The organism is Nonomuraea gerenzanensis (genome assembly GCF_020215645.1).
GTDB lineage: Bacteria > Actinomycetota > Actinomycetes > Streptosporangiales > Streptosporangiaceae > Nonomuraea > Nonomuraea gerenzanensis.
On record NZ_CP084058.1, the window covers coordinates 3,103,890 to 3,157,647 of the forward strand.

Below are 53,758 nucleotides of genomic sequence, written 5' to 3' on the forward strand. Positions count from 1 at the left end.
TACCGTGAGATCGGCGACCGGGAGGGCCAGGCGTGGGCGCTCAACGGGCTCGGGGAGACGGCGCTGGCCACCGGGCGTCCGGCGGGCGCGCTCGCGCACCACGAGGCGGCGCTGGCCATCGCCACCGAGATCGGCGCCCCCGACCAGCAGGCCCGCGCCCACGCCGGGCTCGGCCACGGCCACCGCGTCCTCGACCGCCCCGACCGGGCCCGCCACCACTACGAGCGAGCCCTGCGCGGCCACGCCGGCCTCGACGCGGCCACGGCGCGCGAGGTCCGCACCCGCCTCGCCGCCCTCGCCGGTCAGGCGCGTGCCCGCCACAGCAGGTAGACGAAGTACGGCGTGCCGATCAGCGCCGTCACCAGCCCGGCCGGCACCTGCGCGGGCGCGATCACGGTCCGCCCCAGCGTGTCGGCGAGGCTGACCAGCAGCGCCCCGAGCAGCGCCGCGACCGGCAGCACCCGGGCGTGATGGGCCCCGACGAGGGCCCGGGCGGCGTGCGGCGCCACCAGCCCGACGAAGGCCACGACGCCGACCGCCGAGACCGCCGTGGAGGTGAGCAGCACGGCCCCGGCCAGCGCGCCCAGCCGTACCGGCTCCAGGGGCACGCCCAGGATGCGCGGCGTGTCCTCGTCCAGGGCCAGCAGGTCGAGGTCGCGGCGCAGCCAGACCAGCAGCGGGGTGACGATCAGCAGGGCGAGCACGACGGGGATGAGCTGCTCGGGAACCCGCCCGTACGTGGAGCCGGACAGCCAGGTCAGGGCCTTGGCGGTGTTCCACGGGTCGGACAGCACGATGATCAGCACGGTCACGGCGGTGCAGGCGTTCTGCAGGGCGACGCCGATGAGGACCAGCCGGTCGGAGCTGAGGCCGCCGCGCCACGCCAGCCCGTACACCACCGAGAAGGCGATCAGCGCGCCCATGCCCGCCGCGGCGGACATCGACCAGATGCCGGCCGTCGGCGCCAGCGTGATCAGCGCGATCGCGCCGACGCCCGCGCCGGTGGTGACGCCGAGCACGCCGGGCTCGGCGAGCGGGTTGCGGCACACGGCCTGCACGGCCGCGCCCGCCACGGCCAGCGCGGCGCCGGCCAGCAGGGCGGCGGCCACCCGGGGCCAGCGCTGGTCGAGCACGTACGTCAGCGCCCGCCCGCTGCGCCCCTGCAGCCAGTTGAAGACGTCGCCGGTGAGCAGCCACCGGTCGCCGCCGAGCAGCCCGAGGACGACCGCGCCCGCCACCAGGACGGCGCACAGGCCGACCACGGTGAGGAAGGCGGCCCGCGAGCGAGCCCCGCCCGTACGGACCGCAGGCGGCTTGCGGGTCGGGCCGGCGTCGCGGTAGCGGCGGGCCAGCCAGATCATCACCGCAGCGCCGATCACGGTGGTCACCACGCCGGGCGGCACCTCGACCCCGGCCTGCGCGCCGAGCACGGCACGCAGCAGGATGTCGGAGCCCAGCATGATCAGCACGCCCGCCACCCCGGACAGCGGCAGCAGCATGCGGTGCCGGTGCAGCCCGGGGATGGACCGGGGCAGCAGCCGCACCACGACGGGCGCGCACAGCCCGACGAAGCCGATCGGCCCCGCGATCGTCACGGCCGCCGCCGCCAGCAGCACGGCCAGCAGGGTGAGCCACAGGCGCAGGCGCCGCACGTTCACGCCGAGGACGGTGGCGGTGTCGTCGCCGAGGCCGAGGATGTCCAGCCGGGGGCCGGCCACCACCGCGGCGGCCAGCGCGATCGCGATGAGCGGGCCGAGCTGGGAGACGGCGTCCAGGTCGCTCTGCACGAGCGAGCCGCTGCCCCAGGCGAACAGCCCGGTGGTCTCCTGCTCGAACAGGATCATGACGAGGTTCGTCAGGGAGCTGAGCGCCAGGGACGTGGCCGTACCGGCGAGGATCAGCCGGGTGGTGCCGGTGCGCCCGCCCGCCGACAGAGCCAGCACCAGCGCGGCGGCGCAGAGCCCGCCGACCAGCGCGAGCCCGCCCGACACCGGTACGGGCAGCGCCAGCCCGAACGCGGCCGCGGTGGCGACCGCCAGGTACGCGCCCGAGCTGACGGCCAGCGTGTCGGGCGCGGCCATCGCGTTGCGGGCGACGGACTGCAGCAGCGCGCCCGCCACGCCCAGCGCGACGCCGACGCACACGCCGGCCAGCAGCCGGGGCAGCCGCGAGGCGAGCAGCACGCGGGCCGCCTCGTCGGCGTTGCCGGAGTCACCGCCGAACGGCAGCGCCAGCAGGTCGAGCGCGCCGATGGACGAGGTGCCCTGGGTGACGTGCACGGCCGCCACCAGCACGGTGGCGGCCAGTGCGAGAAGGAAGACCCCGGCGGTGCCCAGCCGCCGCAGCGGCGTGGTGGGCGGCGCCGGGGTCAGGACGTCCGTGCTCAACCGGTGTACGCCTTCACCAGCTCGTCGGCGAACTGCTGGCACGACAGCGGGCCGCCGAAGGTCCAGATGCCGTTGGGCAGCTTGGTGACCTGCTGCTTCTCCACGAACGGCAGGGACTTCCAGATGGCGTTGTCCTTGAGCCCGTCGGCGAAGACGTCCTCGCCGTCGGAGGCGTTGTAGAAGAAGCGGATGTCCTCGTCCTTGAGCACGCTCAGGCCCTCGACGTCCGTGGTGCCCAGGCCCCACTGGTCGTCGACCTTGCCCGTCCAGGCGTTCTTCAGGCCGAGCTGGGTGGCCACCTCGGAGACCAGCGAGCCCTTGCCGAACAGGCGCACGGAGATCGTGCTGCCCTGCTTCCAGCCGTCGGCCATGACGAACGGCTTGCCGGCGCCGCCCGCGTCCGCGATCTTCTGCTTGCCGGCGGCCATCGCCGCGTCGAAGTCGCTCATCAGCTTGGTGGCCGCGTCCGTCTTGCCGACGGCCGTGGCGATCATGTTGAGGTCGTCGCGCATGCGCTTGAGGTTGTCGGCGGCGTCGCTGCCCTTGGCCACCACCACGGGCACGAACTTCTCGAGCTGCGCGGCCAGCTCCTCGTCGTCGGACTCCATGACGACCAGGTCGGGGTCCAGGGCGCTGATGGAGTCGATGCTGGGCTCCTGCCGCATGCCGACGTCCTTGACGGTGGAGTCGAGCTTGGCGGCGGTGTCCCAGGTGGCGTAGCCCTTCACGTCGGCCGCGCCCACCGGCATGACGCCGAGGCTGACCAGCATCTCGGTCTCGCCCCACTCCAGGCTGACGACCCTGGTCGCCGGGCGGTCGAGCTTGACCTCCTTGCCGCGGGCGTCGGTCACGGTCACGGGGGTGGCCGTGGCCGACGCCGTGCTGCCGGCCGCGGGGGACTGCTGGGTCACGGGGGCCTCTGTCGTGCCGCAGGCGGCGAGGACGACGACGGCGGCGAGGGCTGTCAGGGGAGCCGTCAGGGCACTGCGCATGGTTGTTCCTGTCATGTGGTTGCTGGGACGGTTCTGCTGTGGCGGCCGATGGGCCGGGTGGTCACGGTGCCCGTCCTCGGGTCGTGGCTGACCTCGATACGGATGCCGTACGTGTCGGTGAGGAGCTCCTCGGTGAGGACCTCGGCGGGCGGGCCGTCCGCGCGGATGCGGCCCCGGTGCAGGAGCACGACGTGGTCGGCGATCTCGGCGGCCTGGTTGAGGTCGTGCAGGACCACGCCGATGGCCACGCCGTGCTCGTCGGCCAGGTCGCGGACGAGGTCCAGCAGCTCCACCTGGTAACGCAGGTCGAGGAACGTGGTGGGCTCGTCCAGCAGCAGGACCCCGGTGTCCTGGGCCAGGCAGGTGGCCAGCCAGACGCGCTGCAGCTCGCCGCCGGACAGCTCGTCCACCGGCCGCTCCGCCATCTGGGTCACGCCGGTGAGCCCCATGGCCCGCTCGACGGCGGCGGTGCCCTCCGGGTCCGCGGCCCGCCAGCGCCGCCGGTACGGGTGGCGGCCGTAGCCGACGACGTCGCGTACGCACACGCCGCCCGGGGTGGGGCGGCTCTGCGCGAGCAGCGTCACCCGGCAGGCGAAGTCGCGCGCCGACAGGGCCAGCGCGTCGGCGCCGTCACCCAGCGTCACGGCGCCGCTGTCGGGGCGGTGCAGCCGCGACAGCGCGCGCAGCAGCGTGGACTTGCCGCTGCCGTTGGGGCCTACCAGGGCGGTCACGTGGCCCGGCCGCAGGGTGATGCGGCCGTCCTCGACCACGGTGGTGCCGTGGTAGCTGAGGCGAAGCTCCGTGCCGCGGAGAGAGATCTCCTCGGTCATGGCCTAAGGTTAGGCTAACCTTGCCTTAGATGCCATGCCGGGGGTGCCTTACTCCTGGTGATCAGGTCCTGTACAGCAGCGACAGCGGCTCCGGCGGGGCCGGATCGGCGAGCTGGGTCGCGGTCCGCCCGACGTAACGGGACAGCGAGCGCGCCAGGTGCGGCTGGTCGAAGTAGCCGAGCCGATGGACCACGTCCTGCGCCGGAGCCCCGTCCCTGAGCAGCACCGCCGCCCGCCGTGCGCGGTCGATCCGCCGGACCGCGCCCCGGGTGAGCCCGGTCGCCGCCACGAAGCGCCGCTGCACCGTACGCTCCGACACCCCCGCGGGCCTGCCGCCGAGCACCGCGGCCACGACCGGGTCAAGGACCAGGATCTCCTCACGGACGAGCCGCCGCACGAACCACTCGGCGTCGTCGTAGCCGGGCAGCCGCCAGGTGGACCCCTTCAGGTGGAACGACCTGCGCGTCGCGTCCGGGATCGGCACGTTGCCGTCGACCAGCCGCTCCATCGGCAGGTGCGGCATCGAGGCGCCGACCGCGAAGCTGATGCCGAAGAACGTCGCGTGCGCGGGCACCGGCGCCGGGCTCGCCTTCGTCTCCGGCCCCTGCACGGCCGCGCTGACCTGCCCGCCGTGCTCCCAGAAGACCAGGTCCCAGCTCGCCGCGGCGACCGAGATCATGCGGCCGACGTCGTCACTGCGGCTGCGCCAGACCCGCTGGACGTACGGCGAGTCGGACGGCCGGCTCTCCACCTCAAGGCCCACCGGGATGGCTCCGCTGCTGGTCAGGGTCGCTGCTGTACTCCCACAGGATCGCACATCCGCCCGCTGCCTTGACGGGACGTCACGTCCGTTCATAGCGTGCCAGGCCGTGCAGCCCGTACGGGCCCGGGTGGCCGTCTCCCTGCTCTACGTGATCATGAGCATGCCCATCGGCGGGTGGGCCGCCCGGGTCCCGGAGATCCGCCGGCAGGTGGGCGCGGACGACGCGCTCTGGGGCCTGGCGAACACCCTGCCGAGTGTCGGCAACGTCGTCGGACTGTGCGCGATCATGCTGCTGGCGGGCCGGGTGTCCGACCGGCTGCTCGCCGTCGCCGGGGCCGCGCTCGTCCTGCTCACCGTGCCCCTGCTCGCCACGTCGGGCAGTCTCGCCGGGGTGGTGCTCGGCCTGACGACGTGGGCGCTGGTCGCCCACATCATGGACGTTCCCCTCGGCGCGCTGGCCATCGAGGTGCAGCGCCGCTACGGCAGGCCCCTCATGGGCGGGTTCGACGCCTGCTTCGGCGCGGGCACGCTGGCCGGCGGGCTGACCGGCACCCTGGCGGCGGCGCTGGACGTGCCGCCGTGGGCGCAGTTCGCGTTCAGCAGCGCGCTGCTCGCGACGGCCCTGACGGTGACGGCCCGCTGGCTGCCGCGGGAGCCGGGTGGAAGGGCGGGCAGGTTGCGCGGGCGGTTCAACCGGCGGGTGCTCCCCGTGACCGCGATGGCCTTCCTGTCCGGGTACGTCGCGGAGTCGGCGATCCTCTGGAACGCCGTCTACGTGTCCGACACCGCGGGCGCCGGGCCGGTCGCCGGAGGGCTCTCCTACACCGTGGCGGCCACGGCGGGCACCGTGGCGCTGCTGGCCGTGGACCGGCTCACCGCCCGGCTGGGCATCGTGCGCACGGTGCGGGCGTGCACGTCGTTCGCGGCGGCCGGGTTCGGTCTGTGCCTGCTGATCGGCACGCCGGCGGCGGCGGTCGCCGGGTTCGTCCTGCTCGCGGTGGGCATGGCGGCCGTGAATCCGAGCCTCTACACGGTGGCGGGCAACCAGCGGGGGCTGTCGCCCAGCGAGGGGGTCTCGATGCTGGAGCTGGGCCAGATGCCGGGCGCCTCGATCGCCGCCCCGGCCCTGATCGGCGCGCTGAGCGGGCTGATCGGCCTGCGGCTCGCCCTGGTGTCCGTCGTCGTCGCGGTGCTGCTGCTCTGCCTGCTGGCGGGCCGGTTGCGGGGAACGGGCGGTCCGGAGTGGTGAGTGCGGGCTCCTTGACAGCGGGATATGTATCGATAAAGTTGCCCGCGTCCCCCGACACACCCTGCGCGAGAACGGTGCCCTCCGATGACTGACAACGTCGTGCCCGCTGTCATCAACCTCGACGTGCCCGGCCCGGTGATCAACCGGCACCTGTACGGCCACTTCGCCGAGCACCTCGGCCGGTGCATCTACGGCGGCTTCTACGTGGGCGAGGACAGCGAGATCCCGAACGAGGGCGGCATCCGCCTCGACGTGGTGGAGGCGCTCAGGGCGCTGGACATCCCGAACCTGCGCTGGCCGGGCGGCTGCTTCGCCGACGAGTACCACTGGATGGACGGCATCGGGCCCAAGGCCGACCGGCCGGTGATGGTCAACACGCACTGGGGCAACGTCGAGGAGAACAACCACTTCGGCACGCACGAGTTCATGGCCCTGTGCGAGCTGCTGGGCGCCGAGCCGTACATTTCCGGGAATGTCGGGTCGGGCACCGTCAAGGAGATGAGCGACTGGGTCGAGTACCTCACCCGCGACGGCGACTCGCCCATGGTGCGGCTGCGCAAGCGGAACGGGCGCGAGGAGCCGTGGCAGGTGCGGTTCTGGGGGCTGGGCAACGAGGCGTGGGGCTGCGGCGGCAACATGTCGGCCCAGCAGTACGCCGCCGAGGCCCGCCGCTTCGGCACCTACTGCCGCGACCACGGCGACAACAAGCTCTACCGCATCGCCGCCGGCGCCAACTCGGCCGACTACGCCTGGACCGAGACGCTGATGAAGCAGTTCGGCGAGCTGGGCTGCGCCTACCGGCCCACCGGGTTCATGCAGGCGCTGTCGTTCCACTACTACACGATCCCCGGCCCCTGGCACGACAAGGGCGACGCCACGGTCTTCGACGTCGACGACTACTACCGCACGATGGTCAAGGCCGCTTACGTGGACGAGCTGATCACCGGCCACGCCAACGTGATGGACTGCTACGACCCCGGCAAGACCGTCGGCCTGGCGCTGGACGAGTGGGGCACCTGGTGGAACGTCGAGCCCGGCACCAACCCCGGCTTCCTCTACCAGCAGAACACCCTGCGTGACGCCCTCGTCGCGAGCCTGCACTTCGACATCTTCCACCGCCACGCCGACCGCCTGGTCCTGGCCAACATCGCGCAGACCGTCAACGTGCTGCAGGCGATGATCCTCACCGACCCCGACAGCGGCGCACTCGTGCTCACCCCCACCTACCACGTGTTCGAGATGAACAAGGGCCACCAGGACGCCGCCTCGCTGCGGGTGGACGTCAAGGGCGCGCTGCCCGCGCGCGAGGTCGGCGAGTCGAGCCTGACGACCGTCTCCGCGTCGGCCAGCCGCAAGGACGGCCGGGTGCTGATCTCCCTGTCCAACCTGGACGCGACCGACGCGGCCGACGTCGAGCTGGACCTGCGCGGCGGCTCGGTGACCGGCGTCCGCGCCCGCATCCTGACCGCCGGCGAGCTGCAGGCGCACAACACCCCCGACGCCCCCGACACCATCGCCCCGCGCGTCCACGAGCAGGTCACGGCCACGGCGGCGGGGCTGCGCGTGCACCTGCCGGCCCACTCCTTCGTGACGGTCGAGGGCACGATCGGCTGAGAGATCCGGGCAGGTAGGCTCGATCTCGGCCCGCCACCTTGAGGCAACCTGGAGGAAGCGTGGATCTCCGGGAGCTGGGAGCGTTCCTGAAGTCGCGCAGGGACCGGCTCGCCCCGCAGTCCGTCGGCCTGCCGTCCGGCACCCGGCGGCGGGTGCCCGGCCTGCGCAGGGACGAGGTGGCGGAGCTGGCGGGCGTGTCCATCGACTACTACACCGAGCTGGAGCAGGGCCGCGGCCAGTGCCCGTCGGAGCCGGTGCTGCACGCGCTGGCCCGCGCCCTGGCCCTGGATCCCGACGAGAGCGCCCACGCCTTCCACCTGGCGGGGCACCCGGCGCCGTACGGCGCCGAGCCCCTGCAGATGCAGTCGGCGCTGCGGCAGCTCATGGACCGGCTGCCGGACACCCCGGCGATGGTGATCACCGACCTGCACGAGGTCGTCGTGCAGAACCACGCCGCGCAGGTGCTCGTCGGGCCGCAGGCGGGGCTGACCGGCCTCCGGGCCAGCTTCCTGTACCACTGGTTCACCGTCCCGGCCACCCGCGACCTCTACCCGCCCGACGATCACGACTACCACTCCCGGCTGCTGGTCTGCGACCTGCGGGCCGCCGTCGCCCGCCGCGGCCCCGCCGACCCGGCCGCCCGCGCGCTGGTCGATCACCTGCTGGGCGCCAGTGCCGAGTTCGCCGGGCTGTGGCGGGCGCACGAGGTCGGGGTGCGTCACGAGGAGTACAAGCGGGTGGTCAACCCGGTGCTCGGCACCCTCAAGGTCACCTGCAACAGCATCGTCACGGCCGACGCCGCCCAGCGGCTGCTCTGGTTCGTCCCCGACGACGCCGACGCCGTGCCGAAGCTGCACGCGCTCGATCCCGCCGAGGTCTGGCGCGACACCCCCGGCCCGGCGTTCGGGCTGGTCAGAGCCAGGGGTTGAGCACCCCAGGCTAATCGGCGGCCGGTGCGGCACGCTGGATGACGGCGGCACGGGGGCGTCACCCGTGCCCGGGAGGAACCGTCATGCGAGCAGCACTTGCCACCGGGGCCGGCGCCCCGCTGTCCCTGGTCGAACGCGAGATCCCGGAGCCGGGCCCGGGCGAGATCCTGGTCAGGGTCACCGCCTGCGGCCTGTGCTTCACGGACCTCAACCTGCTGCGCGGGCACTACCCGTTCGCGCGCTTCCCCGTCGTCCCCGGCCACGAGATCACCGGTACGGTCGCCGCGCTCGGCAGCGGCGTCACCGGCCTGTCCGTGGGCGACCCCGTCGGCGCCCAGTTCCTGTACGACTCGTGCGGCCACTGCGGCTACTGCGTGTCCGGCGACCAGATCCTCTGCCCGGCCAAGCGCGTCACGGGCATCGTCGCCGACGGCGGCTACGCCGAGTACGTCCTGCTCAAGGACGGATACGTGACCCCGATCCCGGCCGGGCTCGACCCGGTGGCCGCGGCGCCGCTGATGTGCGCGGGCCTGACCGCGTTCAACGGCCTGCGCAGGGCGGGCGCCAGGCCCGGCTCCCGGGTGGCGGTCATCGGCAGCGGCGGCATCGGCGCGCTGGCCGTCCGGTACGCCACCGCGATGGGCGCCAGGGTCGCCGTGCTCGGCCGCTCGGCCGCCGGCGAGGCGAGCGCCAAGGAGCTGGGCGCGGAGCTGTACGTGCCCACCCGCGACACCGACCCCGCCGCCGCGCTCAAGGCGTGGGACGGCGGCGCGAACGTCATCCTGAACGCCGCCCCCTCCAACGAGGCGGCCTCCGCAGTCCTGACCGGGCTCGCCCCCGACGGCACGCTCGTGCTCTGCGGCTACGACAACACGCCGCTCACCCTCACCGCCCAGCCGATGGTGCTCAACCGGCTGCACGTCATGGCCTCGCCGTCGGGCTCGCCGCACGACCTGCGCGACACGCTGGCCTTCTCCGCGCAGCACGGCATCCTGCCCGCCGTCACACCGATCACCCTCGACGAGGCCCCGGCCGCCCTGGACGCCATGGGCGGGGGATCCGCCGGCCGTCGCGTCATCACGTTCTGACGAGGAGAGCCTCCCATGAGCAAGACCATTCTGATCACCGGCGCCGGCTCGGGCTTCGGCGCGCTGTCCGCGCGCGCCCTGGCCCGCGCCGGGCACACCGTGTACGCGGCCATGCGCGCCACCACCGGCCGCAACGCCGCCCGCGTCGCCGAGGCCAGGCAGTACGCCGGGGAACACGGCGTCGAGCTGCGCACCGTGGAGCTGGACGTGCTGTCGCAGGAGTCCGTGGACGCGGCGGTCGCGACCGTGCTGGCCGAGGCGGGCGCCATCGACGTGGTGGTGCACAACGCCGGCCATATGGTGCTCGGCCCGGCGGAGGCGTTCACGCCCGAGGAACTGGCCGCCGTCTACGACATCAACGTGCTGGGCAGCCAGCGGCTCAACCGGGCGGTCCTGCCGCACCTGCGTGAGCGGGGGCAGGGCCTGCTGCTGTGGATCGGCTCCAGCTCCACCAGGGGCGGCACGCCGCCGTACCTGGCGCCATACTTCGCCGCCAAGGCGGCGGCCGACGCGCTCGCCGTGTCGTACGCGGCCGAGCTGGCCCGCTTCGGCATCGAGACCACGCTCGTGATTCCCGGCGCGTTCACCTCGGGCACGAACCACTTCGCCAACGCCGGACACCCGGCCGACCAGCGGGTCGTCCCGGCCTACGACGAGCGGTACGGCGCGCTGATGGAGCAGGTGGGGGAGCGGCTGGCCGCCCTGCAGCCGCCCGGCGCCGACGTGTCCATGGTCGCCGACGCCGTGGTGGAGGTCGTGGACGCCCCGGACGGCAAGCGGCCGTTCCGGGTGCACGTCGATCCGCTCGACGACGGGTCGGCGGAGGTCAGCGAGGTCGCCGACCGGGTCAGGGCGCGGTTCCTGGCCCGCATCGGCCTGGAGGACCTGCTCACGCCGGGCTCCGCCGCGTAACGTACGGGGGTATGACCCACACTCACGATGAGGACCCGGCGTGTGAGGTGGCCCACAGCGAGGCCCCCGCCGCGGCGGACGGGCGCACCCTGGTCGCCGTCTTCGCCTCCCCGGTGGCCGGCTGCCTGCTGAGGTTCGGGGCCGAGCTCGGCTACCGCACGGTCCTGTACGAGCCCGACCCGGAAAGGCGCCTGGCCGGGTTCGAGCCGGCCCAGCGGCTGGCCGACCACCTGGACGGCACGGCCGACGTGGTGCTCACCGACCACCACCGCGACGAGATCGGCCCGATCCTGCGCGACGTGCTGAAGTTCCCCGTCCGCTGGGTCGGCATCATGGGCAGCGCCCGCCACACCGCCCCGCACGTGGGGGCGCTGGCCGAGCTGGGGGTGCCGCCGGAGGAGGTCGCCCGGGTGCACCGGCCCATCGGGCTCAACATCGGCTCGAAGACCCCGCCCGAGATCGCCGTCGCGACGCTGGCCGGCCTGATCGCCGACCGCAACGGCCGCCCGGGCGGGTTTCTCTTCTAGATCCAATGCCGCTTGGTCAACGTGGTGGCGGCTTGGAGGAGGGCCGGAAGATCCAGCGCATCACCCGGACCGCTGCCGCCGGGCTCGACGAGGGCGCCGCGGGCGGCGAGCCCCCAGTCCGCGGCCGTGATCCAGCCGGCCGGGTCGTGGAAGGAGGCCGCGGTGCCGAGGGCGTCGATCGCGGCGCGCGGGAAGGCGCCGCCGCGATCGACCTCCTCGGCCTAAGGAGCCACGATCGCGTCGATCACGGCCGCCGGAGCTTCGGTCAAGGCTTCACCTTGAGGATCCTGTCGTCGTCGGGGCCGGGGACGCCGAGCTGGTCGCGGTTGCTGGTGGTGAGCCAGAGGCCGCCGTAGGGGGACTTGATGACCGTCCGCAGCCGGCCGTACTGGCCGGTGAAGTGCGCGACGGGTGTGCCGACGCCGGCGCCCTGGAGCGGGATGGCCCACAGCCGCTGGCCGCGCAGGCCGGCGATGTAGATGACGTTGCCGCTGATGGCGAGCCCGCTGGGGGACGCTTCCGCGGGCGTCCACTGCAGGAGCGGGTCGACGTAGCCGGGCGTGCCCGTCTGGCCCTCGACGACCGGCCACCCGTAGTTGGCGCCCGGCGTGATCAGGTTGAGCTCGTCCCAGGTGGCCTGGCCGAACTCCGAGGCCCACAGGCGTCCCTGGTGGTCCCAGTCGAAGCCCTGCACGTTGCGGTGGCCGAGGCTGTAGACGGGCGAGCCGGGGAACGGGTTGCCGGGGGCGGGCGCGCCGGTGGCGGTGATGCGCAGGATCTTGCCGCCGAGGCTGGCCGGGTCCTGTGAGTTGGCGGGGGCGCCGGCGTCGCCGGTTCCGACGTAGAGGAAGCCGTCGGGGCCGAACGTGATCCGCCCGCCGAGGTGGGAGGTGCCGGTCGGGATGCCGGTCAGCACCGGCTCGGGGGTGCCGAGCGCGCCGTGAGTGTAACGCATGCGCACGATCCGCTGGTCGGTCACGCCCGTGTGGTAGGCGTAGACGTAGCGGTCCTTCCAGAAGTGCGGGGAGACGGCCAGGCCCATCAGGCCGCCCTGGCCGGTCGCGTTGACGTCGGGGACGACGCCGACCTCGCGGACGGGCTTGCCGGGGACGATCGACACGATCCGCGCGGTGTTGCGCTCGCTGACGAGGGTCTCTCCGTTGGGCAGGAACGCCACGCCCCAGGGGATCTGGAGGTTGGTGGCGACGGTGCCGGTGACGACGGGACCGGTCGACTCGTCGGCGTACGCGGGCTGCACGCCGAGCAGGGCCACCGCCAGACCTAAGAGCAGCGCTCCTGCGCGCCTTCTCCGTCCTCGCCTGGCCTCTGACACGAACGATGGAAACGGCAATTCGCTATCCCTTCACGAAAGACACCAGGGCCGGGTCGAGCGGGAACGCTGGGACGCCCGATTCCATGATCACGGAGACGTCCGGAAAGGAATGTAACGGGTGGTTTTGGTCTGGTCAATAGACCCGTCAACCGGCCGCGTGTCCCCTTTGGCCGGAATGCCTCATCAATTGCGGCATAAACAAGCGGTGCCCGCGCTCACTCCTCCGGCGGCACGCCGAGCACGGCGTCCAGCAGTGCGTCGTCGTCCTCGGCCGGCACCGCGCGCAGATCGAGCAGGCATCGGCCGCCCTCCACGCGCGCGAGGACGGGCGGCTCGGCCCGGCGCAGCACGGCGGCCATGGCCCCGTCCAGCGCGACGGCGGCGCTCGGCAGCACCACCCCGGGCGCCCCGCCGCCGCCGACCACGCTCTGGCTGCCGACGGCCTCGGCGTCGATCCCCTTGTCACGCAGCCGGGCCGCCAGGCTCTCGGCGCGGGCGCGCAGCGCGGCCTGGCCGGCGTGCAGGCTCTCCCAGGTCGGGGTCGGCGGGCCCGCGACCGTGGCCTCCAGCGCCGCCAGCGTGATCTTGTCCACCCGGAGCGCGCGGGCCAGAGGATGGCGGCGCAGCCGCTCCACGAGCTCGGCGCGGCCGAACAGCAGGCCGCACTGGGGGCCGCCGAGCAGCTTGTCGCCGCTGGTGGTGACCAGGTCGGCGCCCTCGTTCAGCCAGGTCGTGACGTCGGGCTCGCGGGGCAGCAGCGGCTCGGGGGCCAGCAGGCCCGAGCCGGCGTCGCCGACGAGCGGGACGCCCCGATCACGGCACAGCTCCGCCAGCCGCGCCACCGGGACGTCGGCCGTGAAACCCTCGATCCGGTAGTTGGACGGGTGCACCTTCAGCACCATCCCCGTCCGCGGCCCGATCGCCTCGGCGTAGTCGGCGAGCGAGGTGCGGTTGGTCATGCCGACCTCGCGCAGCCGCGCGCCCGTGGAGACGAGCAGGTCGGGCAGGCGGAAACCGTCGCCGATCTCGATCAGCTCGCCCCGGCTGATCACGATCTCGCCGCCCGCCGCGAGCGCGGTGGCCGCCAGCGCGAGCGCGGCGGCGTTGTTGTTGACCACGTGGACCGCCTCGGCCGCGGGCACCGCGGCGGCGAGCGCGGCCAGCGCGGTGCGTCCCCGCCGGCCCCGGCCGCCCGTGCCGAGGTCGAGCTCGACGTCCGTGACGCCGGCGGCCAGCTCCACCGCCTGGCGGGCGGCGGCCGACAGCGGGGCGCGGCCCAGGTTGGTGTGCAGCAGCACGCCAGTGGCGTTGATCACCGGACGCAGCCCGGAAGCCGAGGTCGGCAGCGACGCCAGCACGGCGGCCAGGACGTCCGACGGCGGCAGGTCACCCTTCCTCGCGTGCTGCTGCGCGGCCACGATCAGGGCCTTGACCTGGGCGTGGCCGAACCGCCTGCGGGCCTCGGCCAGCCGGGGGTGGGCGAGCAGGGCGTCCGTCCTGGGGATGGATCGGCGAGGGTCTGTCACGTCAGGGACGTCCGATCGGCGGGTTCTTGCGGGGGCGTTGTTGTGGGAGGAGCAGCCGGGCGGCGTCGGTCAGCGCGGCGGCGGCCGTCTCGACGTCGCCTCCGGTGCTGCGGCGGCCCAGCGACAGCCGCACCGCGCCCAGCGCCCGGCCGGCATCCAGGCCCATGGCCGACAGCACGGGCGAGGGGGTGTGCGTGCCGCTGTGGCAGGCCGAGCCGGTGGAGGCTGCCACCGAGGGCGCGGCGGCGAGCAGGTCGGAGCCGAGCACGCCGTCGATGCTGACGTTCAGCGTGTTCGGCAGGCGCCGCCCGGCCGAGCCGTTGAGACGGACGCGGCCCGGCAGGGCCGCGGACAGGCGGCGGTGCAGGTCGTCGCGCAGCTCCCGGAGGCGGGCGGGCGCGCCGGTTGCGAAGTCGCGGGCGGCCAGGTCGGCGGCGGCGCCGATGGCGACGGCCAGGGCGACGTTCTCGGTGCCGGCGCGCAGGCCGCGCTCCTGCCCGCCGCCGTAGACGACCGGCTCCAGCGCCACGCCGTCGCGCACGTACAGCGCGGCGACGCCCTTGGGCGCGTACATCTTGTGCCCGACGACGGTCAGCAGGTCCACGCCCCAGGCCAGGACGTCGATCGGGATCTTGCCCGTGGCCTGGGCGGCGTCGCAGTGGAACAGCGCGCCGCGCGCCCGGGCGAGGGCGGCGAGTTCGGCGACCGGCTGCAGGACGCCGGTCTCGTTGTTGGCGGCCATCACCGACACCAGCACCGTGTCCGTGGTGAGCGCGGCCTCCAGCGCGGCGGCGGCCACGAGGCCGTCACCGTCCACCGGCAGCGTCGTCACCCGCGCGCCGTGCAGGCGCGCCAGGGCGCGGCAGGTCTCCAGCACGGCCGGATGCTCGGTGGCCTGCGTGATCACGTGCGGCCGCGTACGGCCGGCGGCCAGCACCGCGCCGCGCAGGGCCAGCAGGTTCGCCTCGGAGCCCGACCCGGTGAACACCACCTCGGGCGCGCGGGCCCCGATCAGCGCGGCGACCTGCTCGCGCGCGACGGCCATGGCCTGGCGGGGTCGCTCGCCGTGGCGGTGACCGCTGGAGGGGTTGCCGAACCAGGTCATCAGGTACGGCGTCATCGCCTCGGCTACGCGCGGATCGATGGGGGTGGTGGCATTGTGGTCCAGATAGACCGGCTCATCGACGAGCATGCCGACCATTATCACCCTAAAGTGTGATCATGAAGAGGCTCACACAGTACGCCCAGGGCGGTGGCTGCGCCTGCAAGATCCCCGCGGGGGATCTGGAACGGTTGCTGAACGGTTCGCAGATGCCGCTCCCGCGAGACGCCGAGGCGGAGCTCCTGGTGGGGCTGGACACCGGCGACGACGCCGCCGTGGTCCGCGTCCAGGACGGGACTGTGATCATCAGCACGGCCGACTTCTTCACCCCGGTGGTCGACGACCCCTACGACTGGGGCCGCATCGCCGCGGCCAACGCGCTGTCCGACGTCTACGCCATGGGCGGGCGTCCGGTGGTCGCGCTCAACCTGCTGTGCTGGCCCGTCGACCACCTGCCCTACGACCTGGCCGCCGAGGTGCTGCGGGGCGGCGCTGAGGTGGCCGCGCTGGCCGGCTGCCATCTGGCCGGCGGGCACAGCGTCACCGACGTCGAGCCCAAGTACGGCCTGGCCGTCACCGGCGTCGCCGACCCCGACCGGCTGCTCCAGAACAGCACCGGCCGCGCCGGGCTGCCGCTGTCCCTGAGCAAGCCGCTCGGTCTCGGCGTGCTCAACAACCGGCACAAGAGCACCGGCGAAGTGTTCCCGCAGGCGGTGGAGACCATGACCCGGCTCAACGCGGACGCCTCCCGCGACGCCCTGGCCGCCGGGATCCGGTGCGCGACCGACGTCACCGGTTTCGGCCTGCTGGGGCACCTGCACAAGCTCGCCCGCGCCTCCGGGGTCACCGCCGTGATCGACGCCTCGGCCGTTCCGGTGCTGGAGGGCGCGGAGCGGGCCGTGCGGGAGGGGTTCGTCCCCGGCGGGTCGCGGCGCAACCTCGACTGGGTGGCTCCTCACCTGGATCACGGCGACGTCCCCGAGGAGACTCTGCTGCTCCTCGCCGACGCGCAGACCTCGGGTGGCCTGCTCGTCGCCGGGGAGATCCCGGGCGCTCCGGTAATCGGTGAATTGGTGGAAAATACCGGACATACAATTATTGTTCGACATTAATCGGGCATGCCCGGCGCAATGCGTCTATGATCTCTTCCGGAGGCGTTTAGGAGTCTGGTGACCCTCCTGGTCTTCAAAACCAGTGGCGCCGAGCATCTCGGCGCGGCGGGTTCGATTCCCGTCCGCCTCCGCTGAACGGGGAAAAACGGGGATTGGTCTGCGACATGCACGTGATCGCGACGGCCGGGCACGTGGACCACGGCAAGTCGACGCTCGTCCGGGCCCTGACCGGCATGGAGCCCGACCGCTGGGCCGAGGAACGCCGCCGCGGCATGACCATCGACCTCGGGTTCGCCTGGACGACGCTCGCATCGGGCGAGCGGCTCGCGTTCGTGGACGTCCCCGGGCACGAGCGGTTCGTCACCAACATGCTGGCCGGGGTGGGGCCCTGCCCCGCGGTGATGCTGGTCGTGGCCGCCGACCAGGGCTGGCAGGCGCAGTCGGCCGAGCACCTGGCGGCGCTGGACGCCCTCGGCGTGCGGCACGGCCTCGCCGTCGTCACCCGGGCCGACCTGGCGGATCCCGAGCCCGTGCGCAGGCAGGTGCGCGAACGGCTCGCCGGGACCGGCCTCGCGGGGATCGGCAGCGTCGCCGTCAGCGGCCGGACCGGGCAGGGGCTCGATGAGCTGCGGGCCGCGCTCGGCCGGCTCGCCGCCGCGCTTCCCGAGCCGGACACCGGGGACGCCGTCCGGCTGTGGATCGACCGGGTGTTCACCATCAAGGGGGCGGGGACCGTCGTCACCGGCACCCTGACCAGGGGCACGCTCCGCGTCGGCGACGAGCTGGAGACGGGCGGCGGCCGGGTCAGGATCCGGGGGCTGCAGACCCTCGGGGAGAAGGCGGAGCGGGTGTCCGCGACCGCCCGCGTGGCCGTCAACCTGCGGGGCGTCGACCGTGACGACCTGTCGCGCGGCATGGCCCTGGTGACGCCGGAGGCGTGGTCGCCGGCTCAGGTGATCGACGTCCGGCTGACTGCCGCGCCGGACCGGCGCGCGGAGGCGGTGGTGCCGCACCCCGGATCGGCCCAGGGCAGGGAGGCGGTGGTGCCGCACCCCGGATCGGCCCAGCGCAGAAAGGCGGCGGTGCTGCACGTCGGGTCGGCCGCCGTGCCCGTCAGGGTCCGGCTTCTCGGCGGCGACACCGCGCGGCTCACCCTCGACCGTCCCCTGCCGCTCAGGACGGGCGACCGGGGCCTGCTCCGCGACCCCGGCCGGCGGGAGATCGTCGCCGGGCTCGTCGTGCTGGACGTCCGGCCGGCCCCGCTGCACCGCCGGGGCGCGGCGGCGGCCAGGGCGGCCGCGCTCGCCGAGGTGTCGCTGCCCGACGCCGCGGCCCTGCTGCGCTGGCACGGCCTGCTGACCGGTCGTGAACTGAGGGCGATGGGCTGCCCTCCCGCCGGAACACCGGTGACCGGCGACTGGTACGCCGACCCGGAGCACTGGTCGTCCCTGACCCGCCGGCTCGTCGAGCACGTCTCGCGGCGGCCCGCGCACGATCCCGGGGTCACCGTGGACGCCGTGGCCCAGGTGCTCGGCCTGCCCGACCGGCGGCTCGCCGAGGCGCTCGTCGTGCCGCCGCTGGTGGCCGAGGGCGGCCGAATCCTGCCCGCCGATCGGTCGCTGCCGCCCGCGATCGCCAGGGCGGTCGCGGAGCTGACCGCCGACCTCGCCGAACGCCCCTTCGACGCGCCCACCGCCGAACGCCTGGACGAGCTCGGTCTCACGGGCAAGGCGCTCGCGGCCGCGCTCCGTTCCGGCGCGGTCATGTCGATCGGAAAGAACGTCGTGCTCATGCCCGACGCGCTGGAGAGGGCCGCGGACCGGCTCGCCGAACTTCCCTCACCCTTCACCGTCAGCGACGCGCGCGTGGCCCTGGCCACCAGCCGCCGCGTCGCCCTGCCCCTGCTGGAGTGTCTCGATGCCCGGGGAATCACCCACCGCGTTGACAACGACAGGCGAGCCCTGCGCCGGCGCGACTGAGGTCGACCGGCTGCTGGCGCAGGCCCGCGCGGGGCTGCGGCGCCTCGCGCCCGCCGAGGCGTGGGCCGCCGCGGGCCGGGGCGCGAAGATCGTCGACACCCGGCCCGAGCACCAGCGCAGGGCTGCCGGAGAGATCCCGGGGGCCGTGGTGGTCGAGCGCAACCACCTGGAGTGGCGGCTCGACCCCACGTGCGAGGCCCGCATTCCCGAGGCGGACTCCCGTCACATCCAGTGGATCGTGATCTGCGCCGAGGGGTACTCGTCCTCGCTGGCCGCGGCGGCGCTGCGGGAGCTCGGACTGTCCAACGCCACCGACGTCATCGGCGGCTTCGACGCGTGGGCGGAGGCCGGCCTGCCGACCGTCCGCCCCGCCCGGCCCACGACGCCGCGCGGGCCGGGCGAGTGAAGGCCGATCAGGTGCAGTGCTCCCAGCCGCTGAGCGTCGCGAAGGTCTGGCCGGTCCAGTCGGAGAACCTGCCGCCCCACTGGACGCACTTGTTGTTGGCGTAGGCCCGCACCGGTCCGGCGTAGGACTCGAACTGGCCGCTGTCACGGAGGATGGTGGACGAGCCCTGCACCTGTAGGCGGGCCTCGGTGAACGTCTTTGTGCCCGCTCCCCTGGCCTTGATCGCGACGACGCAGTTGTGGCCGTTGCCACTGTTGTAGAGCAGGTAGTACGTGCCCCAGGGCGAGGACGTCATGTGGTCGATGACCCGGTAGCCGGAGCCGCAGATGCCCTCGGGCGTGGCCGCGCTGGCGGGCAGGGCGGGCGCCACGAGGGCCGCGCCGAGCGCGGTCACCACCGCGGTGCGGGCGAGAACACGGAAAGCGGTCATGGCAGAACAACCTTTCATCAGAGGGGGGAGGAAAAAGATCACCAGACGCGGAGGCCCACACTCTCCCTCTCGCGCGCGTCTTCGCAGAGGTCCGCCACGAACCGGCGGATGGGCGGGAGGATGCGGTAACGACGGCCGTAGGAGTGGTCGACGGGCTGCACCAAGGACTGGTCGACGAGCCCGATGAGCCCGCGGACGACCTGGCTCTCGGTCAACGTCGCGCACGCGCACAGGGTCTCGGCCTCGGCCAGGCCGAACTCCTCCGGCAGCCGCGCGAGGCGGGTCAGCAGCAGCGCCTCCCGCTCTTCGAGCGCGCCGTGCGCGTGCCGGATCCGCTCGGCGAGCGTGACGCCGGTGGCGTCGCCGCCGTCGAGCAGCATCCGGGCGTCCCTGGCCAGGGCGGCGGCCAGGTTGTCCGGGGTCAGCGTCCGCAGCAGTGAGGCCGCGATCTCGATGGCGCTCGGCAGGCCGCCGGTGTGGGCGAGCAGGCTGCTCAGCCAGTGACGGTTCTCCGGGGCGTGGAACACGCTGGGCAGAAACGCGGCGGCGCGGCTGATCAGAAGGTTCTCGGCGTCGGCCGCGCTCAGCGGGCCCAGCGTCCGCGTGGTCTCCCCCGGCATGCCGAGGACGCGGGAGCCGGTGCCGAGCACGACGAGCTCGGGCGAGCAGGCGATCAGCGGCTGGATGGCCGCCTTGACCTCCGCGACCCGCCCGCCGTACCCGTCGATGACGAGGATGTGCCTGCCCCGCCCCGCCGGGAGCACGCCGGCGAGCTGCCCGGCCTCCAGATCGACGCCGGTGAGCGCCTGGGTCTCCAGGTCGACGGCGGTGACGTCGCACTCCAGCCGGTCGGCGGCCGTGGTCGCGGCCGCCAGCGCGAGCGCGGACTTGCCGACCCCAGGGGGGCCTGTCAGCGTGACGACGCGGGCGCGGCACAGGTCGTCGGCCAGCGACCGCAGGGCCTGCCCGCGGCCGGTCAGCGAGCTCGGCTGGGGGCCGCGATCAGGGCCGGCGGTGAGGGCGGGCTCCTTCAGCACCCGCTGGTGGGCCAGCGTGAGCCGGCTGCCCGGGCTGATGCCCAGCTCCGCCGAGAGCCGCCGCCTGATGCGGTCGTAGACCGACAGGGCCGAGGCCAGTTGCCCCATGCCGGACAGGACCTCGATCAGCAGCGCGTGGGCCTCCTCGTCCATCGGGTCGGCCCGGCACGCCGTCCAGAGCAGCGACTCGGCCGCCTCCAGCCGGCCGCCGTCCATCGCGGACCTGGCGTACCTGCGCACCACCGCCTGGCGCTCGGCCAGCAGCGTCTCGACCAGCTCGGAGTCGACCCGGTCCTCGGGGACGTTCTCGAAGGGACGCCCGCGCCAGAGGCCGAGCGCCCGGTGCAGATCGTCCTCGGTGCCGCCCGGGGTCGAGGTCAGAGCGCGGAACTCGATCAGGTCGGTGGTGCCCTCGTGCAGGTCCAGCCGGTAGCCGCTCACCCCCGTGACGAGGGCGATGGAGCCGCCCGCCTGCTCCTCCAGCCACCGGCGCAGCCGGTGGACGGTCAGGTGCAGGGCACCCTTGGGGTTGGCGGGCAGGTCCTGCTCCCAGATCGTGGTCATGAGATGGGCCGAGGGGACGGGCTCCGAGGCGTGCGCGGCCAGCGCTCCGAGGAGCGCCCTGACGACCGGCGGCCTGGGACTGACGACCCCCTCGTCAGACAACAGCCCCACGGTGCCGAGTACGCCGATGGAGCCCACAGTCATCCGCATCCACTCCCCCATCACGTTACCGAGATGACGATGACGGCGAGCGCGCAGACCATGCTGAACCAGCACCCGGTGAGTATGGCCTTCTTGCGAGCCGCGAAATCACGGTCCCAGTCGGCCGCGTTACCGCGCCGGACAGCAGACAGGACCATGATCGCACGGCCCGCCCCGAAGCAGAAGCCCGCGAACGGCGCGGTCCACCAGGGGGCCGCCAGCAGGATCAGGCTGACCAGCACGTACGGCAGGTGGGTCGGCATGAAGGTGCGCAGGCCCGTCCCCATCTCGAACCCGAACTGCAGCGCCCCGCTTCCGTCCGAGCGGGCGACGATGCTGCTGGGCACCTGCCTGGCGTTCTGCGGCAGCCGGAAGGGCAGCAGCCCGACGTCGCAGCCGAGCGCGAGCAGCACGAGCCCGAGCAGGAGCGGCGTCGCCCAGGAGGCGGGGATCAGGGTGTGCGTCACCGCCGCAGGAAGCAGCAGGAGCAGGCCGGTCGCGGTGCCGCCGAGCAGCAGTCCGCGGTTGAAGTAGACGACATTTCTCGTTCCCCGCCAGACCGGCGAGGTCAGCAGACCCGCTGAGTTGTGGCTTCAAACGGAGCCGGACGTGGAGTACCCGGCGACCACGGCGGCGGCGCCGATGCCGACGAGCGCGACGGCCGGTCCCGCGAGCAGAAGGTGGGCGAGCACGCTCGCCCCCATGGCGGCCGCGGCGACCGCCAGGCCGACCGTCACGGGCGAGCCGCGCCAGTCGTGCCGAACCCCCGATGTGAGCGTCATGTGATCATCATGGCCAGCGGTGCTTTCCGACCTCTTTCCGCCACCTTTCCTGCGGTCACTTGTCGTGCAAGGCGTTCAACCTTGGGGTGCGCTGTGGCGTTATGTCTACGTGGAGAGTCCCCGGGGTGATGCGGAAGACGAGTTCAGGGCGTTCGTGGCGGCGAGCGGGCCGCGCCTGCTCAAGTTCGCCGTGCTCGTGTGCGGCGACCGCGGCGACGCCGAGGACCTGCTGCAGGACGGCCTGGAACGGGTGTGGCTGCGCTGGTCCCGGCTGCGCGAGCAGGAGCCGGAGGCGTACGCGCGGCGCACGATCGTGAACCGGGCGACGAGCCGGTGGCGCTCGCCCTGGAACAGCCGCCGCTCCGGCGAGGACGTGGAGTCCCGCCAGGGCGCCGGCGAGTTCGGCAGGGCCGACGCCGACGACTTCGGCAGGGCCGACGACCGGGAGCTGGTGCTGGCGGCGCTGCGGCGGCTGCCGCCGCGCATGCGGGCGGTGATCGTCCTGCGGTTCTGGCTGGGTTACACGGAGAGCGAGACGGCCGCGCAGCTCGGCGGCTCGGTGGGCTCGGTGAAGAGCCAGGCATCACGCGGCCTGCGGAGGCTGCGGGCGGATCTGAAGACGTCGACGGGAGTCGCTGATGCGTGAGACGGAGCTGCGGGAGACGCTGGACCGGGCGGTCGAGGACGCCGTGCTCCCCGCGGGGATGGGCGAGCGGGCGATCGCGGGCGCCCGCGCCAGGCGGCGGCGCTTGCGGGTGGCGGCGGCCGGCGCGGCGATCGTCGCGGGCGGCGCGGGGCTGGCCCTTCCCCTCGTGCTTGGCCCCGCGGTCTCGTCCCCACCAGCGGGGACGACCTCGGCCTCGGTCTCGGCGTCGGTCTCGGCGTCGATCTCCGCGCGGCCCGAGGGAACGGTCTCCGCGCGGCCCGAGGCGGGCCCGGTGGAGCGGTTGAGCGCCCAGCTCGGGCGGCCGGTGAACGCCCTCGTGTACGGCCAGGCCGGCGCCGAGACCCTGGTCGTCGTGCCCAGGCGGGCCAACGAGCAGGACGGCAAGGCGGCCGAGCTGTGGGCGGCCACCGAAGGCGCGCCGTTCCGCCAGGTCAGCGACTACCTGTCCTATGACCTCGCGTGCGAGCGCGGCGACGAGGTGTGCGAGCGCACCCGCCCGTCCGGGCTGGGGTTCGCGGCCCTGCGCGTGGCGCACGGCCGGGTGTTCGTGATCGTCGCGATCGCCCCCGGCCGGAGCGCGACCGTGACCACTCCGGAGGGGACGAGCACGGCCGTGCCCGCCGCCGGCATCGCCGAGACGCGCACGGCGCGGCCGTGGGAGATCGAGATCAGGGTCTCCACGGCGGACGGGACGAGCTACGTGCTGCCGCTGCCGCCGGGAGGCGTCGTCGAAGGGTGACTCAGGCGTACTTGTACTTGCAGATCGTGGTGTAGCCGCTCGCGCTGGAGCCGGAGACCCACTGGTCGAAGTCACCGTCCCAGCAGTTCCACTTGCCGGCGCTGCTCGACCAGTACCACCCCGCGGCGCCGCCGCAGGCGGCCACCCAGTTGTAGTCGTACCAGTAGGAGCTGCCCGAGCCGCCGGAGTCGGTGCGGTGGTAGTGGTCGCTGGCGCAGTGGGACGACGAGATCGACGTGCGCCCCCAGCACGGGGTGTCGCCGGACACGTTGACGCCCATGCAGTGCGAGGCGTGCCGGGTCGTCCTGGAGACGGCGTAGGCGGCCATGCGGTCGGTGATCCACCCGAGCGAGGTCATCGCCAGCGCGGTGCCGCCGACGACCACCGTGCGCAGGAAGGTGCGCCGGCCGGGCGCGGACGCGGGCAGCGCGGCCGCCTGAGCGCCGGCGGCCGGCCGGCGCGTCTCGCGGCCCGCCCTCGGGGCCTCGGAGATGACGGGAATCTGGTCGAGCATGCTCATGCTGAATTCACTTTCGTCGTCAGATGGTCACCGGCTCCAGGAACGGCTCGCACAGCGCGTGCAGCCCTTCGACGGAGCCGATCGGTTCTGCGGACAGCAGCGCGCCCCGCTCGTCGAAGACGAGCAACGCCGGCTGGTAGGCGATGAGGAAGGGCGAGGACAGCTCGCTCGCGAGGATCACGTCGGTCGCGCCGCGCTCCTGCCACTTGGCGGAGTCGTCCATGCTGACCACCGTCGTGCGGTCGCCCGCGGCGTTCAGCCTGGCCGCCAGCGCGCCCCACTCGGCGAAGACCTTCTCGCAGGTGGAGCAGGTGGACGTCAGCGCCAGCGCCAGGCTGCGGCTCCCCGGGCCGCGGGCCGCCAGCTCCGGGTTGACCTGGCTCGTGCCCGGCCCGCGTCCCTCCTGCAGCTCCCGCACCTTGCCGAGCAGGCCGGCGTAGCCGAAGGCGAGCAGCGCGATCGCGACCCACGCCAGCACCAGCGCGGCGGACAGGATCGCGATCAACGGCCCCACCTGATCTCGAGCGACTGCAGCAGCTCCTCCTGGCCGGCCTTGGTGACCCACGGGAGCCGGTTGAGGCTGTCGTTGATCAGCGCGACGGAGTTGGCGCTGGCGTGCAGGTACTTGCGTCCCCGGTCCTTGCCGTCGACCTCCATGCTCTTGACCCAGACGCGGCCGTGATCGACCGCGAGGCCCTCCTGATCTTCGGGGAGGAGGCCCTGGGCGTCTTCGGCGGGGTAGAAGGAGATCTTGCCGGCCTGCGTGTACTTGGTCCCGTAGAGACCCCACATGACGACGTCGCTGCCCGGCTGCGGGGTGACGAGCAGGCCGTCGGGGGTGTCGGTGATGGAGAGCTGGTCGAGCAGCCCGGTGATGGTGCCGAGGTCGGGCGCGGGCGCGGCCCCGCCCAGGTGCAGCGTGTGGTGCGGCCCCTTCCAGGCCGCCATCCAGCTCTCCTCGGCGGCGTCGACCATGACGACCAGGGGCTGGGCCCGGTAGACGATCTGCTGTCTGACGCTCATCTTCAGCGCCGCCATGGCGCCGTCGGCGTAGCCGGGCCCGGCCACGCCGAGGCCGACCGCGATCGTCTTGCTGGTGAGCCGCATCTGCCATTGCCAATCACCCTGGACGTTCTCGCTGCGGCAGGAGAGCGTCACCCGGCGGCCGTCCGGCGCCAGCGCGGTCTGGATGTGTTTCGGAGCGGGCATGTCGGTGGATCCTCTCGTAACGGCTGTCACCGATGATCCACAAGCCGGGCTTTCCTGACGATTTCCGCGGCCTTACTTTTTCTGTTGTACGGCGGCGATTCCTATGTTTAACTGTCGATCAGTACCTCCGGCCACCGATCTCACGGGGTGAATCGGCAGATCGGCCAGGGGCTTCGACGGGGCTCCTCGACTTCATCCTTCCGCCTATTCATGTGCGTGTACCACGGCATATCCCATAGCGAAAGCCGAGCGGAGTCGCATGAACACAGGTCAGCAAAGTCAACCCATCGGAACGCTTCGCATGCGCCGTGCGCAGAAGCTCACGGACTTATCCACGCGGCTGAACGCGGAAACCGCCGAGCCGGTGGTCACCGTCGTCACCAGGTACGCCCCCGAATTCCTCCTGCAGATTCAGGTCGGCGAGCCGGCCCTGGCCGGCGTGCTCAAACAATGGCACGCCGAGACGCCGCAGAAGAAGAAGACCGCCATTCCCGCGCAGGACGCGGCGGCGCCTCCCGAGATCGACCGCTACGCGAGCCCGGGGGCGTCCTACCGGGCCGGCGACGTGGTCCTGTGCACCGACGCCGACGGGAAGCTGCCGGCCACGCCGCAGCTCGCCGTCTTCCTCACCGACGTCGCCAGCATCCAGCCCGAGGCGCCCGTCGTCGGCCACGTGGACGACCTCGCCACGCTGCGCCGGGTCGCCGAGGTCGTCGCCAAGCAGCCGGCGGCCGACGAACTGCTCACCACGCAGGTCACCACGACCCTCGTCGTCCTCTGACCGAGCCGATGACCTTCTACCTGCTCGCCGTGCTCGCGTGCGCCCCCCTGGTCGCCTCGGCCCTCGCCAAGGGCTGGGACTGGGCCTGGGGCGAACGCCCGCGCGGCATCCTGTCCACACCGGTCGACCACGCCCTGACCGTCGTGCAGGCGCTCGCCTGCCTGGCGTTCGTCCTGTCGGGCGCGCCCGCGGCCCTGCTCGCGGTCTCCGGCCTGTACGCGGTGATGGGCCTCGCCGTCCTGTGGCTGCGGGCCCGGCGCGGCCGGGCCGACTGCGGGTGCTGGGGCCGGTCCAGGTCGGGCCGGCTCGGATACCCGCTGGGTTTGGTGAATCTGGCCCTCGCCGCGTTCGCCGGCGCCGTGGCCTACCTCGCCGAAGCCGCCCCCGGCTTGGCCTACCTCGCGCAAACCCCTCCCGGCCTGGCGGCGCGGGTCCTCGTGTTCGGCGCGATGGCGGTCGTGCTCTTCCACGCGATGGTGATCATGCCCGTCTACCGGCCCGTCCTGCGGGAGTACCGGCTGCGGGCCGACCGCTACCGGCCCTGGTTCCAGGGCTTCCCCGACCTGCGGCCCGCCGAGCGCGACGCCTGAAAGGAACCAGCCAGCCATGTCGACCCTGGGCATAGTGATCGTCGCGGTCTGCCTGATCGTGACCACCGTCAACCTGATCCTCACCGCGGTGCTGTTCCGGCAGCTCGGGCTGATGGTCATGGGCAGCGCCAGAGGCGCCGACGACAGCGGCATCTCCATCGGCAGGAAGCTGCCGGCGCTCGACCTGATCGACGCGCGCACCGGCGCCGACGTGGACGTCCACGGCCTGCGGCGGCCCCAGCTCGTCTTCTTCGGGTCCACCACCTGCCATGAGTGCGCGGAGATCTACCCGGACATCCGCTACCTCGAAGACCACTACGACCTGCGGGTCGTCAACTTCCTGTTCGGCTCGGACCTCGCGGACGTCGTCTCCTACGCCGGCGCGCGCGGGGTCAAGGGCCCCGTCGTCGTGGCCACGGAGGGCCTCGCCTCGGCGTACGACGTCGATGTCAGCCCCTTCGCGTTCGTCGTCGACGAGCGCGGGCTCATCGTCTCGAAGGGGCTGCTCAACAGCCGCGGACGGCTCATCGACATGCTCGCCCCGATTCAGCGGGTCGAGTTCGACAAGGAGGCGGTACGTGAAAACGTCGCGTGACGAGAAATTCCAGCTAGGGGCCGCGAAGGCCACCAGACGGATCGGGCGGCGCAAGTTCCTCGGCAAGTCGGGCGCCGTCGCGGCCGCCGTGGCCAGCGTCGTCATGGGCGTCAACGCCCGCCCTGCCTTCGCCCACGGCACCTGCTACCCGCCCTACGGCAGGTACTGCTCGGGGTGCGCGGCGAGCTCCGCCTGCCCGAGCGGCCGGGCCACCTGCACGCCGAGCTACAACCGCGGCTGCAACGTCTGCCCCTACAGCACCGGCTGGTGGTACACCGGCACCAGCCCCAACCGGCACCGCTGCCGTGACTGCATCTCCAGCATCATCGGCCCGATCGCCTGCAACGGCACTTACGTCTGCGGCTGCAAATCGACGACCCACTACTGACAAAGGCGCCCATGACGCATTTCACGATTGTCCTGGCCGGTGTCGCCGGAGTGCTCTCATTCGCCACCGCTTGAGGAATGAACGCGGCCGGCACGCTGTACGCGTCGCCACGTGACACCATTCCCCGATTCGTCGGCGGATTGGCGCTCGGCGCCGGAATGCTCGGCATCGTGGTCGTTTCGCTGTCCGCCCTTTCCTGGTTGCTGCCGCTGAATCAGGGCCCGCGAGACGTCGCGGTCGTCGTGCTCCTCGGCGCGTTCGCATTCAGTGAATGGGTGGGCGGCTGGCACCGGAAATTGTCCTTCCGGTGGCTGGTGCCGACCGAGTTCGTCAACATGAACAATGCCGACGCGGTGACGCGCTGGGGCAGGGCGCTCGGTTTCGGGTTCCTGACCGACGCGCCTTACGGTGTGTTCCATGTCGCGCTGGCCGTGCCCGTGGTGCTCGGGGACGTGTTCCTGGCCCTCGCGGCGGTCATGGCGTTCGCGGGCGCGCGGGCGATCCCGTATCTGGTGGCGCCCATCGGCCGCAACGCCTTGGAGATCGGCGACTTCGCGTTCAAGGGGCGCAGCGTGGTCTTCCAGGCGGCGCGGGTGCTGTCGCTGGCCACGGTGACGGCGGCGTTCGTCTGGGCGCTGGTGCCGTGAGCCGCGCGGTGCGGGCGACGGCCCTGGTGCTGGCCCTGCTGCTGAACGGTTGCGCCCCCGACCAGGTGGCCGCCCCCTCCGTGACGCCGGGGGGCGACTGCCCGGTCACCCGCACGGTGACCAGGCCGACCGCGCGCGGCGGCGACACGCTCGGGGACGGCCCGGCACGGCCGGTCATGGGGCCCGTGCTGGAGTACACCGGAGCCAGGCCCGGCACGCTGTTCGCCGGCAGCGGCTGGGGCGGGGCGAAGGTGCTCTGGTTCGTGGCGCCCGGCCTGCGCGACCCCGTCGTCATCAAGGGGCGGCGGCTGGACGGCGACAGTCCTGTCGCGTTCGACGGCACGCAGGGCGAGCCGCTGCGCAACGAGATCACCATCCCGCCGGATCCGCGGGCCACGGACTGGCGCGACCGTCCCGGCTACGTCCGGCTGAAGACGCCCGGCTGTTACGCCTTCCAGATCGAACACCAGGACGGCTCCACCGTCCTGGTGTTCGAGGCCGTCGGGCCGGCCGTCTAGGACGGGACGGTGTCCAGGTGGGTGCGGGCGGTCTCCGCGAACAGGGTGAGCTGCGCGTCGGGGACGGTGCCGCCGAGCACGACGAACCGGTCCTTCGACACCGTGGCCACCTCCACCTCGCCGTCGTGACGGGCGACGTTCTTGGGGCCGACCGTCGAGTCGATGTCGCCGACCTCACCGCACTCGGCGTAGAAGAACTTGAACGAGTCCATGGCGTCCACCCCGCTCACCACGACCTGCGTCACCACGGCCCCGTCGGACGCCTTGAAGGTCCGCCAGCGGGTGACGGCCTCCGCGGGCGCGATGACGCGTTTGCCGCAGGGCACGAGGTCCTCGTCCAGGTCGCGCCACGTCCCCTGCGAGGTGGCCGTGACCGTCCACGCGCGGCCGTCCTTGAGCTGGCCCGGCTCCAGCAGGAGGGCGGGCGGCTCGGACTTCTGCGCCGTGGCCGTGCCGCAGGCGGTGCAGAGCAGCGCGATGACGATCGCGATCGTGCGGTTCATGTGCGGTCCTCCCCGAGGGTTTCGTCGTAGTGATTACCGTCCGGGGGCCGCGGAGGTTCCCGCGAGGTCGGCCACCTTGCCGGCGACGATCACGATTCCCGCCGTGAAGGCGGCCAGCCCGCAGGCGAGCAGCCGCACGCCCGGCTCGTCCGGGATCGGCGGCCATCCCGCGACGAGCGGCGCCGTCGCCAGGGCCAGCAGGACGGCGCGGCCGACCTTCGCGGGCGACGCCAGGCTGGTGTCGTCCAGGCAGCCGCACGGCACCCTGCCCCTGCGGCGCAGCAGGACGGCCAGGTAGACGGCGAGGGCCACGTACCAGAGCGCCACGGCCGCGGCGGCGAGCCGGAGCGGCCCGGCCGCGCCGGTCATCCAGCAGGCCAGCACGGCCGCGCCGGCCAGCCCCTCGGCGGGGCCGATCAGCGGCGCGAGCCGTACCAGGAACCTCGGCAGCAGGTTGTGCGCCATGACCGCCGCGGTGACGCCGCCGGGGCGGCGCGCCGCGGCGGCGACCAGCAGCACCGCGCCGGCGAGGGCGAAGCAGGCCGGGAGCGTGTCATCCATGGGCACCTAGATCCACAGGAGCAGGAGCGCCAGCAGGAACCCGGCGCCACACAGGCGGCCCACCCAGGCCGTCGAGCCGAGCAGCTTGGTGTCCCAGCCGCGCGGGTCGCCGCTGAGCGCGCGGGAGAGCGGCATGAGCACCCGGCCCACGCCGAAGCCCAGCCCGGCCAGCAGGCCCGGTCCCAGGCCGCCGGCCAGCACGATGACCAGGACGAGCAGTTGGGGCAGCGCCGTCGGGGTGAAGGTGCGCACGCCGGTGCCCATCTCGAAGCCGAACTGCAGCGGCCCGGAGAAGGAGGAGCGCGGGATGACGTCCTGCGGCACGAGCCGGCGGTTCTGCGGCAGCGACAGCGGCCGCCCGGCCAGCTCGAAGAGCAGGATGACGGCGACGGCAGGCGCGAGAGTCCACAGCCGGACCGCCTCCGGGATGATCGAGGCCAGCCCGCCGAGGGCGCCGGTGATGAGCCCGGACAGCAGCGCGCCGAGCATGAGTCCGGTGCTGAACACCGGCAACTTGCCTCGCCAGACCGACGAGGTCAGCAGGTCCGCTGAGTTGAGGCTTCAAACGCTGCCGGACAGCGAGAACCCGGCGGTCACCCCCAGCAGCGCCCAGGCGAGCGGGGTGAACGACGGGGTCCAGACCTGGTGGGCGGCCGCCACCAGGGCCGTGCACAGCGCGATGCCGAGCGCGACCCGGGTGGCGGCGAAGGTGTTGCTCATCGCGTCTTACAGGGCGTAGGAGCAGATGTAGAAGGTGGTCCCGCCGCAGGTGGCGACGTACCCGTCGGCACAGCGGTACTTCGTGCCGCTGTGCGTCCACCGCCAGGCGTTCCTGTCGGTCAGGCTGCCCGCGCCGCACAACTTGACCGCGTAGCTGTTGTAGCAGGTGCCGGACGAGCGCAGGAACCAGCCGTCCCCGCCGCAGTAGCTCCTGGAGTACGGGGCTCCGACGCAGACCTTGGTGTTGTTGTCGTAACCGGCGGCGCTGCCATAGCCGGCGCAGTCGGTGTACTCGTTGCCCACCACCGCGTAGGCGCCGTTGTTCTTGCCCGGCAGGGCGGACAGCACGTTCAGTGCCAGGGCGCCGCCCAGCACGCCGATGCTCTTGAAGACGGTCCGGCGGGAGGGGGCGGAAAAGGCCGGTCGGCGGCGCTCACCGGGATCGGGCTCGTCTGTCACGGAGGGCACGTCGGCCCAGTAACGGTCGGCGTCGACTGTCATGCGATTGACCTCTCTGAGGAGCTGACGGCGAGGAAGGTGTCGAGGTCGTCGTCGGAACCGGCGACCCTGCGCCATTCCTCCGTCCCGTCGGCGGAGTACTTGACCAGCGTCGGGGTCGCGCCGACGGCGACCTGGCCGAGCAGGGCGGCGTCGATGACCGGCAGGACCTCACTGCCCGCCACCCACTCGGCGCAGCGGCCGGCGGCGGCCAGCAGCACGGCGTGCCCGGCCAGGTCCGGCCCGGCCACCGCGGCGAGGTGCCGGGCACGCTCGACGCACAGGGGGCAGTTCTCGGACACGACCAGGACGAACGTGGGCAGGCCGTCGTCGGAGCCGAACCTGGCCACGGACCGGACGGCGGGGGCCGCCGGAGCGGCCGCCTGCGCCTGGAGCAGCTTGCCCTGCAGCTCGCGCACCATGTTCAGGAGCGTCGCGAAGGCGAAGAGCAGCAGCACCGTCCCGAGGAAGGACAGCACCGCCAGCGAGTCGAGGAAGGCTCTCATCGTCCTAGCTCAGCCGGCACGAGATGGTCTCGACGACGTCGATGAAGCGCACGTCGTCCGGACGGGCGGCAACGACGGTCGTCGCGGTGCTGTCGTTGACCATGAAGGCCGAGCGGGTCTGCACGGCGCCGGCCTCGTCCTTCTCGTCAACGCGCCACATGGAGCCGCCGCGCACGCGCTTGCCCTTGGTCGGGGGCACCGCGTCCGCGGCGTCGGCGGCGGGCTTGACCTGGACGGCGCAGACCTGGTCGATGGTGTTGACCGCCAGCAGGTTGCCGAGCGTCAGGCCCGACCCCGCCCGCGGCAGCATGGTCAGCCCCTCCGGCGTGTCCTGCACGTCGAACTTGACCAGGATGTCCATGAAGGCCTCGAACGGGACGCCCACGCCGTTGAAGAAGGTGGCGACCTCATTGTGCGGTCCCACCCACACCATGTTGGTCGTGCCCTGCTCCGGGTCTTCGAGCGACAGGATCCGGCCGCCGTTCCACTGGGCCTCACGCACGGTGAAGCGGGGCCAGTCGCCGAGCTGCTTGGACACGACTTCGGTGGATCCCGCCGGTGTGACCTGGAAGCGCGTGCCTCCGGCGGGGCCGTGCGCCCAGATGACGTAGGCCCAGCCGCCGATGAAGGGCTGGGAATTGCCTTCGACCGTGAGACTCTGTCCGTTCGGAGCACGCACTTGCATGTCGTTGCCTTCCGCGAGGGGGAAAACGGGCACACCGAAATGGGCTTGTGCCTGAGAGGGAGGTGTGTACGTGCCGGACACCTTGTCAGGCACCTTCAAGATCGATCGGAATATCTCACGTTGATCGACAGACGGTCAAGATCTTTCTCAAGCCGGTCCGAAAGGGAAAGAAGCAGGAAAGAGCCCAATATTGGACGCTTCAACCAAACGGTGAGCGCCGCTCACCGGTCGTCTTGCGGGACCGTTGAATGGCGTACTTGCCGAGCGTCGTCTCACCGTGCGCAATCGCCAGTCACATGCCGCCGGCCAGGTTCACGAGTGGGTGCGACTGCGGCTGCGGGATCACCACCTTCGGCGGGACGGAGGTGGGCGTCGGCTTGGGCTTCGGCTTGTGCGACTTCCTGGCGACCTTCGGGGCGGAGCTCCCGCCGAACAGTGATCTTGGTCGACACCGTTCCAGCAGGAGCCCTGTTGTGGTCTGCACTGGCTTGACACAGCCGCCACCACGTTGACTGAGCGGCCTTGCTTCTAGATCTGGACGAGCGGGAGCCGCCGCACCCCGGTCAGGGTCGGCGTGGGAATGAACCGCACCGGATCCTCAGGATCCGTGCGCAGCCGCTCGAACCGGTCGAGCAGGATGTTCAGCGCGACCCGCCCCTCCAGCCTGGCCAGGGGAGCGCCGAGGCAGAAGTGGATGCCGCGGCCGAAGGCGAGGTGCGGGTTGGGGTCGCGGTGCGGGTCGAAGGCGCCGGGGTCGGGGAACTGCCGGGGGTCCCGGTTGGCCGCCCCGAGCCAGCACATGACCATCTGGTCGGCCGGGATGCGTACGCCGCCGAGCTCCGCCTCGCGGGTGGTGGCCCGGCCGAGCGCCGCGAACGGCGTGAACAGCCGCAGCGACTCCTCGATCACGGCCGGGATCGAGTCGCGGTCGGCCCGCGCCCTGTCCTGCTGCTCGGGGAAGGCGTCCAGGCACAGCACCGTGTTGCCGAGCAGCATCGTCGTGGTGATGTGCCCGGCGAGCAGGAGCAGGATCGCGAAGTTGACCACCTGGTCGTCGGGCAGGCGCTCGCCGTCCACCTCGGCCTCGACCAGCCTGGTGAGCAGGTCGGCGCGCGGCTGCCGGCGGCGCTGCGCGGCGTGGCCCCCGAGGTAGTCCGACATCTCCTTCCACGGCTTCATCACCGCCTGGAGCTCCGCCTCCCGCTCGTCCGCCGGCCTGTTGACCGAGACCTCGGCGTCGCGCTGGAACAGCGCGTCGGCCCACTGCTTGAACAGGGCGCGGTCGCCGCTGGGGATGCCGAGCAGCTCGGCGATGACGATGACGGGAAGGGGATAGGCCAGGTCCGCCACGAGCTCGAACCGCTCCCGATCACGCGCCGCGTCGAGCAGCTCATGGGTGAGCGCGGCGATCCTGGGCTCGAGATCCGCGACGACCTTGCGGGTGAAGGCGCTGCTGACCAGCTTGCGCAGCTTGCCGTGCGCGGGCGGGTCGATCTGGGTGATGAAGCCGTCCAGGGAGAAGTCCTCCTTGGACGGCTTCATGGACTCGGGAACCACCCGCATGGTGTCGGAGGAGAACGTCGCCGGGTCACCGAGCACCTCGTGCAGCTCCGGGTAACCGTAGACGTTCCACATTCCGGCGTCGGCCGCGAACTCGACCGCCGGGCCCGATCGGGGCCCGTGCAGCCAGAAGTGTTGTACGGGGATGTCGTACCGTTCGACGATGTCGGCCATCGCCTCTCCTTGTCGTAGATCCCTCGATGGAGACGTACTCAGGAAGATCGGTCGCGGTACTCCTGCCAGCGGTGCAGCATCTCGTCGCCGTCCTGCACGGTGAAGGCGAAGAAGTCGCGGGTCTCCTCCAGCCGGGCGCGCTGGGCGGCCCGGTCCTCGCCGAGGATCGACAGCCCGTACTCCAGCGTCTCCAGGCTCTGCTTCACCAGCCCGAGCTGGACCCGCAGGATCTGCGCCCAGCCGCCGCCGACCGCCCGGTAGCGGTGCTCGCGGCCGGCCGAGGGGACCCGTTCGATGATGCCGCCCGCCTCCAGTTGCCTGGCGACCGTGCTGACGGCGGTCTTGCTCAGGCTGAGCTCCGCCGCCAGGTCGGTGAGCGAGGGGTCGGGCGGGTCGCAGATCATCAGCCACGCCCAGAGGCGGCCCATGGAGCGCGTCGCACCCAGGCGCTCCATGACCAGCCCCATCCGATCGACGAACTCGCTCTCCGAAGGCTTCACGGGCGTCAACTCCGCAACGATCGTCAAGTACGTACTTCACGTACGGTACGCCCGAAGCCCGACCAGGGGAAGGGGCCCGTCAGCCCGCCCGGCCCGCGACCTCGTCGATGCGCACGAACGTGGCGCCCTGGGCGGCGGCGCGGGCGCCGAGGACGTGACCGTCGCACATCCTCGTCACCGTGCCCGCCCGGTCGATCACCTTCCACGTGGCCGGCTCCTCGCACGGCCGCCCGAGCCGGTCGTAGCTCCAGGTGCGGTGGCACACCCGGCACTCGGAGACGCCCGCCCGGGAGGAGAGCGTGTTGCCGTGCTCCAGGCACACGCCCCACGGCAGGCCGCACGGCGGGACCTGCAGCCTGGCCAGCTCGGCCGCCGCGCGCTGCAGGTCCTCGGCGGCCCTGGCCAGCCAGCCCGCCGCCTGGCGCGCCTCCACGAGCGGGTCGGCGTCGGGCGTGGTGCCCGGCGCGGTGCCGGGTGAGCCGCCGCACAGTGTCCAGACCTCGGCGGTGAGGGCCTCGGCGCGCGTCGCGAGCGCGCGCAACTGCTCGGGAGTGACGCTCATGCGGGCTTCCATCTCGCGAGGGCCGTCGCCGGTACGGCCGGGGGACTGGTCGCTGAACTGGACCCTACGTCCTGCCGGCCACCAGCGCGTCAGGGCGTGGCGACGGCCTGGAGGATGCTGTACCGGCCCGAGGTCGGGGTGACCTCCGCCGGCTCCCAGCCGCCCGCGCGCAGCAGGTCGCCGTACTGGGACGCGGTGCGCTCCCGTCCGCCGAGCAGCACGAGCATCGCCAGGTCGGACAGGTGCACGTGCGACGGCGTCCACGGCTCCGGCAGCAGCATCTCGACCAGCAGCAGCCGGGCGCCGGGAGCGGCGGAACGGCGGCAGGTGGCCAGGATGCGGACCGCGTGCTCGTCGTCCCAGTCGTGCAGGATCCACTTCAGCAGGTACAGGTCGCCCTTCGGGACCTCCTCCAGGAAGTCGCCGGCGACCAGGTCGATCCGGCCCGCGAGCGGCGAGCCCCACAACCGCTGCCTGGCCGCCTCGATCACCGGCGGCCGGTCGAGCAGCACGCCGGTCGCCGACGGGGCCTTGTCCAGCAGCGCGGCGAGCAGCACGCCGTAGGCGCCGCCGACGTCCACCAGCCGCCCGTACGCCGAGGGGTCCACGGCCGCCGCGACGTCGGCGGCGACCTGCGCCGACTGCTCCCCCATGCCCAGGGCGAAGTGCTCGGCCTCCTCGGGGTTCGCGGCGAGGTGCTCCCAGAACGAGCGGCCCAGCAGCGCCGGCGCGACCGGCTCGCCCGTGCGGACCGACTGCTCGAACTCCCCGACGAGCCGCCACACGGTCGGGGAGCCGTAGGCGACGGCCAGCTCCCGCAGGGCCGTGGGGGAGTCGGAGCGCAGGCATTCGCCCGCGTCCGTCAGCCGGTAGTGGTCCGGCTCGGTCTCCGTCATCAGGCCGACCGTGGCGGCGGCCCGCAGCAGGCGCAGCAGCGCGTCGGGGTGCACGCCGACGGCCGCCGCCAGGTCCCGCGCCGAGCGCGGCCCGGCGGCCAGCTCGTCGGCGACACGCAGCCGGGACAGCACGACGATGATCTGGGAGTGCCAGAAGCCGCTCAGCAGCTGGAGGACGTGTTCCGCCGGTGCCCGGCCGCCGGAAGGTGCTCGTCCGTCGCGGTCCTCGTGCCCGGTGCCGACGTACGACATGGACTCACTATGACATCCGGGACGGATGGTGTCATCGGACAGCATTGACCGAATTCCTGGTGGCGGATCCCACAAGCTGTCACACCTCCCGTCAGGAGCCCGCCATACCCCTCGCCCGCCCGGTGCGACAACGGTTGGTGCGCCCAGCTGCACGGGCTCTACTTCGACAAGGACCAGACGCTGCCGGGCCGCTGCGGGCACCGGCACGACTGGGAGCACGTCGTGGTCCGGGTACACGACGGCACCGCCCGGTACGTGGCACGCGTTCCGCTTCGCGGGCGCCGGTGGGCAGCCGGCGAACCACAAGGGCACCTGGCAGTTCCCGCCGCTGGTCGGCTGGGACCACTACCCGGCGGGGTCGCGCGACCGCCTGGCGGCGCACCCTTTCGGCTCGGCCAGTCTCGGGCTGAAGGACGCCTCGTGCGGCGCGGAGCCGGCCAAGGCCGAGCCCGCCGGAACCCCGTTCGACCCCCACGCCTGACGCGCCCGCCCCGGGCTTGCGGCGATTGTCAAAACCCGGTAACGCGAGATGTACTGCCTTCCGGAAAGCTGATCTTCACGATCGAGCACGAGGAGGAGCGGTGGACTTCGCGATCTTGGGCACCATCCGCCTCAACGGCCCCACCGGCCGGATCCGGCTCAGCCGCAAGCAGCGGGCGGTCGTGGCGGCGCTCCTGCTCCATCCGAACGCGACCGTCTCCACCGAGCGGCTGATCGCCGCCGTCTGGGACGACCCGCCGCGTTCGGCCGTGGCCAACGTCCAGACGTACGTGCACCAGCTCCGCCGCCTGCTGGAGGGCAGCGGCCTGGAGGTGCGTACCGAAGGGTCCGGGTACGTCTGCGAGGTGCCGCCGGGGCGGCTGGACCTCCAGGTGTTCGAGGAGGGGCTCCGGCGGGCGCGCGCGTCGCGGGCGGGCGGCGACCTGGTGGCGGCGGAGCGGGAGTACGCGGCGGCGATCGCCCTGTGGCGCGGCACGCCCGCCGAGGACGTGCCGCTCAGCGGGGCGGTGGCGCCGCGGATCACCGAGCTGGAGGAGCGCCTGGCGGTGGCCAGGTCGGAGTGGATCGACGTACGGCTCGCGCTCGGCCGCGAGGACCTGGTGGCCGAGCTGCGTGCCCTCGTCACCGCTCATCCGCTGCGCGAGCGGCTGTGGGAGCAACTGGTGGTCGCCCTGGCCCGCGGCGGCCGGCGCGACGAGGCCCTCGACGCCTTCCGCCAGGCCCGCGAGCTGCTGGTCGCCGAGCTGGGCATCGAGCCGGGACAGGAGCTGCGCCGGCTGCACGCGGCGCTGCTGGCGGGGGAGGAGGATCTCGACGCGCGGCCGGAACCGCGCAGGTCGCGGGGCGCGCGGGGGAGCGGGGACGACGTTCTGGACGCGTGGACGCAGGCGGGCCGGTCGGAGTCGGGCCGGTCGGAGGCGGGCCGGTCGGAGGCGGGCCGGTCGCACGCGGGGCCGGGGGGCGAGGCCGAGCCGCGGCGCCCGCACGCCGGGGACGCGGTGCCCGTGGCGTTCCGGCGGTTGTGCCAGCTGCCCGCCGACACCGCGGACTTCGTCGGCCGCGAGGCGGAGATCGCCGAGGTCATGGCGCTGTTACGGGCGGGGGAGGAGCGGCTCAGCCCGCCCATCGTGATCGTGTCCGGGCTGCCCGGCGTCGGCAAGACGACGCTCGCCGTGCACCTGGCGCACCTGCTGCGCTCCGACTACCCCGACGGCCAGCTCTTCGTCCGCCTCGGCCACGACGCCCGCGGCCCCCGGGAGCCCGGCGAGCTGCTGGACGTGCTGCTGCGCTCGCTCGGTCTCGACGGCGCGGCCATCCCCGCCTCGGCCGAGGAGCGCGCCCGGCTGCTGCGCCAGCGCCTGGCCGACCGGGCGGTGCTCGTCGTGCTGGACGAGGCGGTCGAGGAGGCCCAGCTCCGCCACCTGCTGCCCGGCACGCCGCGCGGCGCCGTCCTGGTGACCTCCCGCTCGCGGCTGCCCGCGCTGGAGGGCGCCGCACGCCTCACGCTCGACCTGCCCGGCGAGAAGGACGCCCTGCTGCTGCTCGAACGGGTGGCGGGCGCCGACCGCATCGGCATGGCGCCCGGCGCGGCCGAGCAGATCCTGCGCTCCTGCGGCCGGCTGCCGCTGGCCATCCGGGTCGCCGGCGCCCGCCTGGCCACCCGCCCGGTCTGGCCGGTCAGCGAGTTCGCCACCCGGCTGGCCGGGCGGGGGCTGGACGAGCTGGTGGTGGGCGGGCTGGACGTGCGGGCCACGTTCGAGCCGAGCTACGCGGCGCTGCCGGAGTCGGCCCGGCACGCGTTCCGGCTGCTGGGGCTGGCGGGGCTGGACAGCGTGGCGGAGTGGTCGGTCGCCGCCCTCCTCGGGCGGCCGGGGGAGGAAGCGGGCGCGCCGTCTTACGGGCTGGAGGCGGATGCGGCGCTGGAGACGCTCGTCGCGCGGGGCATGCTCACCTCGACCGAGGTGGACGACGCCGGGCAACCCCGCTACCGCCTGCACGACCTGCTCCGGGTGTACGCGCGCGAGCGGGCCGAGGCGGAGGAGTCACCGGCGCGCCGGCGCGAGGCCCTGACCAGGCACGTGCTGGAGTGCCTGCGCAGGACGAGGGCCGCGACGCGCACAATGCCGATCCCGCTGTCCCCACCGTTCCCGCGCGAGCCGGACCCAGGACCGGCCCTGGAGCCGAGATCGGCCCTGGAGCCGAGGCCGGCCCTGGAGCCGAGGCCGGCCCTGGAGCCGAGGCTGGCCCCGGAGACCGCACCGGCTTCGGAGGCAGAGCCGGCCCCGGACGTGCGGGCGAGCGCGGCGTGGCTGGCCGCCGAGCGGCGCACGCTGATGCTCGCCCTCACCACGGCAGCCGACCTCGGCCTGGTCGCCGCCGCCGCGGAGCTGGCCCACCACCTCACCGCGTACCTGCTCATGGACCGCTTCCTCGACGACGCCGAGCAGGCCCAGCGGACCGTGATCGGCATGGGCGACGAGTGCGCCACGCTACGGGCCAGGCTCCTGCTGGCCGCCGTGGACATCGAGCGCGGCCACCTGGAGCAGGGCGGCGCGGCGTGCGAGGCGCTGCTGGCCGACCTCGGCCGCGCCGGAGATCCGCACGGCGCCGCGTACGCGCTGATCAGCAGGGCCGCCGCCCGCCACGGGATGGGCCGGCTCGACGAGGCGCTGGCCGACGCGTACGCCTCGCTCGACCTGCTGGCCGCCCACGGCGACAGTGCCGGGCTGGCGTACGCGTGGACCTGGCCCGTCTGGATCCACCTCGAACGGGGCGAGCACGACCGGGCCGTGGAGATCGCCAGGACCCGGCTGGAGGTGACCCGCGACGTGGACCACACCATCAGGGGCAACCTGCTGCGCGCCCTCGGCACCTCCCTCTACCAGCAGGGCGAGACGGCCGAGGCCGTCGCGTGCTACCGGGAGAGCCTGCTGACCGCGCAGGCGTCCGGGGACCGGGGCGAGATGAGCAAGGTGCTGCGGCGGCTCGGCGAGGCGCTGGGCGCGCTGGGCCGCTTCGAGGAGGCGGCGCAGACGCTGGCGGCGAGCCTGCGGCTGTTCGTGGAGTGCGGGGACACGCTCGGCGAGGCGCTGGCCGGGCACGCCCTGGGCGTCGTCCGCCTGCGCCAGGGCGACCCCGGCACGGCGCTCGGGCACCTGCGGATCGCGCTGGAACGGCTCGGCGACGACGGGCCCCAGGTGTGGCGGGCCCGCACGCTCAGGGAGCTCGGCCGGGCGCACGCGCTGCTGGGCCGGTCCGAGGAGTCGGCGGCGGCGTGGCGCGGCTCGCTCGCCCTGTTCGGCGACGCGGCGGAGGCCAGGCAGGTGGCGCAGTACCTGTCGGAGTCGACCACGGCGACACTCTGAGGAGGTCATTCCCGGAGGCGCCAGCCCACGGGCGCCTCCCGCGCCCCGGCCAGCCGCGCCTCCCTCCTGGCCACCCCCGGCGTGGCGCCCTCGGCGACGAGCGTGCCCGCCGGTGACACCGCGGCCCACACCCCGGCGGGCGCGTCCGCGAGCTCCATCGCCCGGTTCACCTCGGGCCGGGTCGGAACGGGCGTCCTGCGCGCCTGCCACCGCCGCCAGTACAGCCACTGCGCGAAGATCAGCGGCCCGAGCACGGTCAGCAGCGGCATCGGCCGGCCGCCGGTGAGCACGAAGGCGATGGACACGGCCAGCAGCACGGCCTCCAGCCCGGCCGCCGACCACACGGCTGCCTTCCCGTACGCCCGCAGCGCCACGACCGGCCAGATCGACAACATCAGGCAGTCGCCCAGCCCGATCAGCGACGGGTTCGCCCGTAGGAGGTGGCCAGCACGGGCGAGAACGGCAGCCCCGGCATGCGCTGCACGAAGTCGACCATGAGCGAGGACAGCCCGGTGGCCAGCGTGTCGTACACGGTCAGCGCCGCGGCCAGCGCCGCCACCTGGGCGGGCGTGACGGCCGCCTGCGCCCACAGGTTCACCACGCCGACGACCAGCAGGATCAGCAGCGCGTCATTGATCACGAGCAGCGCCACCGGCCACCCGGCGGCGTACGCGGCGACGTCCGCCGCGCACAGCGCCGGCGCCGTGATCATCGCCCACCGGCCGCCCAGCACGGGGGCGAGCGTGAGCTGGGTCAGCGTCAGGACCACCAACCCGAAGATCGACACCACGACCCCGACGGGCACGTGCAGGTACGCGAACGGCATCACGACGAGCGCCGTCACCATCACGGCGATGTCCGTCCCGACCATCCAGCCGACCGGCGGGCGGGCGATGACGTAACGGCCCAGGTAGCCGACGGCGAGCGCGACGGTCAGGGCGACGAGCGCGTACAGCGCCAGCACGTTCGGGGTCATCACAGTCCTCGCTCGAAGCTGAGCTCCAGCAGGTCCGCGCGGAGCCGGCAGGGCGCGGGCAGGCCCTCGGGAGTCTCGACCAGGACGATGCCGGTCAGGGGCAGGCCGTGCGCGCGCTCCTCCAGCCGTCCGAGCAGGCCGGGGTCGTGCTTGCCCGCCACCACGTAGAGCAGGTCGCCCTCCAGCGCGTACCGCGTGGGCAGCGGCAGCGCGTGCTCGGCCTGCAGCAGGTCGAGCACGTCCCGCGTGGTGAGCCCACCGGGTGACCTGCGGCCGAGCACGCGCGAGGTGGCGGGCAGCGCGGCCAGCTCGCAGGCGGGGGTCCCGCCCTCGGGCAGGGTCCTGACCAGGTCGCCGGTGACGTATCTGAGCAGGAGCGTGGTGTCGCGGAACGTCGAGTACGGCGTGACCACGATCGTGCCCACCTCCCCCGGCGCCGCCGGGGAGAGCGTCACAGGATCGAGTATCTCGATCAGGCCCTGGTCGGGCGGCAGGTGCAGGTGGCCGTCGGAGCCGACGCGGCCGGAGACGGGCGCGATCTCGGTCATGGAGTAACCGTCGTGGACCTCCGCCCCGAACACCTGCTCGGCCCGCTCGCGCAGCGCGTCGGTGAGCACCGCCCTGATGGCGAGCCAGGACCGCGGGGTCCTCCTGTGGGACCTCACCCACCTCAAGGACCTGCTCGCCGACCCGCTGACCACCCACTGCGAGCTGTCGCAGGGAGGTCACGCCGTCTCCCCGGAGGTCTGGACGGACCTCACCGGCGACGACGACCGGACCTCGTCCGGCGGGTACGGGGAGCGGAGCCTGTCTCCCTGCTCCCCGAGGGGATCGGCAGTGGACCTTGACCCGCGGCCGTGCCTCGCCGATATTCGCGGTATCGAGCCGGGATGAGGGGTGCGCATGAGGATCGTGGAGCTCGTCTCCGTGGACGGGTACGTCGCCTTCGACCTCGACTGTCCGACGAGCGCGGGCGGCACGCGGCTCGCCCCTGACGTCACCCCCGGCGAGGCGGGGCTGCTGGCGCGGGCGATGACGTACAAGCTGGCCGTGCTGGGGGAGCGGATCGGCGGTGCCAAGGCGGTGCTGCGGGCCACGGACGACGAGCGCGAGGTGACGCTGGCCCGCTACTGCGAGGAGATCACCCCGCTGATCGAGAAGGGCGGCTTCCTCACCGCCTCGGACCTGGGCACCCGTACGCAGGACTTCGCCTCGCTGCCCGACTACCGCCCCGACTCGCTGATGCACCAGGAGGTCGGCGGCGAGCTGATGGACACCATGGTGACCGGCCTGGGCGTGGTGGTGGCCGCCGAGACCGCGCTGGGCGGGCTGGCGGGGCGGACGCTGGCGGTGGAGGGCTTCGGCAAGGTGGGCGGCGCCGTCGTCCGCGAGGCCGCGCTGCGGGGCGGTCGCGTCGTCGCGCTGTCCACCCTGTACGGCTGCGTCACCGACCCGGCGGGGCTCGACGTGGCCATGCTGGAACGGCTGCGGGCCCGGCACGGCGACGCCTGCGTGACCCGGCTCGGGCTGCCCGTGCTGCCGGCCGAGGCGCTGTACGAGGTGGCCGCCGACGTGCTGGTGCCCGGCGCGCGCACCGGGACGCTGACCGCGCAACGGGCCGCCCGGGTGCGCGCCCGCGTGGTCGCCCCGGCGGCGAACGTGCCCTACACCGCGGCGGGGCTGCGCACGCTGCACGAGCGGGGCGTGGTCACGCTGGCCGACTTCGTCTGCGGCGCCGGCGCGACCATCGGCTACCTCGCCGACCGCACCGGCCAGGTCCGTGACGCCGACTCCGCGCGGGCCCTGGTGGCCGAGCGGATCGCCCGGCTCACGGCCGAGGCGATGGAGCATCCGGAGGGGCCGTTCGCCGGGTCGTGCGCGGTGGCCGAGCGCTTCCTGGCCACCTGGCGGGACCCCGAGGGCCTGCCCGACGGCCCGCCGCTCGCCCCCGACCCTGAGGGCCTGCCCGACGGCCCGCCGCTCGCTCCCGACCCTGAGGGCCTGCCCGACGGCCCGCCGCTCGCTTCCGACCCTGAGGGCCTGTCCGAAGGGCGCCGCTGATCCCCGCCCTGAGGGATGATCGGGGGGAGAGCGGGAGGCGCGCCGAGCTCCGGCGGCCCCGCTCGCGCGCACCGCCCCGGATGCGCCGCGCTCCGGCGCTCACGGCCCTCGGGTGCCGACCGCGGCCACCAGCGCGAACGCGCCCACCCCGACGAGCGCCACCGTCGCGCCCGCCGATCCCAGGTCGAACAGCCGCCCGACCGCCATCTCCCCCGCGAACGAGAACATCCCCGCACAGAACGCCATCACCCCGTAGTACGACCCGAACCGCTCGGGTGCCGCGTGCCGGGTGACCCGCTGGAAGATCGACGGCTGGATCAACCCGTTCGCCACGCCGTTCAGCACGGCCGCGAGCATCAGCGGCCCCAGCTCGGTGCCGTCCAGCGGCGCGAGCACGAAGAACGTTCCCGCCGCGCACACCAGCCCCGCCCGCAGCACCCAGGGCCGCTCACCGCGCCGCCCGGCGGCCACGAACGGCTGCGCGGCGGCGGCGACCGCGGCCAGCACGCAGAAGCTGAGCGTGGCCGCGCCGGGCGCGAAGCCGAGCAGCGGCACGGCCGTCATGATGTGGTTGGCCAGCAGCGTCGTGGGTGCGGTCAGCAGCGCGAAGAGCATGAACGACCGGTCGCCGAACACCGCCCGCACCCCGGGCAGCACGTCGCGGAACGGCAGGGCCCGCTCCCCGGTGCGCGGCTCGGCCCTGGGCAGCAGGAGGAACAGCGCGCCGGAGAGCGCCCACATGGCGGCGGCGGCCCCGGTCAGCAGCGCGAACCCGGGCTCCAGCGAGATCAGCGCCAGCCCCACGGGCGGCCCCGCGACGGTCGCCACGTGCTGCGCGGTGACGTAGGCGGCGAAGCCACCGGCCTGGTGCGCCGGCCCGGCGCCGGCCAGCAGGCTCTGGGCCGCGGGGTTGTAGAGCGCGCCGCCCACGGCGAGGACGACGGCCGCGCAGAGCAGCGCGCCGACGCCCTCGGCGGCCCCGAGCAGGACGAACCCGGCCGCCCGCAGGACGCAGGCGAGCACCCCGGTACGGCGGGCGCCGATCAGGTCCGTCAGCGCCCCCACCGGCAGCAGGAGCGCGAACTGCAGCCCGGTCCGCGCCCCCAGGATCAGCCCCGCCGTCCCGGCCATCAGGCCGAGATCGTGCCGCAGGTGCGCGACCAGATGCGCCATCACCGAGAAGAAGCCGAGGCAGCAGGAGAGCTGGATCGCGACCACCGTGACGACGACGCGGCGGCCCGGGGAGCCGGTGGTGGGCGGAGGGGAGACGGGGGTGGCGACAGTCACGGGAACCGAGCACACCAGAGCCATGACCGGTGGGTCCAATATCGGGATGCGGCCAGACCGATATCCGAACCCGTATCGACGGCTCGCCCAGCTCCCGGACGTAGCCGCTTGCAGCCGATGAGGCGCAGGCCACGGTGTGGATGTGGTCGCCACGCGCGGGCGCGATGGATCCGCGCTTCCACCACGACGGGATGGGCCAGGACACCTGTCCCGAGCAGCTCGACGCCCTGGAGATCACCTACGAGGACTACGAGCCCGGCTTCGGCACTCCGTACGGCGTGGCGCGCACCACGGACCGAGGCCGACCTGAGCACGAACGTCGGCGCGCAGTTCGGCCTGGCCGCCTTCCAGTGTCTCGCGCTCGTGGGCGAGCACAGCTGAGCCGGTTCCGGGGGTACGGTGGTGGCCGGTTCCCGTCTCCCGCCGCCTCCGGAGGTCGGTTGTGGCTCGGTCGCGTGACGTCATGATGGTGGCTCTCCTGCTTCTCACCGCGGGTTGCACCGGCGGGGGAGCCCCGGCACGGCAGGAGCCGAGCCGGGCGGCCACCGCCGCCGTCCCGTGCGCGTCCAGGATCTTCCAGGGCGAGCTGCCGGTGTGGGCGCGCGCCGGGTTCAGCCCGGACGCCGAGCCGCACCACGTGTTCAGCGGCCGGGGTGACATGGTCGCCGTGCTCTTCGGCTACCCGCTGGCCAGCCCGCCGCGCCCGAACCGGGGCAACAAGATCCTCTGGGTGTCCCGGCTGCCGCTGCTCCCGTCCAACCCGTTACGGATCGAGGCCCGGCTCGGCGGCACCGGCGCGCCCGTCCGCACCAAGGTCAGCGGCGGCCCCGGCCCCTCGCTCATCGACCTGCCCAGCCCGGGATGCTGGCGGCTGAAGCTGAGCTGGAGCTCGCACACCGATTTCATCGACCTGGAGTACGTCGCCCCCGGCTAGCCACGCGTGTCGTTTCTGTACAAGACCGCGACCGCCGCTCCCGCCTAACCTCGCCAGTCGGCGGAACTGAGAGAGCAGGGGCGATGGGTAAGATCATTTCTAGTTTCTTCATCTCCTTGGACGGCGTCGTGGAGTCGCCGGACCAGTGGCACTTCCCGTACTGGAACGACGAGATGGGCGCCATGGTCCAGTCCGGGATGGACAGCGCGGCGGGCTTCCTCATGGGCCGCAAGCTGTACGACGAGTGGTCGTCGTACTGGACGACGACGGACGCCGACCCGGAGATCGCCACGAGGTTCAACGACGCGCCCAAGTACGTCGTGACCAGCTCGCTGCGGCAGGCGGACTGGGCCAACACCACGATCGTCACCGGCGACGTCGCGGCCCGGCTGCGGGAGATCAAGGAGCGGGCGGAAGGCGACCTGCAGATCTCCGGCTCCGCGACGACCGTCGGCTGGCTGCTGGCCAACGGGCTGCTCGACGAGCTGAACCTGCTGGTCCACCCCATCGTCGTCGGCCACGGCCAGCGCCTGTTCACGGACACCCCGACCCGTCCGCTGAAGCTGACCAGGAACGAGACGTTCAAGACCGGGGTGCTGCACCTGACCTACGTCCCGGAGCCTCAGGCCGTGTAGGGCAGGTGCGGCGTGATCAGCACGTTGGGCAGCTCGAACAGCGGGTGACCGGCCGGCAGCGGCTCCGGGTCGGTGACGTCGAGCACGGCCGACAGGCGGCCGGACACGCACTCCCCGGTGAGTGCCCCCGTGTCGACCAGCGAGCCGCGGGCGGTGTTGACCAGCACCGCCCGGTCAGGCAGCAGCGCCAGGCGGCGCCGGTCGAGCAGGTGGTGCGTCTCCGGCAGCGCGGGCGCGTGCACCGTGACCGGGTCGCTGCGCCGGCACAGCTCGTCCGGCTCCACCGCCTCGGCCCCCAGCAGCGCCGCCTCGGCGGGCGTGAGCGTGGGGTCCGACAGCAGGACGCGTACGTCGAAGGCGAGCAGCCGCTGCAGGACGAGGCGGCCGATGCGGGAGGCGCCGATCCCCCCGACCGTGCAGTCGTGCAGCCCGGTGCCGTCACCCGGCTGCCAGAGCGCCCTGTCGTGCCCGCCCGCGTAGGGCGGGCGCGGCTGAAGGCGAGCTCGGCGCCCAGGATGAGCGCGGCGACGCCGGGGCGCGACGTCGATGATCCGCGCGTCGATCCCAGGGAGAACACCCGGGCTGCCCTGCCGTCGTCTCACGCCGGATGTAACCGTTTTATATCCCGGGCCGCGCGATCGCCGCTGACCTGCACTATCGTGGAAGCCGAGTCCGGCACACTGATCCTGTGCCGGACTCGGCCACGCGAAGGGTTAGCTCCTGCTCCACACCGACGCGATGACGCCGTCCTCGGCGCTCAGGATCTGCGGCCGGTAGCCCAGCGTCTTGAGCTGCGCCGCCTTCACCGTGTACGCCACCTTCGACAGGCTCAGGTACTCCTTGACTCCGGTGGTGCTGCCCTTGGCCCACACGGTCGAGTACAACTTGCCGGGCCCGACGGCCATGAGCACCGGGCGCAGGCCCTGCTTCGCCTTGGCCAGCAGCTCCTGGCCGCGCTGCTCCACGGTCTGGCCGAGCGTCACCTGCAGGGTGCCCGTGGCGGCGCCCGCCACCCAGACGGCCGCGTAGAGCGGCTTCTCCACCGTGCCGTACACGTCCAGCGAGGCGATGCTGTAGCCGGCGGCGCTCAGCTCGGCGTTGACCTTGACCAGGGTCTCCTTCGTCAGCGCCAGCTCGGACTTGACGAGCTGCGTGGTCTTCTCGAAGACCACCGCGAAGACCGCGGCCGGGCCGGTGCCCGTGCCGGTGACCAGCTTGGGCTGGAAGCCCAGCTTGGCCTGCTCCGCGATGCGCCGGGGCAGGTCGGCGGCCGACAGGCCCTGCAGCACGTTGACCTTGCGGGTGGCGTCCTTGACCCACAGGGACGTGTAGCGCGGGCTGGCCGCGTCGGTGACGTTCAGCGCCTGCGGCACGTACCCCTTGCCCAGCAGCTCCTTGACCCGCTGCACCAGCGTCGAGCCGCTGAGCGCGTCGAGGGAGAGCCAGTCGAGCGCCTGGTTCTGGACGGCCTGCGCGGTCGTGCTCTGCGCCGTCGCCGCCGGGGCGGTGACGCCCAGCAGGGGTGCGGTGGCGAGCGCCACGGCCGCGGTCAGGGTGATCGCTCTGTTCTTGCCCCTCATGGTCCTCCTATGTAGGTAAAGGTCATCCCATTTGCGGACAAGAGGGGACCATAACAGAGCATGAGGGGAAGGCGACCTACCGTTACGGCGATCGTGACAAGGCTGTGTCAAAACCCTTTACAGGCGAGTTTCGCTCATGTTTTTGGGACGACGCTTGTGACGACGCAGAGCTGCGCCCGCAAGGTTTCGTACGCCCAGCGCCCGAACCGCTCCGGCGCCCAGCCGCGCTCGCGCACGAACAGCAGGTAGAGGTCCGGGCTCAGCACCCCGTAGAGCAGGTCGGCGGCCTCCTCCACCGGCACCTCGGGGCGCGCGCCCGGCTTGGCCATGAGCGCGACCGCCGCGGCCGTCGCCACGACGTGGCGCGGGTCCTCCTCGTCCGGCCACATCTCGGACACCTCGGGATCGGTGGCCGCCGCCACCTCCAGCACCTTGGTGATCGGCGCCACCCGCTCCAGCACGCCGAGCGTCCCGGTCACGTGGCCGCGCAGGTGCTCCTCGGCCGTGCCGGCGGCCATGGCCGCGCGGAACCAGGGCCGGTCGAGCGTCGCCACGGGCAGGTCGTCGCCCGCGATCGTGACGTCGACCAGCTCCTTGAGCAGCCGGCGCTTGTTGCCGAACACGAAGTAGACCGTCTGCACGGCCACGCCCGCCCTGGTGGCGATCTCCTGCAGCGTGGTCGCGCCGTACCCCTGCGCCACGAACAGGTCTCCGGCGGCGCCCAGCACCCGCCGCCGGGTCTCCGCCGCCTTCTGCGCCTTCTTGTTGGGCTTCCTGCCGTCGCTCACGCGTTCACATTAGTGCAACTCTAGAGAGCGGCTACGGCTGTCAGGCGGGCTGCCCGGCCGCGGCGGTCATGCGCGCCGCCATCCGCCGCTCGAACCACAGTGAAGTGAACGGCGGCACCGCGCAGGCCAGTCCGAGCACCACGGCGCCCCGGCTCCAGCCCGCCTCCCTGGCCGAGAGCAGCACCCCGGCCACGTACAGGACGAACAGCGCCCCGTGGACCGGCCCGAAGATCTTCACGCCCAGCTCGCCGGTCTCGGTCACGTACTTGAAGAACATCCCGATGAGCAGGCCCGCCCAGGAGCACGCCTCGGCCACCGCCACGGCCCGGAACCAACGCAGCACGATCCACCCTTTCACCCGGTTTCGCGCTCACTCTACAAGCTGTAGAGGATGGTCGGATCACGCTCCTGCGGCGGATGGGGTGCTGGAGTCACGGCTGAGCGAGAGCGCGGTGGAGCACATCGAGGCCGTGCGAGCGGCCGGCATCGAGGCCGGCCTCGTGCCGCGGACGCGAGCGCCACCGCGCCACGCTGGCGAGTGCCGCCGTGAACGGCCCGAGCAGGGAGGCCGGGCGACTGCATACAACGGTATGCTCGGCTCGGGATCGCAAGCGAGGTGAGGAGGACCCACTGTCCGAGGTCTACGACCGGTTGAGGGCCGAGATCGTCGACGGCACCCTCGCCCCGGGGGCGGCCCTCGTGGAGGTCACGCTCGCGGAGCGCTACGGCACCAGCCGCACGCCCGTCCGCGAGGCCCTGCGCAGGCTCCAGCAGGACGGTCTGGTCGAGCGCGCCGACCGGGGCATGCGGGTGCGCACCCGCAGCCCGGAGGAGATCCTCGAGATCTACGAGGCCCGGATCGCCCTGGAGGCCACCGCCGCCGCCGGCGCGGCCCAGCGGCGCAGCGACTTCGACCTCGTACGCCTGGCCCGCGCCCAGAAGGCGATGATCGCCACCCCCGCCTCCGACCCGGCGGCCATGGCCGAGGCCAACCGGGCCGTCCACGAGGCCATCTGGGCGGCCAGCCACAACGGGACCATCGTCGACCTGCTCACCCGCCTCAACAACCACCTCACCCGCTATCCGCAGACCACGCTGGCCATGCCCGGCCGGTGGGACGAGGCGATCGCCGAGCACGCCGAGATCATCGAGGCCATCGGGCAGCGGGACGCGGATCGGGCTTACGAGCTGGCTCGCGAGCACATGACCAAGGCCAGGGAGCTCCGGCTGCGCATCTACGCGGACGACACGGACGCCTGACACGCCCACCCGCCCGGCTGCCTCGCACCTCGTGCGCGCCCGCCGACCGCGACGCCGGTCTGCCAGTCGTGTGGCTGGGGTTGTCAGGCGGTCGCGGGCACCGGCTCGGCGGTCGTTCTGGCTGTGGCCACGCCGACGGTCAGCAGCCCCACCCCCGCCACCACCGTAGCCGGAATGATCACCAGCCCCTCCACCACAGGCAGCCCCGGACCGAGGATCAACACCACCGCCGCGACCAGCAACGCCACCCCCGCCAGCCGCACCGCCCGCTCGACCCCCCGCCACACGAGCCCTGCCCCGAAGGCCACCAGCGACGCCATCCACACCATCCCCGCCACCGCGTTCACCGCACCACCAGCACCGCCCTCCACCTGCTCGGCCACACCGTGCAGAGGCGCGACATACGCCTCGAACCACGCGCCGGGAGCCAGCGCGCCGAAGGCGACCGCCAGCGCGACCGCGCCGGCGCAGGCCAGCCCGGACGCCCGCAGCGCCCGGCTCAGCGCGACGAGCAGCGGCAGCCCCGCGGCGACGAGCAGGCCGCCCAGGGCGAAGACGAGGTGTGCCGCCTCCCAGGTCGGGGCGGAGTGGGCGGCCTCGTTGTGCTCCAGCGGGTGCAGGACGTTCCCGACGGCGAACAGGATGCCGCCGCCGCCCACCAGTCCGCCGGCCAGGACGCGCAGGTTCATGGTCTTCTCCTCCGGGAATCGCGCGGGCGGCGGATCCGCCCCGCGCACGACCGCCAGTCCACCCGCCCACCGGTCCCGTCCGCCTGAGCGACAGGTCCCGGCCGGGTCCCGGTCGCCAGGCGTCCCGGACGGGCTGGGCCTCAGTCGTCAGGGGTCCCGGGCGGGCCGGGACCCTGGTCCCATTGCCCGAGGTCAGGGCGAAAAGGGACGATGTGCGCGTGCGCCTTTCCACCTGGCCGTGGGCGATCCCGTGCGCGGCCGCAGCCGCCGTGCTGATCGGCACCGTGCTCACCGTCAACGTCCCCGTCCATGACGCCGCGTACCTGCTGCTGGACGCCGTCGTGGGCCTGACCTACCCGCTGGTCGGGGCGCTGATCGTGACCCGGCGGCCCCGCGACCCCATCGGCTGGCTGTTCTGCCTGAGCGGCGCGGGGCTGGCACTGCAGGCGCTGGCGGGCGGATACAGCTCCTTCGGCGAGGTGCACGGCTGGCCGGGCACCGGGTTCGCCGCCTGGGTGGTCAACTGGGTGTTCTTCGCCGGGTTCGGGCCGCTGTTCCTGCTGCCCGCGTTCCTGCCGGACGGCCGGTTGCCGTCGCGGCGGTGGCGGCCGGTCATGGGCGCGCTCGTCGCGGCCATGACGGTCATGCTGGTCGTGCTGATGTTCCGGGACCTGCTGTGGGTCTGGGGGAGCGAGCGGCCGAATCCGGTGGGTTTCGTGCCGACGGCGATCATCGCCGGCTGCTTCGGGGCGCTGGTCAGCGCGGCGGCCCTGGTGGGGGCGATCGCGCTGGGCGTGCGGGTGCGCAGGGCGCAGGACCGGCGCCGGCTGATGCCGCTGCTCCCGGCCGTCATCGCGATCGCGCTCGCGGCGCTGATCGACTCCACCCGGACCGGCGGCACCTGGACCGCCGGGATCTGGCTGCTGGCGCTGACGCTGCCCGCCCTGCCGCTGGCCACCGCCGTGTCGATCTTCCGCTACCGGCTGTTCGACATCGAGGTGCTGATCCGGCGCACCGTCGTCTACGTCGTGGTGGCGGCGCTGCTGCTGGGCGCCTACCTGGCGACTGTGACCACCCTGCACGCGCTGTTCAGGCAGCGGGGCGGCGTGCTGGAGCCGCTGCTGGCCACCGGCGCCGTCGCGGTGGCGTTCGCGCCGGTGCGGGACGCCGTGCAGCGTGCCGTCGGCCGCCTGCTGTTCGGCAACCGGGGGGAGCCCGCCGCGGCCCTGTCCCACCTCGGGCACCTGCTGGAGGCGACGGCCGCCCCCACCGAGCTGCTCGACGGCGCCGCCGAGACCGTGGCGCGCACGTTGCGGCTGCCGTCCGCCGCCGTGGTCACCGCCGCCGGCGTCCCCGTCTCGGTGTTCGGCGGGGTGCCGGACGACGGCGTACGCATCCCGCTGCTCAGCGGCGGACGGGCGGAGGGAGAGCTGCGTGCGGCGCCCAGGTCGCCGGGCGAGCCGCTGACCAGGGCGGACCTGGCGGTGCTCGACGACCTGGCGCCCCATCTGGCGGTGGCGCTGGCGGCCGTGCGGCTGGCCACCGAGGTGCGGGACTCCCGTGAACGCCTGGTCAAGGCACGCGAGGAGGAACGCCGCCGGCTGCGCCGCGACCTGCACGACGGCCTCGGGGCGGACCTGACCACGATCGGGCTGAGGCTGTACGTGATCGAGGCCACGGCGCCGCCCGAGCTGCGCGAGCAGGTCACCGGCGTCAGGGAGCTGACCCAGTCGATCGTGGGGGACGTCCGGCGGATCGTGCACGACCTGCGCCCGCCCGCGCTGGACGAGCTGGGCCTGTCGGGAGCCCTGGAGGACCTCGCGCTGGACGCCCATCCGGGGCCGAACGTCGCCGTCACGATCCCGGCGCCGCTGCCCGCACTCCCGGCGGCCGTCGAGGTGGCCGCGTACCGGATCACTCAGGAGGCCCTGTCCAACGCGCTCAAGCACGCCGGCGCCGCCAACGTGGAGATCACCGCGGAGGCCGTGCCCGACCGGCTGCTGCTGCGCATCCGCGACGACGGCCGGGGCCTGCCCGAACCGGTGCGCGAGGGCGTAGGATCCGGCAGCATGCGAGAGCGGGCCGCGGAGGTGGGCGGCGAGCTGCGGCGGTCGTCCGAGCCGGGGTGCGGGACGCTCGTGGAGGCGGTGCTTCCCCTGTGAGCGAGCCCGCGAGCCCCGTACGCGTGCTGCTGGTGGACGACCACCCGCTGCTCCGCCACGGCCTCAGGGCGCTGCTCGAACAGGTCGGCGGCGCCGAGGTCGTCGGCGAGGCGGGCGACGGCGAGGAGGCCGTCGAGCTGGCGCTCGCCCTCGATCCCGACGTGGTCGTGATGGACCTCGTCATGCCCGGCATGTCCGGCACCGAGGCGACCCGGCAGCTCATCGACCGCCGCCCCGATCTCGGCGTGCTGGTGCTCACCATGAGCGAGGACGACGCGTCCGTGTTCGCGGCGCTGCGGGCCGGCGCGCGCGGCTACGTGCTCAAGGGCACCGCGGGCCCCGACTTCCTCGCCGCCGTGTCGGCCGTCGCCAGGGGAGAGGCGGTGTACGGAGCGGGCGTGGCTCGCCGGATCCGCCGCTTCCTGACCAGCGGGCCGGGCAGCGGCCCGTTCCCCGAGCTGACGCAGCGGGAGCGCGAGATCCTCGACCTGCTCGCCTCCGGCAAGTCCAACGCCGAGATCGCGCGGGCCCTGTTCCTCAGCCAGAAGACCGTCAAGAACCACCTCACCTCCGTCTTCGCCAAGCTCCAGGTGGCCGACCGCGCCCAGGCCGTGGTCCGCGCCCGCCGCGCCGGCCTCGGCGGTTGAACGCCCGCCACGCTGGGTGGCGGTGATGAATTACCTCCTATACCGACATATCCGTTTGACCTGCTTACTTTCCAATACCTCGTAAGCAGAGCTAATATTTCCGACATGAGTGCGGAGGACCTCTCCGACGCCTTCGCGGGCGTCATCGCCGGGCTCAACCGGCTGATCCGGCGCAGGGTGCGCAGGCAGATGGCCGTGCCCCCGCTCCGGGGCGCGCAGGCGGAGCTGCTGCGGCTGGTCGAGTCGAGCCCCGGCATCAGCGTCTCGGCGGCGGCCAAGGAGCTCTACCTGGCGGGCAACTCGGTCTCCACGCTGGTCAACCAGCTCACGGCCGCCGGCCTGCTGCACCGCGAGACGCGCAGCGACGACCGGCGCTCGGCCCGCTTGCTGCCCACACCCCAGGCCGAGGCGCGGCTGCGGGCGTGGCAGGAGCGGCGGGCGGCGATCGTCCGCGAGCACGTGGAGCTGCTGGGCGAGGACGACAGGGCCGCCCTGGCCGCCGCCCTCCCGGCACTGCGGAGGCTGGCCGACAGCCTGCGAGAGGAGGCAGCGGAATGAGCGACGACGATCAGCCGCAGGAGGACGCGACCACGGACCTGCGTCACGACGGCCGGACGCGCGAGGACGCGTCCACGGACCTGCGTCACGACGAGCGGCCCAGCGAGGACGCCGCAACGGACCAGCGTCGGTCGGGCGGCGAGGCCGTGACGGTCACCGGCCTGCGGTACGCCTTCGGCGGTGCCACGGCCGTCGACGGGCTCGACCTGACGGTGACGGCCGGCGAGGTGTTCGGGCTGCTCGGCCCGAACGGCGCGGGCAAGACGACCGCGATCCGCTGCGTGACCACGCTGCTGCCCGTCCCCGCCGGCATGGTGCGGGTCTTCGGTCACGACGTGACCACGGACCGGATGGCGGTGCGCCGCCTGCTCGGCTACGTCCCTCAGCAACTGTCCGCCGACGCCGGCCTGACCGGCCGCGAGAACGTCTCGCTCTTCGCCCGCGTCTTCGACGTGCCCCGCCGCGAACGCGCCGACCGGGTCGCCCAGGCGCTGGAGGCCGTCGGGCTGGCCGAGGCGGCCGACCGGATGGCGGGCACGTA

The 53,758-nt window shown here is 73.2% G+C and carries 62 protein-coding genes, 1 tRNA gene and 1 pseudogene (2 of these 64 only partly in view); 30 read left to right on the forward strand and 34 right to left on the reverse strand.

The window, feature by feature from the left end:
• Positions 1–330 carry the end of an AfsR/SARP family transcriptional regulator gene (locus tag LCN96_RS14745; RefSeq protein ID WP_225273185.1) on the forward strand. The gene continues 2,955 nt to the left of window position 1, outside the view, so the window shows 330 of its 3,285 coding nt (coding positions 2,956–3,285); the start codon falls outside the window, past its left edge; its stop codon occupies positions 328–330.
• Here LCN96_RS14745 and LCN96_RS14750 read toward each other — a convergent pair.
• The 4 genes from LCN96_RS14750 to LCN96_RS14765 form a co-directional block, all read right to left on the reverse strand.
• Complete coding sequence (locus tag LCN96_RS14750; protein ID WP_225273186.1) at positions 303–2,387, reverse strand: iron ABC transporter permease; 2,085 nt, start codon at positions 2,385–2,387, stop codon at positions 303–305. The two genes, LCN96_RS14745 and LCN96_RS14750, sit on opposite strands and share 28 nt — an antisense overlap.
• A complete protein-coding gene (locus LCN96_RS14755) occupies positions 2,384–3,379 on the reverse strand; it encodes an ABC transporter substrate-binding protein (RefSeq protein WP_225273187.1) in 996 nt (331 codons plus the stop codon). The genes LCN96_RS14750 and LCN96_RS14755 overlap by 4 nt, the downstream gene beginning before the upstream one ends.
• 11 nt (positions 3,380–3,390) lie before the next feature.
• Positions 3,391–4,209, reverse strand: a complete 819-nt coding sequence (locus LCN96_RS14760) for an ABC transporter ATP-binding protein (protein WP_225273188.1) — start codon at positions 4,207–4,209, stop codon at positions 3,391–3,393.
• Positions 4,210–4,270: 61 nt separating this feature from the next.
• Positions 4,271–4,972, reverse strand: coding sequence for a helix-turn-helix domain-containing protein (locus LCN96_RS14765; RefSeq protein ID WP_225273189.1), 702 nt, complete (start codon positions 4,970–4,972; stop codon positions 4,271–4,273).
• 106 nt (positions 4,973–5,078) lie between these two features.
• Here LCN96_RS14765 and LCN96_RS14770 point away from each other — a divergent pair, with 106 nt between their 5' ends.
• The 6 genes from LCN96_RS14770 to LCN96_RS14795 all read left to right on the forward strand — a co-directional run bounded on the left by LCN96_RS14770 (position 5,079) and on the right by LCN96_RS14795 (position 11,291).
• Complete coding sequence (locus LCN96_RS14770) at positions 5,079–6,221, forward strand: MFS transporter (RefSeq protein ID WP_225273190.1); 1,143 nt, start codon at positions 5,079–5,081, stop codon at positions 6,219–6,221.
• Between the two features lie 84 nt (positions 6,222–6,305).
• Positions 6,306–7,835, forward strand: a complete 1,530-nt coding sequence (locus LCN96_RS14775; protein ID WP_225273191.1) for an alpha-N-arabinofuranosidase — start codon at positions 6,306–6,308, stop codon at positions 7,833–7,835.
• Positions 7,836–7,894: 59 nt separating this feature from the next.
• The gene (locus tag LCN96_RS14780) at positions 7,895–8,764 is read left to right on the forward strand and encodes a helix-turn-helix transcriptional regulator (protein WP_225273192.1); all 870 of its coding nucleotides are present in this window, start codon (positions 7,895–7,897) and stop codon (positions 8,762–8,764) included.
• Between the two features lie 83 nt (positions 8,765–8,847).
• Positions 8,848–9,852: an alcohol dehydrogenase catalytic domain-containing protein gene (locus LCN96_RS14785; RefSeq protein WP_225273193.1), complete on the forward strand. Its 1,005-nt coding sequence runs from the start codon at positions 8,848–8,850 to the stop codon at positions 9,850–9,852.
• A gap of 15 nt (positions 9,853–9,867) precedes the next feature.
• Positions 9,868–10,764: an SDR family NAD(P)-dependent oxidoreductase gene (locus LCN96_RS14790; RefSeq protein ID WP_225273194.1), complete on the forward strand. Its 897-nt coding sequence runs from the start codon at positions 9,868–9,870 to the stop codon at positions 10,762–10,764.
• A gap of 11 nt (positions 10,765–10,775) precedes the next feature.
• The gene (locus LCN96_RS14795; RefSeq protein WP_225273195.1) at positions 10,776–11,291 is read left to right on the forward strand and encodes an XdhC family protein; all 516 of its coding nucleotides are present in this window, start codon (positions 10,776–10,778) and stop codon (positions 11,289–11,291) included.
• A gap of 265 nt (positions 11,292–11,556) precedes the next feature.
• Here the strand turns inward: LCN96_RS14795 and LCN96_RS14800 are convergent, their stop codons facing one another.
• The 3 genes from LCN96_RS14800 to LCN96_RS14810 form a co-directional block, all read right to left on the reverse strand.
• Entirely contained in the window at positions 11,557–12,564 is a 1,008-nt protein-coding gene (locus LCN96_RS14800; RefSeq protein WP_225273196.1) for a PQQ-dependent sugar dehydrogenase, read from the reverse strand.
• Between the two features lie 275 nt (positions 12,565–12,839).
• Positions 12,840–14,150 carry an L-seryl-tRNA(Sec) selenium transferase gene (selA, locus tag LCN96_RS14805; protein ID WP_225273197.1) on the reverse strand — a complete coding sequence of 437 codons (1,311 nt, stop codon included), beginning with the start codon at positions 14,148–14,150 and terminating at the stop codon, positions 12,840–12,842.
• A gap of 1 nt (position 14,151) precedes the next feature.
• Positions 14,152–15,342, reverse strand: coding sequence for a cysteine desulfurase family protein (locus LCN96_RS14810; protein ID WP_225273198.1), 1,191 nt, complete (start codon positions 15,340–15,342; stop codon positions 14,152–14,154).
• 29 nt (positions 15,343–15,371) lie between these two features.
• On the opposite strand from LCN96_RS14810, the gene selD reads away from it, so the two are divergent.
• The 4 genes from selD to LCN96_RS14830 all read left to right on the forward strand — a co-directional run bounded on the left by selD (position 15,372) and on the right by LCN96_RS14830 (position 18,749).
• The gene (gene selD / locus LCN96_RS14815) at positions 15,372–16,364 is read left to right on the forward strand and encodes a selenide, water dikinase SelD (RefSeq protein ID WP_225273199.1); all 993 of its coding nucleotides are present in this window, start codon (positions 15,372–15,374) and stop codon (positions 16,362–16,364) included.
• Between the two features lie 38 nt (positions 16,365–16,402).
• Positions 16,403–16,496, forward strand: a tRNA-Sec gene (locus LCN96_RS14820).
• A 32-nt stretch (positions 16,497–16,528) separates the two neighbouring features.
• Positions 16,529–18,343, forward strand: coding sequence for a selenocysteine-specific translation elongation factor (gene selB / locus LCN96_RS14825; RefSeq protein WP_225273200.1), 1,815 nt, complete (start codon positions 16,529–16,531; stop codon positions 18,341–18,343).
• Positions 18,306–18,749 carry a rhodanese-like domain-containing protein gene (locus tag LCN96_RS14830; protein WP_225273201.1) on the forward strand — a complete coding sequence of 148 codons (444 nt, stop codon included), beginning with the start codon at positions 18,306–18,308 and terminating at the stop codon, positions 18,747–18,749. Before selB ends, LCN96_RS14830 begins: the two co-directional genes overlap by 38 nt.
• A gap of 7 nt (positions 18,750–18,756) precedes the next feature.
• On the opposite strand, the gene LCN96_RS14835 is transcribed toward LCN96_RS14830, so the two are convergent.
• The 4 genes from LCN96_RS14835 to LCN96_RS14850 all read right to left on the reverse strand — a co-directional run bounded on the left by LCN96_RS14835 (position 18,757) and on the right by LCN96_RS14850 (position 21,703).
• Complete coding sequence (locus LCN96_RS14835; protein ID WP_225273202.1) at positions 18,757–19,179, reverse strand: spore-associated protein A; 423 nt, start codon at positions 19,177–19,179, stop codon at positions 18,757–18,759.
• Positions 19,180–19,217: 38 nt separating this feature from the next.
• Positions 19,218–20,930: an AfsR/SARP family transcriptional regulator gene (locus LCN96_RS14840; RefSeq protein WP_225273203.1), complete on the reverse strand. Its 1,713-nt coding sequence runs from the start codon at positions 20,928–20,930 to the stop codon at positions 19,218–19,220.
• Between the two features lie 11 nt (positions 20,931–20,941).
• Positions 20,942–21,388: a hypothetical protein gene (locus LCN96_RS14845; protein WP_225273204.1), complete on the reverse strand. Its 447-nt coding sequence runs from the start codon at positions 21,386–21,388 to the stop codon at positions 20,942–20,944.
• Between the two features lie 126 nt (positions 21,389–21,514).
• Positions 21,515–21,703 (reverse strand): hypothetical protein, encoded by a 189-nt coding sequence (locus tag LCN96_RS14850; protein WP_225273205.1) that lies wholly within the window; start codon positions 21,701–21,703, stop codon positions 21,515–21,517.
• Between the two features lie 109 nt (positions 21,704–21,812).
• Between LCN96_RS14850 and LCN96_RS14855 the strand changes: the two genes are divergently transcribed.
• Both LCN96_RS14855 and LCN96_RS14860 read left to right on the forward strand, forming a co-directional pair.
• On the forward strand, positions 21,813–22,349 hold the full coding sequence (locus tag LCN96_RS14855) for a SigE family RNA polymerase sigma factor (protein ID WP_225273206.1): 537 nt from the start codon (positions 21,813–21,815) through the stop codon (positions 22,347–22,349).
• Positions 22,342–23,109, forward strand: a complete 768-nt coding sequence (locus LCN96_RS14860; protein WP_225273207.1) for a hypothetical protein — start codon at positions 22,342–22,344, stop codon at positions 23,107–23,109. The genes LCN96_RS14855 and LCN96_RS14860 overlap by 8 nt, the downstream gene beginning before the upstream one ends.
• A 1-nt stretch (position 23,110) precedes the next feature.
• On the opposite strand, the gene LCN96_RS14865 is transcribed toward LCN96_RS14860, so the two are convergent.
• From LCN96_RS14865 to LCN96_RS14875, 3 genes are read right to left on the reverse strand one after another with little or no spacing between them, the layout of a single operon-like run.
• Positions 23,111–23,629 (reverse strand): hypothetical protein, encoded by a 519-nt coding sequence (locus LCN96_RS14865; protein ID WP_225273208.1) that lies wholly within the window; start codon positions 23,627–23,629, stop codon positions 23,111–23,113.
• Between the two features lie 19 nt (positions 23,630–23,648).
• Positions 23,649–24,134: a hypothetical protein gene (locus tag LCN96_RS14870; RefSeq protein ID WP_225273209.1), complete on the reverse strand. Its 486-nt coding sequence runs from the start codon at positions 24,132–24,134 to the stop codon at positions 23,649–23,651.
• Positions 24,131–24,838: a hypothetical protein gene (locus LCN96_RS14875; RefSeq protein WP_225273210.1), complete on the reverse strand. Its 708-nt coding sequence runs from the start codon at positions 24,836–24,838 to the stop codon at positions 24,131–24,133. The genes LCN96_RS14870 and LCN96_RS14875 overlap by 4 nt, the downstream gene beginning before the upstream one ends.
• Positions 24,839–25,139: 301 nt before the next feature.
• On the opposite strand from LCN96_RS14875, the gene LCN96_RS14880 reads away from it, so the two are divergent.
• The 6 genes from LCN96_RS14880 (at position 25,140) to LCN96_RS14905 (ending at position 28,357) form a co-directional block, all read left to right on the forward strand.
• On the forward strand, positions 25,140–25,619 hold the full coding sequence (locus tag LCN96_RS14880) for a hypothetical protein (protein WP_225273211.1): 480 nt from the start codon (positions 25,140–25,142) through the stop codon (positions 25,617–25,619).
• An 8-nt stretch (positions 25,620–25,627) separates the two neighbouring features.
• Positions 25,628–26,209: a hypothetical protein gene (locus LCN96_RS14885; RefSeq protein ID WP_225273212.1), complete on the forward strand. Its 582-nt coding sequence runs from the start codon at positions 25,628–25,630 to the stop codon at positions 26,207–26,209.
• A gap of 16 nt (positions 26,210–26,225) precedes the next feature.
• On the forward strand, positions 26,226–26,804 hold the full coding sequence (locus LCN96_RS14890) for a TlpA family protein disulfide reductase (protein WP_225273213.1): 579 nt from the start codon (positions 26,226–26,228) through the stop codon (positions 26,802–26,804).
• Positions 26,788–27,192 carry a hypothetical protein gene (locus tag LCN96_RS14895; protein ID WP_225273214.1) on the forward strand — a complete coding sequence of 135 codons (405 nt, stop codon included), beginning with the start codon at positions 26,788–26,790 and terminating at the stop codon, positions 27,190–27,192. Before LCN96_RS14890 ends, LCN96_RS14895 begins: the two co-directional genes overlap by 17 nt.
• Before the next feature lie 77 nt (positions 27,193–27,269).
• Positions 27,270–27,839, forward strand: a complete 570-nt coding sequence (locus LCN96_RS14900) for a hypothetical protein (RefSeq protein ID WP_225273215.1) — start codon at positions 27,270–27,272, stop codon at positions 27,837–27,839.
• Positions 27,836–28,357, forward strand: a complete 522-nt coding sequence (locus LCN96_RS14905; RefSeq protein WP_225273216.1) for a hypothetical protein — start codon at positions 27,836–27,838, stop codon at positions 28,355–28,357. The genes LCN96_RS14900 and LCN96_RS14905 overlap by 4 nt, the downstream gene beginning before the upstream one ends.
• On the opposite strand, the gene LCN96_RS14910 is transcribed toward LCN96_RS14905, so the two are convergent.
• The 11 genes from LCN96_RS14910 to LCN96_RS14960 all read right to left on the reverse strand — a co-directional run bounded on the left by LCN96_RS14910 (position 28,354) and on the right by LCN96_RS14960 (position 35,774).
• Entirely contained in the window at positions 28,354–28,860 is a 507-nt protein-coding gene (locus LCN96_RS14910; protein WP_225273217.1) for a hypothetical protein, read from the reverse strand. The genes LCN96_RS14905 and LCN96_RS14910 overlap by 4 nt on opposite strands.
• A gap of 33 nt (positions 28,861–28,893) precedes the next feature.
• Positions 28,894–29,421: a MauE/DoxX family redox-associated membrane protein gene (locus tag LCN96_RS14915; RefSeq protein WP_225273218.1), complete on the reverse strand. Its 528-nt coding sequence runs from the start codon at positions 29,419–29,421 to the stop codon at positions 28,894–28,896.
• A gap of 6 nt (positions 29,422–29,427) precedes the next feature.
• On the reverse strand, positions 29,428–29,928 hold the full coding sequence (locus tag LCN96_RS14920) for a hypothetical protein (RefSeq protein ID WP_225273219.1): 501 nt from the start codon (positions 29,926–29,928) through the stop codon (positions 29,428–29,430).
• Between the two features lie 54 nt (positions 29,929–29,982).
• Positions 29,983–30,141 (reverse strand): hypothetical protein, encoded by a 159-nt coding sequence (locus tag LCN96_RS14925; protein WP_225273220.1) that lies wholly within the window; start codon positions 30,139–30,141, stop codon positions 29,983–29,985.
• 6 nt (positions 30,142–30,147) lie between these two features.
• A complete protein-coding gene (locus tag LCN96_RS14930; protein WP_225273221.1) occupies positions 30,148–30,642 on the reverse strand; it encodes a hypothetical protein in 495 nt (164 codons plus the stop codon).
• Positions 30,639–31,145, reverse strand: a complete 507-nt coding sequence (locus tag LCN96_RS14935; protein ID WP_225273222.1) for a hypothetical protein — start codon at positions 31,143–31,145, stop codon at positions 30,639–30,641. Before LCN96_RS14935 ends, LCN96_RS14930 begins: the two co-directional genes overlap by 4 nt.
• Positions 31,146–31,149: 4 nt before the next feature.
• A complete protein-coding gene (locus tag LCN96_RS14940) occupies positions 31,150–31,911 on the reverse strand; it encodes a hypothetical protein (RefSeq protein ID WP_225273223.1) in 762 nt (253 codons plus the stop codon).
• Between the two features lie 447 nt (positions 31,912–32,358).
• Positions 32,359–33,564 (reverse strand): cytochrome P450, encoded by a 1,206-nt coding sequence (locus LCN96_RS14945; protein ID WP_225273224.1) that lies wholly within the window; start codon positions 33,562–33,564, stop codon positions 32,359–32,361.
• Positions 33,565–33,602: 38 nt separating this feature from the next.
• Positions 33,603–34,064: a GbsR/MarR family transcriptional regulator gene (locus tag LCN96_RS14950; protein WP_225273225.1), complete on the reverse strand. Its 462-nt coding sequence runs from the start codon at positions 34,062–34,064 to the stop codon at positions 33,603–33,605.
• A gap of 79 nt (positions 34,065–34,143) precedes the next feature.
• The gene (locus LCN96_RS14955) at positions 34,144–34,626 is read right to left on the reverse strand and encodes a hypothetical protein (RefSeq protein ID WP_225273226.1); all 483 of its coding nucleotides are present in this window, start codon (positions 34,624–34,626) and stop codon (positions 34,144–34,146) included.
• An 89-nt stretch (positions 34,627–34,715) separates the two neighbouring features.
• Positions 34,716–35,774, reverse strand: a complete 1,059-nt coding sequence (locus LCN96_RS14960; protein ID WP_225273227.1) for an acetylserotonin O-methyltransferase — start codon at positions 35,772–35,774, stop codon at positions 34,716–34,718.
• A 581-nt stretch (positions 35,775–36,355) separates the two neighbouring features.
• Here LCN96_RS14960 and LCN96_RS14970 point away from each other — a divergent pair.
• Positions 36,356–39,640 carry an AfsR/SARP family transcriptional regulator gene (locus LCN96_RS14970; RefSeq protein WP_225273228.1) on the forward strand — a complete coding sequence of 1,095 codons (3,285 nt, stop codon included), beginning with the start codon at positions 36,356–36,358 and terminating at the stop codon, positions 39,638–39,640.
• A 5-nt stretch (positions 39,641–39,645) separates the two neighbouring features.
• Here LCN96_RS14970 and LCN96_RS14975 read toward each other — a convergent pair whose 3' ends face one another.
• From LCN96_RS14975 to LCN96_RS14985, 3 genes are read right to left on the reverse strand one after another with little or no spacing between them, the layout of a single operon-like run.
• Positions 39,646–40,035: a hypothetical protein gene (locus LCN96_RS14975; protein ID WP_225273229.1), complete on the reverse strand. Its 390-nt coding sequence runs from the start codon at positions 40,033–40,035 to the stop codon at positions 39,646–39,648.
• Between the two features lie 20 nt (positions 40,036–40,055).
• Entirely contained in the window at positions 40,056–40,616 is a 561-nt protein-coding gene (locus tag LCN96_RS14980) for a hypothetical protein (protein WP_225273230.1), read from the reverse strand.
• A complete protein-coding gene (locus LCN96_RS14985; RefSeq protein ID WP_225273231.1) occupies positions 40,616–41,233 on the reverse strand; it encodes a phenylacetate--CoA ligase family protein in 618 nt (205 codons plus the stop codon). Before LCN96_RS14985 ends, LCN96_RS14980 begins: the two co-directional genes overlap by 1 nt.
• On the opposite strand from LCN96_RS14985, the gene LCN96_RS14990 reads away from it, so the two are divergent.
• Both LCN96_RS14990 and LCN96_RS14995 read left to right on the forward strand, forming a co-directional pair.
• Positions 41,226–41,510 carry a hypothetical protein gene (locus LCN96_RS14990; RefSeq protein ID WP_225273232.1) on the forward strand — a complete coding sequence of 95 codons (285 nt, stop codon included), beginning with the start codon at positions 41,226–41,228 and terminating at the stop codon, positions 41,508–41,510. The two genes, LCN96_RS14985 and LCN96_RS14990, sit on opposite strands and share 8 nt — an antisense overlap.
• A gap of 9 nt (positions 41,511–41,519) precedes the next feature.
• Positions 41,520–42,677, forward strand: a complete 1,158-nt coding sequence (locus LCN96_RS14995) for a Glu/Leu/Phe/Val dehydrogenase dimerization domain-containing protein (protein WP_225273233.1) — start codon at positions 41,520–41,522, stop codon at positions 42,675–42,677.
• Between the two features lie 99 nt (positions 42,678–42,776).
• Here LCN96_RS14995 and LCN96_RS15000 read toward each other — a convergent pair whose 3' ends face one another.
• A complete protein-coding gene (locus tag LCN96_RS15000; RefSeq protein WP_225273234.1) occupies positions 42,777–43,964 on the reverse strand; it encodes an MFS transporter in 1,188 nt (395 codons plus the stop codon).
• 122 nt (positions 43,965–44,086) lie between these two features.
• Between LCN96_RS15000 and LCN96_RS15005 the strand changes: the two are divergent.
• From LCN96_RS15005 to LCN96_RS15015, 3 genes and pseudogenes are all read left to right on the forward strand, one after another.
• Positions 44,087–44,431, forward strand: a pseudogene (locus tag LCN96_RS15005) (exo-rhamnogalacturonan lyase family protein); the annotation flags it as partial.
• Positions 44,428–44,898: a hypothetical protein gene (locus LCN96_RS15010; protein WP_225273236.1), complete on the forward strand. Its 471-nt coding sequence runs from the start codon at positions 44,428–44,430 to the stop codon at positions 44,896–44,898. The pseudogene LCN96_RS15005 and the gene LCN96_RS15010, both read left to right, overlap by 4 nt.
• Positions 44,899–44,981: 83 nt before the next feature.
• Complete coding sequence (locus LCN96_RS15015) at positions 44,982–45,533, forward strand: dihydrofolate reductase family protein (protein WP_225273237.1); 552 nt, start codon at positions 44,982–44,984, stop codon at positions 45,531–45,533.
• On the opposite strand, the gene LCN96_RS15020 is transcribed toward LCN96_RS15015, so the two are convergent.
• The 4 genes from LCN96_RS15020 to LCN96_RS15035 all read right to left on the reverse strand — a co-directional run bounded on the left by LCN96_RS15020 (position 45,521) and on the right by LCN96_RS15035 (position 48,244).
• Positions 45,521–46,135: an NAD(P)-dependent oxidoreductase gene (locus tag LCN96_RS15020; protein ID WP_225273238.1), complete on the reverse strand. Its 615-nt coding sequence runs from the start codon at positions 46,133–46,135 to the stop codon at positions 45,521–45,523. The genes LCN96_RS15015 and LCN96_RS15020 overlap by 13 nt on opposite strands.
• 111 nt (positions 46,136–46,246) lie before the next feature.
• The gene (locus tag LCN96_RS15025) at positions 46,247–47,113 is read right to left on the reverse strand and encodes a hypothetical protein (protein WP_225273239.1); all 867 of its coding nucleotides are present in this window, start codon (positions 47,111–47,113) and stop codon (positions 46,247–46,249) included.
• A gap of 134 nt (positions 47,114–47,247) precedes the next feature.
• Entirely contained in the window at positions 47,248–47,901 is a 654-nt protein-coding gene (locus tag LCN96_RS15030; protein ID WP_225273240.1) for a TetR/AcrR family transcriptional regulator, read from the reverse strand.
• A gap of 40 nt (positions 47,902–47,941) precedes the next feature.
• A complete protein-coding gene (locus tag LCN96_RS15035) occupies positions 47,942–48,244 on the reverse strand; it encodes a DUF3817 domain-containing protein (RefSeq protein WP_225273241.1) in 303 nt (100 codons plus the stop codon).
• A gap of 203 nt (positions 48,245–48,447) precedes the next feature.
• On the opposite strand from LCN96_RS15035, the gene LCN96_RS15040 reads away from it, so the two are divergent.
• Positions 48,448–49,161, forward strand: coding sequence for a GntR family transcriptional regulator (locus LCN96_RS15040; RefSeq protein ID WP_225273242.1), 714 nt, complete (start codon positions 48,448–48,450; stop codon positions 49,159–49,161).
• An 83-nt stretch (positions 49,162–49,244) separates the two neighbouring features.
• Here LCN96_RS15040 and LCN96_RS15045 read toward each other — a convergent pair whose 3' ends face one another.
• Positions 49,245–49,850: a hypothetical protein gene (locus tag LCN96_RS15045; RefSeq protein ID WP_225273243.1), complete on the reverse strand. Its 606-nt coding sequence runs from the start codon at positions 49,848–49,850 to the stop codon at positions 49,245–49,247.
• Between the two features lie 218 nt (positions 49,851–50,068).
• Between LCN96_RS15045 and LCN96_RS15050 the strand changes: the two genes are divergently transcribed.
• The 4 genes from LCN96_RS15050 to LCN96_RS15065 all read left to right on the forward strand — a co-directional run.
• A complete protein-coding gene (locus LCN96_RS15050; protein WP_225273244.1) occupies positions 50,069–52,012 on the forward strand; it encodes a sensor histidine kinase in 1,944 nt (647 codons plus the stop codon).
• Entirely contained in the window at positions 52,009–52,659 is a 651-nt protein-coding gene (locus tag LCN96_RS15055) for a response regulator (RefSeq protein WP_225273245.1), read from the forward strand. Before LCN96_RS15050 ends, LCN96_RS15055 begins: the two co-directional genes overlap by 4 nt.
• A gap of 105 nt (positions 52,660–52,764) precedes the next feature.
• Complete coding sequence (locus tag LCN96_RS15060) at positions 52,765–53,217, forward strand: MarR family winged helix-turn-helix transcriptional regulator (protein WP_225273246.1); 453 nt, start codon at positions 52,765–52,767, stop codon at positions 53,215–53,217.
• Positions 53,214–53,758 carry the 5' portion of an ABC transporter ATP-binding protein gene (locus LCN96_RS15065; RefSeq protein ID WP_225273247.1) on the forward strand. 418 nt of this gene lie beyond the right edge of the window, so only the first 545 of its 963 coding nucleotides appear in the window; the start codon lies at positions 53,214–53,216; its stop codon lies off the right edge, out of view. Before LCN96_RS15060 ends, LCN96_RS15065 begins: the two co-directional genes overlap by 4 nt.

Excerpts from the sequence above, each read along its gene's own strand:
- LCN96_RS14755 (WP_225273187.1), bottom strand. The coding sequence starts at position 3,379 with ATGCGCAGTGCCCTGACGGCTCCCCTGACAGCCCTCGCCGCCGTCGTC.
- LCN96_RS14760 (WP_225273188.1), bottom strand. The coding sequence starts at position 4,209 with ATGACCGAGGAGATCTCTCTCCGCGGCACGGAGCTTCGCCTCAGCTAC.
- LCN96_RS14775 (WP_225273191.1), top strand. The coding sequence starts at position 6,306 with ATGACTGACAACGTCGTGCCCGCTGTCATCAACCTCGACGTGCCCGGC.
- LCN96_RS14785 (WP_225273193.1), top strand. The coding sequence starts at position 8,848 with ATGCGAGCAGCACTTGCCACCGGGGCCGGCGCCCCGCTGTCCCTGGTC.
- LCN96_RS14790 (WP_225273194.1), top strand. The coding sequence starts at position 9,868 with ATGAGCAAGACCATTCTGATCACCGGCGCCGGCTCGGGCTTCGGCGCG.
- LCN96_RS14795 (WP_225273195.1), top strand. The coding sequence starts at position 10,776 with ATGACCCACACTCACGATGAGGACCCGGCGTGTGAGGTGGCCCACAGC.
- LCN96_RS14810 (WP_225273198.1), bottom strand. The coding sequence starts at position 15,342 with ATGCTCGTCGATGAGCCGGTCTATCTGGACCACAATGCCACCACCCCC.
- selD (WP_225273199.1), top strand. The coding sequence starts at position 15,372 with ATGAAGAGGCTCACACAGTACGCCCAGGGCGGTGGCTGCGCCTGCAAG.
- selB (WP_225273200.1), top strand. The coding sequence starts at position 16,529 with ATGCACGTGATCGCGACGGCCGGGCACGTGGACCACGGCAAGTCGACG.
- LCN96_RS14835 (WP_225273202.1), bottom strand. The coding sequence starts at position 19,179 with ATGACCGCTTTCCGTGTTCTCGCCCGCACCGCGGTGGTGACCGCGCTC.
- LCN96_RS14840 (WP_225273203.1), bottom strand. The coding sequence starts at position 20,930 with ATGCGGATGACTGTGGGCTCCATCGGCGTACTCGGCACCGTGGGGCTG.
- LCN96_RS14850 (WP_225273205.1), bottom strand. The coding sequence starts at position 21,703 with ATGACGCTCACATCGGGGGTTCGGCACGACTGGCGCGGCTCGCCCGTG.
- LCN96_RS14860 (WP_225273207.1), top strand. The coding sequence starts at position 22,342 with ATGCGTGAGACGGAGCTGCGGGAGACGCTGGACCGGGCGGTCGAGGAC.
- LCN96_RS14865 (WP_225273208.1), bottom strand. The coding sequence starts at position 23,629 with ATGAGCATGCTCGACCAGATTCCCGTCATCTCCGAGGCCCCGAGGGCG.
- LCN96_RS14875 (WP_225273210.1), bottom strand. The coding sequence starts at position 24,838 with ATGCCCGCTCCGAAACACATCCAGACCGCGCTGGCGCCGGACGGCCGC.
- LCN96_RS14880 (WP_225273211.1), top strand. The coding sequence starts at position 25,140 with ATGCGCCGTGCGCAGAAGCTCACGGACTTATCCACGCGGCTGAACGCG.
- LCN96_RS14885 (WP_225273212.1), top strand. The coding sequence starts at position 25,628 with ATGACCTTCTACCTGCTCGCCGTGCTCGCGTGCGCCCCCCTGGTCGCC.
- LCN96_RS14890 (WP_225273213.1), top strand. The coding sequence starts at position 26,226 with ATGTCGACCCTGGGCATAGTGATCGTCGCGGTCTGCCTGATCGTGACC.
- LCN96_RS14900 (WP_225273215.1), top strand. The coding sequence starts at position 27,270 with ATGAACGCGGCCGGCACGCTGTACGCGTCGCCACGTGACACCATTCCC.
- LCN96_RS14910 (WP_225273217.1), bottom strand. The coding sequence starts at position 28,860 with ATGAACCGCACGATCGCGATCGTCATCGCGCTGCTCTGCACCGCCTGC.
- LCN96_RS14915 (WP_225273218.1), bottom strand. The coding sequence starts at position 29,421 with ATGGATGACACGCTCCCGGCCTGCTTCGCCCTCGCCGGCGCGGTGCTG.
- LCN96_RS14925 (WP_225273220.1), bottom strand. The coding sequence starts at position 30,141 with ATGAGCAACACCTTCGCCGCCACCCGGGTCGCGCTCGGCATCGCGCTG.
- LCN96_RS14930 (WP_225273221.1), bottom strand. The coding sequence starts at position 30,642 with ATGACAGTCGACGCCGACCGTTACTGGGCCGACGTGCCCTCCGTGACA.
- LCN96_RS14935 (WP_225273222.1), bottom strand. The coding sequence starts at position 31,145 with ATGAGAGCCTTCCTCGACTCGCTGGCGGTGCTGTCCTTCCTCGGGACG.
- LCN96_RS14945 (WP_225273224.1), bottom strand. The coding sequence starts at position 33,564 with ATGGCCGACATCGTCGAACGGTACGACATCCCCGTACAACACTTCTGG.
- LCN96_RS14955 (WP_225273226.1), bottom strand. The coding sequence starts at position 34,626 with ATGAGCGTCACTCCCGAGCAGTTGCGCGCGCTCGCGACGCGCGCCGAG.
- LCN96_RS14960 (WP_225273227.1), bottom strand. The coding sequence starts at position 35,774 with ATGTCGTACGTCGGCACCGGGCACGAGGACCGCGACGGACGAGCACCT.
- LCN96_RS14975 (WP_225273229.1), bottom strand. The coding sequence starts at position 40,035 with ATGTTGTCGATCTGGCCGGTCGTGGCGCTGCGGGCGTACGGGAAGGCA.
- LCN96_RS14980 (WP_225273230.1), bottom strand. The coding sequence starts at position 40,616 with ATGACCCCGAACGTGCTGGCGCTGTACGCGCTCGTCGCCCTGACCGTC.
- LCN96_RS14995 (WP_225273233.1), top strand. The coding sequence starts at position 41,520 with ATGAGGATCGTGGAGCTCGTCTCCGTGGACGGGTACGTCGCCTTCGAC.
- LCN96_RS15010 (WP_225273236.1), top strand. The coding sequence starts at position 44,428 with ATGATGGTGGCTCTCCTGCTTCTCACCGCGGGTTGCACCGGCGGGGGA.
- LCN96_RS15015 (WP_225273237.1), top strand. The coding sequence starts at position 44,982 with ATGGGTAAGATCATTTCTAGTTTCTTCATCTCCTTGGACGGCGTCGTG.
- LCN96_RS15025 (WP_225273239.1), bottom strand. The coding sequence starts at position 47,113 with ATGAGGGGCAAGAACAGAGCGATCACCCTGACCGCGGCCGTGGCGCTC.
- LCN96_RS15045 (WP_225273243.1), bottom strand. The coding sequence starts at position 49,850 with ATGAACCTGCGCGTCCTGGCCGGCGGACTGGTGGGCGGCGGCGGCATC.
- LCN96_RS15060 (WP_225273246.1), top strand. The coding sequence starts at position 52,765 with ATGAGTGCGGAGGACCTCTCCGACGCCTTCGCGGGCGTCATCGCCGGG.